The 57,671-nt window shown below is 50.8% G+C and carries 55 protein-coding genes (2 of these 55 cut by a window edge); 31 read left to right on the top strand and 24 right to left on the bottom strand.

From position 1 onward, the window contains the following. From GHC22_RS05775 to dpaL, 3 genes are all read right to left on the bottom strand, one after another. Window positions 1–144, bottom strand: the start of a protein-coding gene (locus GHC22_RS05775) for an amidohydrolase family protein (protein ID WP_008785573.1). 1,449 nt of this gene lie to the left of the window's left edge; the window shows 144 of its 1,593 coding nt (coding positions 1–144); the start codon lies at window positions 142–144; its stop codon lies beyond the left edge, outside the window. Window positions 145–211: 67 nt separating this feature from the next. Continuing rightward, window positions 212–1,396 (bottom strand): YgeY family selenium metabolism-linked hydrolase, encoded by a 1,185-nt coding sequence (locus GHC22_RS05770; protein ID WP_153752426.1) that lies wholly within the window; start codon window positions 1,394–1,396, stop codon window positions 212–214. A gap of 32 nt (window positions 1,397–1,428) precedes the next feature. Then, window positions 1,429–2,643: a diaminopropionate ammonia-lyase gene (gene dpaL, locus GHC22_RS05765; RefSeq protein WP_153753957.1), complete on the bottom strand. Its 1,215-nt coding sequence runs from the start codon at window positions 2,641–2,643 to the stop codon at window positions 1,429–1,431. A 381-nt stretch (window positions 2,644–3,024) separates the two neighbouring features. On the opposite strand from dpaL, the gene GHC22_RS05760 reads away from it, so the two are divergent. Then, on the top strand, window positions 3,025–4,773 hold the full coding sequence (locus GHC22_RS05760) for a sigma-54-dependent Fis family transcriptional regulator (RefSeq protein ID WP_100272000.1): 1,749 nt from the start codon (window positions 3,025–3,027) through the stop codon (window positions 4,771–4,773). Window positions 4,774–4,829: 56 nt separating this feature from the next. On the opposite strand, the gene GHC22_RS05755 is transcribed toward GHC22_RS05760, so the two are convergent. Beyond that, window positions 4,830–6,242 (bottom strand): tetratricopeptide repeat protein, encoded by a 1,413-nt coding sequence (locus tag GHC22_RS05755; RefSeq protein ID WP_153752424.1) that lies wholly within the window; start codon window positions 6,240–6,242, stop codon window positions 4,830–4,832. Window positions 6,243–6,462: 220 nt separating this feature from the next. Then, the gene (locus GHC22_RS05750; protein WP_048215725.1) at window positions 6,463–6,963 is read right to left on the bottom strand and encodes an anti-virulence regulator CigR family protein; all 501 of its coding nucleotides are present in this window, start codon (window positions 6,961–6,963) and stop codon (window positions 6,463–6,465) included. A gap of 309 nt (window positions 6,964–7,272) precedes the next feature. Between GHC22_RS05750 and melR the strand changes: the two genes are divergently transcribed. The 6 genes from melR to galE all read left to right on the top strand — a co-directional run bounded on the left by melR (window position 7,273) and on the right by galE (window position 14,164). Beyond that, window positions 7,273–8,211: a transcriptional regulator MelR gene (gene melR / locus GHC22_RS05745; RefSeq protein ID WP_003826064.1), complete on the top strand. Its 939-nt coding sequence runs from the start codon at window positions 7,273–7,275 to the stop codon at window positions 8,209–8,211. Between the two features lie 192 nt (window positions 8,212–8,403). Then, window positions 8,404–9,864 carry a Na+/H+ antiporter NhaC gene (gene nhaC, locus GHC22_RS05740; protein WP_103285663.1) on the top strand — a complete coding sequence of 487 codons (1,461 nt, stop codon included), beginning with the start codon at window positions 8,404–8,406 and terminating at the stop codon, window positions 9,862–9,864. A 122-nt stretch (window positions 9,865–9,986) separates the two neighbouring features. After that, entirely contained in the window at window positions 9,987–11,159 is a 1,173-nt protein-coding gene (locus GHC22_RS05735) for a MalY/PatB family protein (protein ID WP_111465188.1), read from the top strand. A gap of 154 nt (window positions 11,160–11,313) precedes the next feature. Next, entirely contained in the window at window positions 11,314–11,949 is a 636-nt protein-coding gene (locus GHC22_RS05730) for a carbonic anhydrase (protein ID WP_003826059.1), read from the top strand. Between the two features lie 207 nt (window positions 11,950–12,156). Beyond that, a complete protein-coding gene (locus tag GHC22_RS05725) occupies window positions 12,157–13,095 on the top strand; it encodes a hypothetical protein (protein WP_153752423.1) in 939 nt (312 codons plus the stop codon). A 52-nt stretch (window positions 13,096–13,147) separates the two neighbouring features. Then, window positions 13,148–14,164: a UDP-glucose 4-epimerase GalE gene (gene galE / locus GHC22_RS05720; RefSeq protein ID WP_103285666.1), complete on the top strand. Its 1,017-nt coding sequence runs from the start codon at window positions 13,148–13,150 to the stop codon at window positions 14,162–14,164. 46 nt (window positions 14,165–14,210) lie between these two features. Here galE and GHC22_RS05715 read toward each other — a convergent pair whose 3' ends face one another. The 13 genes from GHC22_RS05715 to tctD all read right to left on the bottom strand — a co-directional run bounded on the left by GHC22_RS05715 (window position 14,211) and on the right by tctD (window position 29,862). Beyond that, window positions 14,211–15,602: a DUF4832 domain-containing protein gene (locus GHC22_RS05715; protein WP_153752421.1), complete on the bottom strand. Its 1,392-nt coding sequence runs from the start codon at window positions 15,600–15,602 to the stop codon at window positions 14,211–14,213. A gap of 31 nt (window positions 15,603–15,633) precedes the next feature. Continuing rightward, window positions 15,634–16,041: a hypothetical protein gene (locus GHC22_RS05710; RefSeq protein ID WP_003826052.1), complete on the bottom strand. Its 408-nt coding sequence runs from the start codon at window positions 16,039–16,041 to the stop codon at window positions 15,634–15,636. Window positions 16,042–16,043: 2 nt separating this feature from the next. Next, window positions 16,044–17,156, bottom strand: coding sequence for a glycosyltransferase family 4 protein (locus GHC22_RS05705; protein ID WP_153752420.1), 1,113 nt, complete (start codon window positions 17,154–17,156; stop codon window positions 16,044–16,046). Between the two features lies 1 nt (window position 17,157). Continuing rightward, window positions 17,158–18,369, bottom strand: a complete 1,212-nt coding sequence (locus GHC22_RS05700) for a glycosyltransferase family 4 protein (RefSeq protein WP_153752418.1) — start codon at window positions 18,367–18,369, stop codon at window positions 17,158–17,160. 14 nt (window positions 18,370–18,383) lie between these two features. After that, window positions 18,384–19,373, bottom strand: coding sequence for a glycosyltransferase family 2 protein (locus GHC22_RS05695; protein ID WP_153752417.1), 990 nt, complete (start codon window positions 19,371–19,373; stop codon window positions 18,384–18,386). A 4-nt stretch (window positions 19,374–19,377) separates the two neighbouring features. After that, the gene (locus tag GHC22_RS05690; RefSeq protein ID WP_060683350.1) at window positions 19,378–20,748 is read right to left on the bottom strand and encodes a hypothetical protein; all 1,371 of its coding nucleotides are present in this window, start codon (window positions 20,746–20,748) and stop codon (window positions 19,378–19,380) included. Next, the gene (locus GHC22_RS05685) at window positions 20,745–21,956 is read right to left on the bottom strand and encodes a lipopolysaccharide biosynthesis protein (protein ID WP_032944673.1); all 1,212 of its coding nucleotides are present in this window, start codon (window positions 21,954–21,956) and stop codon (window positions 20,745–20,747) included. The genes GHC22_RS05690 and GHC22_RS05685 overlap by 4 nt, the downstream gene beginning before the upstream one ends. Further along, on the bottom strand, window positions 21,953–24,082 hold the full coding sequence (locus GHC22_RS05680) for a tyrosine-protein kinase domain-containing protein (RefSeq protein WP_153752415.1): 2,130 nt from the start codon (window positions 24,080–24,082) through the stop codon (window positions 21,953–21,955). The genes GHC22_RS05685 and GHC22_RS05680 overlap by 4 nt, the downstream gene beginning before the upstream one ends. A gap of 2 nt (window positions 24,083–24,084) precedes the next feature. Next, window positions 24,085–24,642 (bottom strand): polysaccharide biosynthesis/export family protein, encoded by a 558-nt coding sequence (locus tag GHC22_RS05675; RefSeq protein ID WP_003826038.1) that lies wholly within the window; start codon window positions 24,640–24,642, stop codon window positions 24,085–24,087. Window position 24,643: 1 nt separating this feature from the next. Continuing rightward, a complete protein-coding gene (locus tag GHC22_RS05670) occupies window positions 24,644–25,930 on the bottom strand; it encodes an outer membrane beta-barrel protein (protein WP_153752413.1) in 1,287 nt (428 codons plus the stop codon). Next, the gene (locus GHC22_RS05665) at window positions 25,920–27,335 is read right to left on the bottom strand and encodes an undecaprenyl-phosphate glucose phosphotransferase (RefSeq protein WP_153752411.1); all 1,416 of its coding nucleotides are present in this window, start codon (window positions 27,333–27,335) and stop codon (window positions 25,920–25,922) included. Before GHC22_RS05665 ends, GHC22_RS05670 begins: the two co-directional genes overlap by 11 nt. A gap of 453 nt (window positions 27,336–27,788) precedes the next feature. After that, window positions 27,789–29,201, bottom strand: coding sequence for a sensor histidine kinase (locus GHC22_RS05660; RefSeq protein WP_032944678.1), 1,413 nt, complete (start codon window positions 29,199–29,201; stop codon window positions 27,789–27,791). Further along, entirely contained in the window at window positions 29,188–29,862 is a 675-nt protein-coding gene (gene tctD, locus GHC22_RS05655) for a transcriptional regulator TctD (protein WP_003826032.1), read from the bottom strand. Before tctD ends, GHC22_RS05660 begins: the two co-directional genes overlap by 14 nt. Window positions 29,863–30,015: 153 nt before the next feature. On the opposite strand from tctD, the gene GHC22_RS05650 reads away from it, so the two are divergent. From GHC22_RS05650 to GHC22_RS05640, 3 genes are read left to right on the top strand one after another with little or no spacing between them, the layout of a single operon-like run. After that, window positions 30,016–30,993: a tripartite tricarboxylate transporter substrate binding protein gene (locus tag GHC22_RS05650; protein ID WP_008785593.1), complete on the top strand. Its 978-nt coding sequence runs from the start codon at window positions 30,016–30,018 to the stop codon at window positions 30,991–30,993. A gap of 14 nt (window positions 30,994–31,007) precedes the next feature. After that, window positions 31,008–31,442, top strand: coding sequence for a tripartite tricarboxylate transporter TctB family protein (locus tag GHC22_RS05645; RefSeq protein WP_095533105.1), 435 nt, complete (start codon window positions 31,008–31,010; stop codon window positions 31,440–31,442). A gap of 10 nt (window positions 31,443–31,452) precedes the next feature. Next, window positions 31,453–32,967 (top strand): tripartite tricarboxylate transporter permease, encoded by a 1,515-nt coding sequence (locus GHC22_RS05640; protein ID WP_003826025.1) that lies wholly within the window; start codon window positions 31,453–31,455, stop codon window positions 32,965–32,967. 91 nt (window positions 32,968–33,058) lie between these two features. Here GHC22_RS05640 and GHC22_RS05635 read toward each other — a convergent pair whose 3' ends face one another. Then, a complete protein-coding gene (locus GHC22_RS05635) occupies window positions 33,059–33,955 on the bottom strand; it encodes a LysR family transcriptional regulator (RefSeq protein ID WP_032944682.1) in 897 nt (298 codons plus the stop codon). A 98-nt stretch (window positions 33,956–34,053) separates the two neighbouring features. Here GHC22_RS05635 and GHC22_RS05630 point away from each other — a divergent pair, with 98 nt between their 5' ends. The 7 genes from GHC22_RS05630 (at window position 34,054) to csiR (ending at window position 42,229) form a co-directional block, all read left to right on the top strand. Further along, the gene (locus GHC22_RS05630) at window positions 34,054–34,656 is read left to right on the top strand and encodes a short chain dehydrogenase (protein ID WP_032944684.1); all 603 of its coding nucleotides are present in this window, start codon (window positions 34,054–34,056) and stop codon (window positions 34,654–34,656) included. A 248-nt stretch (window positions 34,657–34,904) separates the two neighbouring features. Beyond that, window positions 34,905–35,882, top strand: coding sequence for a glutarate dioxygenase GlaH (gene glaH, locus GHC22_RS05625; RefSeq protein ID WP_048215707.1), 978 nt, complete (start codon window positions 34,905–34,907; stop codon window positions 35,880–35,882). A 17-nt stretch (window positions 35,883–35,899) separates the two neighbouring features. Beyond that, window positions 35,900–37,168 carry an L-2-hydroxyglutarate oxidase gene (gene lhgO / locus GHC22_RS05620; RefSeq protein WP_153752409.1) on the top strand — a complete coding sequence of 423 codons (1,269 nt, stop codon included), beginning with the start codon at window positions 35,900–35,902 and terminating at the stop codon, window positions 37,166–37,168. A gap of 23 nt (window positions 37,169–37,191) precedes the next feature. After that, window positions 37,192–38,640 carry an NADP-dependent succinate-semialdehyde dehydrogenase gene (gene gabD, locus GHC22_RS05615; RefSeq protein ID WP_153752407.1) on the top strand — a complete coding sequence of 483 codons (1,449 nt, stop codon included), beginning with the start codon at window positions 37,192–37,194 and terminating at the stop codon, window positions 38,638–38,640. 25 nt (window positions 38,641–38,665) lie between these two features. Beyond that, the gene (gabT, locus tag GHC22_RS05610; protein ID WP_008785600.1) at window positions 38,666–39,949 is read left to right on the top strand and encodes a 4-aminobutyrate--2-oxoglutarate transaminase; all 1,284 of its coding nucleotides are present in this window, start codon (window positions 38,666–38,668) and stop codon (window positions 39,947–39,949) included. A 147-nt stretch (window positions 39,950–40,096) separates the two neighbouring features. After that, window positions 40,097–41,497, top strand: coding sequence for a GABA permease (gene gabP / locus GHC22_RS05605; RefSeq protein WP_032944690.1), 1,401 nt, complete (start codon window positions 40,097–40,099; stop codon window positions 41,495–41,497). A gap of 45 nt (window positions 41,498–41,542) precedes the next feature. Then, window positions 41,543–42,229 (top strand): DNA-binding transcriptional regulator CsiR, encoded by a 687-nt coding sequence (gene csiR / locus GHC22_RS05600; protein ID WP_153752405.1) that lies wholly within the window; start codon window positions 41,543–41,545, stop codon window positions 42,227–42,229. A gap of 12 nt (window positions 42,230–42,241) precedes the next feature. Here csiR and lysM read toward each other — a convergent pair whose 3' ends face one another. Together lysM and GHC22_RS05590 are read right to left on the bottom strand one after the other, a co-directional pair. Next, entirely contained in the window at window positions 42,242–42,691 is a 450-nt protein-coding gene (lysM, locus tag GHC22_RS05595) for a peptidoglycan-binding protein LysM (RefSeq protein WP_003037241.1), read from the bottom strand. Between the two features lie 95 nt (window positions 42,692–42,786). After that, window positions 42,787–42,945, bottom strand: coding sequence for a YqaE/Pmp3 family membrane protein (locus GHC22_RS05590; protein WP_003037242.1), 159 nt, complete (start codon window positions 42,943–42,945; stop codon window positions 42,787–42,789). A 183-nt stretch (window positions 42,946–43,128) separates the two neighbouring features. Here GHC22_RS05590 and GHC22_RS05585 point away from each other — a divergent pair, with 183 nt between their 5' ends. The 3 genes from GHC22_RS05585 (at window position 43,129) to GHC22_RS05575 (ending at window position 44,235) form a co-directional block, all read left to right on the top strand. After that, window positions 43,129–43,428, top strand: a complete 300-nt coding sequence (locus GHC22_RS05585; protein WP_057067657.1) for a helix-turn-helix transcriptional regulator — start codon at window positions 43,129–43,131, stop codon at window positions 43,426–43,428. Between the two features lie 9 nt (window positions 43,429–43,437). Then, window positions 43,438–43,965 (top strand): rhodanese family protein, encoded by a 528-nt coding sequence (locus tag GHC22_RS05580; protein ID WP_032944694.1) that lies wholly within the window; start codon window positions 43,438–43,440, stop codon window positions 43,963–43,965. Window positions 43,966–44,055: 90 nt separating this feature from the next. After that, a complete protein-coding gene (locus GHC22_RS05575) occupies window positions 44,056–44,235 on the top strand; it encodes a hypothetical protein (RefSeq protein WP_003825999.1) in 180 nt (59 codons plus the stop codon). A gap of 36 nt (window positions 44,236–44,271) precedes the next feature. Here GHC22_RS05575 and stpA read toward each other — a convergent pair whose 3' ends face one another. Further along, on the bottom strand, window positions 44,272–44,673 hold the full coding sequence (gene stpA / locus GHC22_RS05570; RefSeq protein WP_008785604.1) for a DNA-binding protein StpA: 402 nt from the start codon (window positions 44,671–44,673) through the stop codon (window positions 44,272–44,274). A 557-nt stretch (window positions 44,674–45,230) separates the two neighbouring features. Here stpA and alaE point away from each other — a divergent pair. Continuing rightward, window positions 45,231–45,680 carry an L-alanine exporter AlaE gene (alaE, locus tag GHC22_RS05565; protein ID WP_003037259.1) on the top strand — a complete coding sequence of 150 codons (450 nt, stop codon included), beginning with the start codon at window positions 45,231–45,233 and terminating at the stop codon, window positions 45,678–45,680. A 36-nt stretch (window positions 45,681–45,716) separates the two neighbouring features. On the opposite strand, the gene GHC22_RS05560 is transcribed toward alaE, so the two are convergent. Further along, complete coding sequence (locus GHC22_RS05560) at window positions 45,717–46,067, bottom strand: DUF2002 family protein (RefSeq protein WP_003037262.1); 351 nt, start codon at window positions 46,065–46,067, stop codon at window positions 45,717–45,719. 123 nt (window positions 46,068–46,190) lie between these two features. Continuing rightward, entirely contained in the window at window positions 46,191–47,525 is a 1,335-nt protein-coding gene (locus tag GHC22_RS05555; RefSeq protein ID WP_008785606.1) for a PLP-dependent aminotransferase family protein, read from the bottom strand. A gap of 90 nt (window positions 47,526–47,615) precedes the next feature. On the opposite strand from GHC22_RS05555, the gene GHC22_RS05550 reads away from it, so the two are divergent. From GHC22_RS05550 to GHC22_RS05505, 10 genes are all read left to right on the top strand, one after another. Beyond that, window positions 47,616–48,047: a carboxymuconolactone decarboxylase family protein gene (locus tag GHC22_RS05550; RefSeq protein ID WP_153752404.1), complete on the top strand. Its 432-nt coding sequence runs from the start codon at window positions 47,616–47,618 to the stop codon at window positions 48,045–48,047. A gap of 280 nt (window positions 48,048–48,327) precedes the next feature. Continuing rightward, a complete protein-coding gene (gene nrdH, locus GHC22_RS05545) occupies window positions 48,328–48,573 on the top strand; it encodes a glutaredoxin-like protein NrdH (RefSeq protein ID WP_008785607.1) in 246 nt (81 codons plus the stop codon). Next, window positions 48,570–48,980 carry a class Ib ribonucleoside-diphosphate reductase assembly flavoprotein NrdI gene (gene nrdI, locus GHC22_RS05540; protein ID WP_003825987.1) on the top strand — a complete coding sequence of 137 codons (411 nt, stop codon included), beginning with the start codon at window positions 48,570–48,572 and terminating at the stop codon, window positions 48,978–48,980. The genes nrdH and nrdI overlap by 4 nt, the downstream gene beginning before the upstream one ends. Next, the gene (gene nrdE / locus GHC22_RS05535) at window positions 48,953–51,097 is read left to right on the top strand and encodes a class 1b ribonucleoside-diphosphate reductase subunit alpha (protein WP_153752402.1); all 2,145 of its coding nucleotides are present in this window, start codon (window positions 48,953–48,955) and stop codon (window positions 51,095–51,097) included. The genes nrdI and nrdE overlap by 28 nt, the downstream gene beginning before the upstream one ends. A 10-nt stretch (window positions 51,098–51,107) precedes the next feature. Continuing rightward, window positions 51,108–52,067 carry a class 1b ribonucleoside-diphosphate reductase subunit beta gene (gene nrdF / locus GHC22_RS05530; RefSeq protein WP_153752400.1) on the top strand — a complete coding sequence of 320 codons (960 nt, stop codon included), beginning with the start codon at window positions 51,108–51,110 and terminating at the stop codon, window positions 52,065–52,067. Between the two features lie 354 nt (window positions 52,068–52,421). Continuing rightward, on the top strand, window positions 52,422–53,624 hold the full coding sequence (gene proV / locus GHC22_RS05525; protein WP_003825980.1) for a glycine betaine/L-proline ABC transporter ATP-binding protein ProV: 1,203 nt from the start codon (window positions 52,422–52,424) through the stop codon (window positions 53,622–53,624). Beyond that, on the top strand, window positions 53,617–54,681 hold the full coding sequence (proW, locus tag GHC22_RS05520) for a glycine betaine/L-proline ABC transporter permease ProW (RefSeq protein WP_153752398.1): 1,065 nt from the start codon (window positions 53,617–53,619) through the stop codon (window positions 54,679–54,681). The genes proV and proW overlap by 8 nt, the downstream gene beginning before the upstream one ends. Window positions 54,682–54,870: 189 nt before the next feature. Beyond that, window positions 54,871–55,866, top strand: a complete 996-nt coding sequence (gene proX, locus GHC22_RS05515) for a glycine betaine/L-proline ABC transporter substrate-binding protein ProX (RefSeq protein WP_003825976.1) — start codon at window positions 54,871–54,873, stop codon at window positions 55,864–55,866. Window positions 55,867–56,056: 190 nt separating this feature from the next. Continuing rightward, window positions 56,057–57,241 carry an MFS transporter gene (locus GHC22_RS05510; RefSeq protein WP_032944707.1) on the top strand — a complete coding sequence of 395 codons (1,185 nt, stop codon included), beginning with the start codon at window positions 56,057–56,059 and terminating at the stop codon, window positions 57,239–57,241. A 122-nt stretch (window positions 57,242–57,363) separates the two neighbouring features. Beyond that, window positions 57,364–57,671, top strand: partial view of an AzlC family ABC transporter permease gene (locus GHC22_RS05505; RefSeq protein WP_003825971.1) — the 5' end (the start) only. The gene runs 430 nt beyond the window's last position; 308 of the gene's 738 nt are visible here — the first part of the coding sequence; it begins with the start codon at window positions 57,364–57,366; the stop codon falls past the right edge of the window.

Raw genomic sequence — 57,671 nt, 5'->3', positions numbered from 1 at the left:
TGTTGCATCAATTACCTGTTCATTGATGCCAACCTCAATTTGACCGATTTCGACAATACGTCCTTCATCAACCATCACATCGGCAATTCTGCCTTCACTGCCCGTCCCATCGATTACATTTCCGTTTTTGAAAATGGTTTTCATCGTTATTCTCCATGGCGGTGCTGCTGAGCGACACCGCCTGTAAGGTAAGAGGTGGTTATCTTTATTTTTATTGGCGATAGAGTGTCTGGATGATGCTGTAATAGCCGCTGGCCGAGCCGGTTAACTGATCGATCTCGATATACTCGTCAATGGTGTGTGCCAGGTTTTCTCGTGAAGGACCGAAGCCGATGGTTTTGATTCCCGCTTCGCCCGCATAGTGGCTACCGTTGGTACAAAATGAGTACTGCGTAATGGTTGGATTAAAGCCAGCCTCGCGAACGCCCGCCAACGCTGCCTGCACGAATTCGTCTGACTCGTCGTACACCCAGCCAGGGAAGAAACGCTCTCCCTCAATCGTGGCGCCGGTATAGCAAGACTCCTGACCCACCGCGTAGGACACTCGGGCCTTAAACTGCGGATCCTGAGCAATAAGTTCGGCAAGCGCATTTTCCAACGGAGCAATCACGCTTTCTTTGGTTTCACCCACCAGCAAACGGCGATCGTAGGTTGCGCGACAGTAATCCGGTACCACCGAGGCTCCCGGGTACGGCGAAGATTTAATGTCGGTCAGTTCCAGAATGCCAGGCCCCAGAACCGGATGCGTTGGCGGCATGATCGTACGAATTTTGTCGATCAATTGCGCCATTTTGTACACCGCGTTAATCCCCGTCTGTGGGTTAGCGGAGTGCGCGGGCTTACCAAAGGTTTCGACCACAATCTCAGCGCGACCACGCTGACCAATTTTCAGGTTTAACTCGGAAGCTTCACCGATGATTACGTAGTCTGGCTTATAGCGCTCGCTGACCAGGCGGGCAGCAATACCTTCAAAACACTCTTCGTGCACAATGCACGCAACGTAGATTTTCCCGGCAAAATTTCGCTGATTGTCCTGACCGAAAAAGCCCACGGCGGAGATCATCGCCGCCACGGCGCCTTTCATGTCTGTTGTGCCGCGACCATAAATTTTGCCATCTTCAATATCGCCGCCGTATGGATTGCGGGACCACTTCTCTTCGTTCACCGGCACGGTATCGATATGTCCATCGAGAACCAGCGTTTTCCCCGGCTGGGTGCCGACAATGCCGCCAACAATGTTGCCGTACTTATCAACGTGGATGTCATCGAATTGGTAATGCTGCATCATTGTTTTTATGGCATTAACCACTTCCCCTTCCTGACCGGAATAACTTTTTTGTTGGATCAGCGCCTGACAGTTTTTAATGACTTCTTCAATGCGGTTTGCAGATAACATGGGTTTCTCCGTTATATCTCTCAATCAGGGAATTATTTGTTGATGCCCGGGTACTGACCGCCCCAGACAATATCCAGATATTGTTGCGGGTCGGTATCCCCTTCGGTGCTGACTAACAACACACGAGAGTGCGCATCCAGCCCCAGTTGCTCACGCGTTTGCGCCAGTTCAGGCGAGGTCATCAGCAGCGTCAGCAGACCGGTAGTAACCGCACCTGACTCACCCGAAATAATCTGTGGATCGCCTGCCAGCGGGTTGCCCAACATGCGCATGCCCAACGCTGCAACTTCATCAGGACAGGAGGCAAATGCGTTGGCATAATCGCGCAGCAGTTTCCAGCCGATACTGTTCGCCTCACCGCAGGCGAGACCGGCCATCACGGTTTGTAAATCACCGCCCACCGCAATGGCATCTCCCTCTTTCGAACGGGCTGAGCGGTAGAGGCAATCGGCAATTAACGCTTCGGCGACGATCACTTTCGGGCGATTCTCCCCCCAGGCTGCCGTCACCATTCCCTGAACCATTCCGGCAAACGAGCCGACGCCTGCCTGCACAAAAATGTGCGTCGGCGCAACCTGATGCAGCTGATCTATCGCCTCCAGCATTAGCGTGCCGTAGCCCTGCATAATCCACTGCGGGATCTTTTCGTATCCTTCCCACGCGGTATCCTGCACCACAATCCAGCCATACTTTTCGGCCTGTTCTGCGGTCATACGAACCGCATCGTCATAGTTCATATCGACGATCTCAGCGGTAGCGCCTTCGTTACGAATAGAGGTCAGACGTTGCTGCGAAGAGCCCTTCGGCATATACACCACGGCGTTTTGCTTCAGTTGGCGCGCCATCCATGCCACGCCGCGACCGTGGTTGCCATCAGTAGTGGTGGCAAACGTGACGGTTTGCAGATCGTGGCGTACCTCTTCGCTGGTCATCACGTCAAACGGCAGTTCGCTGATATCCTTACCAACTAATTCAGCGATATGGCACGCCATCGCATAGGAGCCACCCAGCGCTTTAAAGGCTTTCAGGCCAAAACGCTGAGATTCATCTTTGAGGTAGATATTTTTTACGCCCAGTTTTTGTGAAAGCGCCGGTAGCGTATACAGCGGCGTCGGCGCGTAACCCGGAATAGACCGATGAAAATTCAACGCTTTTACCAGTTCCTGGCGGCTAAACGGTGCCAACGGCGCGTTCGGATGTTCGGTAAACGGTGTCTGGTTAATAAAAAATGATAAGTTTTCCTGCATCATAAAACCTCATTGTCCTGGTATTTCATTCCCTGTAATCGGTGCAATACAGAGATATTTCCGTTATCGGTATTGGCAATAGAGCAAAATGCTTACCAGCTTTTTATTAACCGAGTAAATTCTTATGAATATTTTAATAAAGGCTTTAATTTCAATAAATTAAATAGAAATAAAAATTGACACCAAAAAATATCACTGCGTCAGTTTATCGCCTCATTTTGATAAATTCTCATTATTGATAAATAGTGTGATCGCTGAAGATAAAATAAGAAAAACATCCAAAAACAGCGTGATAGATTGATTTTTCGCAAATCATTTTTGCATTGCTTCGCCTATTTATCATTTTCCTTGAGAAATGCGACACACTGCCGGAGAAGTACCATGATTTCAGTACTCAGCAATATTCAGGATGATATATGCAATTATGCCGATGCTATTTCTGGCATAACGGGCACGGACGTTGAAATCATTGATGAATCTTTAATGCGCATCGCGGGTACCGGGAAATACCGGCATATGCTCAATGAGAACGTGGCCAAAAATGGCTACATCTATCGTCACGTATTGCAGGTGCGAGAAACGGTACTGATCAAAAATCCCGGCGAGCATCCGTTGTGTCAGTTATGTGAAAAACACCACTACTGTTCTGAAATGCTGGATTTGAACGCACCAATTTTTCTCAATAATCGCGTGATTGGCGTGATCGGGATTATTTGCTCAACCCAGGCACAGCGTGACACGTTACTGAGCCAGATTGATAAATTTGTCACCTTTATTGAGCAAATCGCCGTAATGATCTCCAGTAAGGTCTTTGAATGCCTGGAGCGTTTACGCGCGCAGGAAACGCTTGGCGCATTTCGGCGTCTGATCGATGCTATGGACCGCGGCGTGGTGGCGATTGATGGCAAGGGGCTTATCTGGCATGCCAATCATTCAGCCGATCGCATCCTCAACCGTGAGGTTCAGGGATTACCACTGACCATTGAAACAACCGGGGATAGCCTGTATGGCGATGAAGAAGCGTGGCTGACGCTTGAAGGTCAGAAACATCATGTACTGTGCAAACAAATTTCGCTCTCCTCACAGGATAACGATCGCTTAACCATGGTTATCTTTCGTGATGCACACGACTACCTGAGTAACCTTACTCCATCCCCTTATGAGTCCGACATGCAGGTGCGACTGATTGGTCACTCACCCTCAATGGAGCAACTCAGAAGCACCATCGGTAAAATCGCCAACAGTTACGCCAGCGTGCTCATCACCGGGGAAAGTGGTTCGGGGAAGGAGGTCGTGGCTTTTGCCATTCACCAAAGCAGTCCACGTAAAGCCGCGCCTTTCGTGACAATCAACTGCGCGGCTATCCCCGAACAACTGCTGGAAAGCGAACTGTTTGGTTATGTTCGTGGCGCATTCAGCGGGGCCGATCCCAAAGGACGAATGGGAAAATTTGAACTGGCCAACGGCGGCAGCCTGTTTCTGGATGAGATTGGCGATATGCCGTTGCACCTGCAGGCCAAGCTGCTCAGGGTCTTGCAGGAAAAGGCGATCACCCGCGTTGGCTCTAATAACACCATCAATATTGATGTGCGCATTATTGCCGCGACCAACAAAAACATTAATGCGATGGTGGAGAATAATCAGTTTCGCGAAGATCTTTTCTATCGCCTAAACGTGGTCCCTCTGGTACTTCCTTCCCTGCGTGAACGCCGGGCTGATATCGCGGTCCTCGCACAGTATTTTGCCGATGAGTTCTCGGTCAGTTACCAGCGACCACCGCAAAAACTGCCTGATGACGTTATTAACCGCCTTTATGCCTGGCACTGGCCGGGCAACATTCGTGAATTACGCAACGTGATCGAATACATTTTTGTGATGCGCGGAGAAGCCGCCGGGATCAACGCCAGCCATCTTCCCCCTTACCTGCTCAGCGCCGCTGACGGTAGGAAAACGACGATGACCGCGCAACCCCGTCAGCTTGCCAGCAAAGGAAAACAGGCGGAAAGGGAAGCTATCGAAAACGTCATCCAGCGATTCGGCTCAAGCGTTGAGGGGAAAAAACAAGCCGCGACAGAACTGGGGATCAGCATTGCCACGCTCTATAGAAAAATAAAACTGTACGGTTTGTGAGCCTCCCCCTCTTAACGAAGAGGCTCACGTAAAACCATACTGTGCAACCGAGTGCGTTACAGGGCCGATTGATTTCGATGCTGCTCGAAATAGCGTCTGGCCTTGTCGTCAGCTTCTTTCAGGGCTGTCGGATTCAGGTTCTTCTGCGCGATATCCAGTCCATTTTGTGCATCAGAATTCCCATTAGCAAAGGCCACCGCACTCCAGATATACGCCTGAGCATAATCCTGAGTTACCCCTTTGCCTTCAAGGTACATGGTTCCCAGCATCCCCTGAGCTTCCGCATTTCCCTTTCTTGCGGCCTGTTCAAACCACTCAGCGGCTTTTTTATCATCCTGAGCGACGCCATTACCTTCTAAATACATCAAGCCAAGATCTTTCTGCGAGCCTGCATCTCCCTGGGCCGCGGCTTTATCCAGCCACTCCACCGCTTTTTTACTGTCCTGGACCGTTCCCTCTCCTTTTGCGTACATCATGCCAAGCATGCCCTGGGCCAGCATATCCCCTTGAAGAGCAGCCTGATTAAACAGCTCAAACGCTTTTTTGTGGTCCTGAGCCACGCCAACCCCCTCGCCAAGGTAATACATCGCGCCGAGCATGCTCTGGCCCAGCGCGTCCCCTTTGCTGGCGGACTGTTTAAACAGCGCGAAAGCTTTGTCAGTATCCAGACCGACACCATCACCTTCAAAGTACTTTCTGCCCAGTAATCCCTGCGCTTTGGCATCCCCTCGTTCAGCCGCTTTACTCAATGACTTAACGGTGTTGTAGCCCTCTAATAGCGACGCCTTACTTTCAAGGAAACGCTTTGCGTCAGGATTGCCCTTCTCAACCGCACGATGGAGCCACTCAATGGCATGATAGTTTCCGCGCTCGGCAGCAATGCTTAACCACTCGACGGCCTGCTTATTGCCTTTTCCGACTTCGTTGTCAAACCACTCAATGACCTTACCGTCATACCAGCGCGCGCCCTCACCATCAAAGTAGACTAAGGCGAGCAGATAACGCGCATCGAGATTGCCCTGCTCAGCCGCACGTGTCAGCCATTCAACAGCTTTCTTGTCATTCTGCTGCACGCCCTTACCTTCGAAATACAGCACACCGAGATAGTATTGGGCATCGACATTCCCCTGGGCCGCCGCTTTGCTAAACCATTCGGCCGCTTTCTTGTCATCTTTCAGGCCGCCTTTGCCCTCGTAGTACATCAGTGCAAGCAGATGCTGGGCACTCGCATTACCCTGCTCAGCCGATTTGGTCAGCCACTCGCTGCCTTTACTGAAATTCTGCTCTACCTCTTTCCCTTTTAAGTACACGGTTGCAAGCACAAACTGCGCCTGCGCATCCCCCGCCTCAGCACCCTGCTGTAAAACAGCCACAGGTTCTTTATTCCACTCTTTTGCTTGTCCCTGTGAAGATCCCGCACCCCACAATATTCCGATAAAAGTGAAGGCGAGGAGAGGCCGAATGTTCATAAAACGTAATCCTTGTTAAGAAAAGGCACATAATGGAGATGCTCCAACGGCAAGCCAACTCATTTAACTGCGATTGTGATCCGTGTCGGAACTATCAGATATTAACTGGGAAATGTGCAAAATATAATTCTTTGATTATGCAGGTGATCCTTAGTGAATAATGCACAACAAAAAGGCCATGTTAATAACATGGCCTTTCGTCTGGACATGGCGTTGAACCTTAATCAAACACACCATTAATAACAGCAGTGACAATCGCCGTGCTCAGTGCAATCAGCACCAGATTATCGCCAATAACCTGCCATTCATAGCCCGGGTAATACGGAAGTTGATTCAACATTGATGGCGGAACGCTCTTCCTGGCGATCCCCGGAGGAAGCGGTTTTCCTCGCGCCAGATTTTTGGCAATACCTGGAGGCAGTGACTTATAGCCCGTTAGACCGTATCTGACGGCATACTGCCTGGCCACGTTATAACTGATGTCACTATCGACATGGTCCGGCTTACCATAATTTTTACGCTGTTCAGATTGTGCGTTATTTTTTTGGTCCGCGTGTCCTTTCTGGCTATGACCACTATTCCCCTTGTTCCCGCTATTACCATGATTGCCACTATTACCATTTCCGTTGCCATTGCCGGGGTTAGCCAACACAGGAGTGGCACACATCGTCATCGCAGCAACGGCAACTACCGCCGCGGCTAAAGTTCGAAGCCTGGACATGATGATTCCTTAAGCTGTGGATACAAATAAAAATGTACGGTATTCGCTGAATACTGGCTATCGCTTCAACTCCGATTTATGGGCAAATAAACGATGTTGCTTTGCCATGGGCTCCCCAGATTGAGCGTTTTTGAGATTACAGCTCGCCATTCCCGCTATCTCAGATCGGCAAGCGACAGGCACAGGATCTGAGTTTTTGGGAATAACTTCGCGAAAATGGAGAGAAAACGACGTTTTTTTTCGGTTAAGCTATGTTCATGCTTTGGCGTTACCCCATGGCCGGAATCACTATCCAGGAACCCAACCATAATGGCAAAAAGTACCCCGCAGCTGCCGCTCGACCCCCATATGTGTCGCAGCTATGAGAAAAAGTCGCGAAGTCCGCTGGCGCTCTATTCCGAGTATCAGCGTATGGATGTCGAACTGCGGGCGCCGCTGGCCATGACCTACAGCCACTGGCATGGCCAGGTTGAGGTGAACGTGCCATTTGATGGTGATGTGGAGTATCTCTTTAATGACGAAGTGGTGAAGAGCAAACAGGGTTTTATCACCTTGTTCTGGGCCTGTACTCCCCATCAACTCACGGATGCCGGACACTGTAAACAGATGGCCATCTTCAACTTACCGATGCATCTGTTTTTATCCTGGCCGCTGGACAGGGAGCTGATTAATCACGTGACCCACGGGATGGTGATTACTTCGTTGGCTTCACAGCAGCTGAGCGCGTTTGAAGTACAGCGTTGGCAGAATGAACTCAATAGCGATAACGAACAAATTCGCCAGTTAGCCATTGATGAAATCGCGCTAATGCTCAAGCGCTTTAGCCTCGCTGGCTGGCGGCCAGTACTGGGTAACAAAACGTCGCGCACCCAGAAAAACAGTATTTCACGGCATTCACAGTTTTACGTCAGCCAGATGCTGGAGTTTATTGCCGCCAACTGCGACAAACAGCTTACGGTTGATGCTATTGCCGAACACGTTAAGCTCAATCCCAATTATGCGATGGGTATTTTTCACCGGGTGATGCAACTGACGATGAAACAGTATATTACCGCGATGCGCATCAACCATGTGCGGGCTTTACTCAGCGATACGGATAAAACAATTCTGGATATCGCTACAATTGCAGGTTTTCGCTCCAGCAGTCGATTTTACAGCTCGTTCCATAAATACGTCGGCATGCCACCACAGCAGTATCGCAAATTGAGTCAACAACGCCGACATCATTCACCTTATGCCGAGGGGTAATTTATTCACCAAACTTTCTTTACCTTACTACTAAAATATAAGCACCAGAATAGCAGGTCAAAAAAGATAATCTGCAGCAGTTAATAAAATAGGGTTCAGCCATGAGCTCTGGCAACTATGTTGCTCAGACATGAGTGACCTGTAGCAGGTATTTATTTGACGTGTTCAACCATTAATGATTGGGATGAAATTATGGAATTAAATAACTGTACCGCCAACAACAGAAAGCCATTGTCTTTCTTTTGGTCAGTTTTACCCATGGTAGTCATGCTGGGCGGGATTAGCATCGGATATTTTATCTTCAATATTCGTGCTGAACCCATGATCCTGATGGGAACGGCAGCCGCCTCGTTTATCGCCATCGCTCACGGCTACACGTGGGATGACATTCTACAATCTATTTGCAATAAAATATCTGAAGCGCTGCCGGTCATATTAATCGTCGCCAGTATCGGTTTCTTAATTGGCGCATGGATGGTGTCAGGCACTATTCCAATGATGATTTATTATGGTTTGAAGTGGATTAACCCGCAGTATTTCTATATTTCGGCATTTATGCTGGGGGCACTAATCTCAGTATGCACCGGTACCTCCTGGGGTTCTATCGGGACCGTTGGTATTGCCATGATTGGCGTAGCGATTGGTCTGAATGTCTCGCTGCCCATTGCCGCTGGTGCCATTGTTTCAGGCTGCTGGTTTGGTGATAAGCTCTCACCGGTTTCTGATTCAACCAACATGGCTGCACTGGCTGCCGGGGTAAACCTGTACTCGCATATCGGCCACCTGCTGTGGACTACCGGCCCGGGTTTTATTATTTGCTGCGTCGTTTACAGCTATATGGGCATGGGCATTGATGCTTCGTCCAGCGCGCCAGAAAACATTACCAACTTGATGAATTCTATTGGTCAGATTTATCACTTTAATATTCTGCTGCTACTCCCGCCGATCATCGTTTTATATGGCTCACTGTCAAAAAGACCGCCCATTCCGATGCTCTTTTTATCTACGATAGTCTCAATGATTTTAGCGTTAGTCTTTCAGCAATTTACGGCATCCTCTGTCGGCGAATCCGTGGTCAGTGGCTTTAAGCTCGCAATGCTTACCGGAGATAATCTGCCGACACTGTCTTCCGATGTTTCCCGCTTACTGGAGCGAGGCGGCGCTATTTCAATGTTTAGCAGCTTCGTTACCGTTTTCAGCGCCTTCAGCTTTGCCGGGGCAATGAGTGCGACAGGCTCTCTGCACACCGTGATAAACGCGCTGACAAAAGGCGTTAAATCCACATTCCGCCTGGTGGCTACCACGATTGTGACGACATTTACCATCTGTGCCTGCACGGCAAATGGAACCTTACCGTTGCTGCTGTGCGGTGATGCCTTTAAAGAGGAGTACAAAAAACGAGGTCTTGCGGCAAAAAACCTCTCGCGAACCACTGAAGATGCCGGAACCGTTGTCGAACCGATTATCCCCTGGTCTGCCTCAGGCGTTTATTGCGCCACTATGCTGGGCGTTGCCACGCTTGATTACTTGCCCTGGGCAATCCTCTGTTACAGCGGTGTCATCTTTGCCCTACTGTGGGCGGCAACCGGTATTGGCATTGCTAAATATGAGCCCAATGAAGCCACTGAGAATATGGTTGAGCAAAAATCATAAACGACTAAATAGCTAAATATTCGCTATCACCAGGGTAAATTAAACATATCCATTAGATATACATAACATTCTTCGCTTTTGCGTTGCTTACACTATTTTCAGAGACTTTCCAGGAGTCAACAATGTCTTTGTTTGATGATATTGTCACAAGGGATGTTAATTGTCGCAAATACGGGCAATTACAACAGATGTACGGTACCACCGATGTATTACCGCTGTGGATTGCAGATATGGATTTTGCGACACCAGAGCCAATCATGAGCACGCTGCGTTCGGTGGTGTCACAGCCTGTGCAAGGCTATAACCTGGATTATCCACAATGGAAAGAATCTGTTATTCATTGGTATGCACAACAGTATGATGCCGATATCAAGGCACACTGGTTACATTTTATTCCCGGTGTTATAAAAACTATCGTACTCTCTTTAATGGCGCTTACCCGTCCAGGCGATAATATTTTAACCTGTACGCCAATCTATGATCCCTATCCTAATCTGGTAAACACCAGCGGTAGGAATTTGATTCAGACGCGCCTCATTGAGAAAAACGGGCACTATGAATTTGACTGGCATGATTTCAGCGAGAAACTCAAGCAGTGCAAAATGTTTTTGTTCCCTTCACCGCATAATCCAGGTGGAATGGTGTGGTCGCGGGAAACGTTGGAAAAAATAAGCCACTATTGCCAGCAGGCAGGCGTCATCATTCTGTCTGATGAAGTGCATAGTGATTTAACCCTGCCAGGAAAGCGCCATTTGCCGTTTTTTACTGTTGATGAAGCACCAGATAGTCGGTCAATCGTGCTTACTTCCATCAGCAAGACCTTCAATACGGCGGCGATCCAGGGCGGAATCGCCATTATTAAGAATGATGAATTACGCCATCAGTTCTACCACTTTCTGGATAACTGCTACCTTGCCGAGACGCATTCATTGCAGCAGGCGGCCATTTATAGCGCTTTTACCCATTGCGCCGACTGGCACCAGAAATTATTGGCCTATCTGGCCGACAATGTAGCGTTTGTGAAAAGTGAAATTGAAAAGCACTGTCCTTTGATCTCAATAGTGTATGGCGGCGCGTCGTATCTGTTATTTCTGAATGCGGAAAAAATGGATCTCAGCGATGAGCAGCTAAGCGCTTTTTTTGTGCATGACGCCAGGCTTGGCCTGTCACCTGGGGCGCAATACGGTCCCGGTGGAGAGGCGCACATGAGACTCAACGTTGGCTGCCCGCGCCCGGTACTGGTAGACGCGATGAACAGGCTAAAAGCGGCATACCAGAAATGGCAGAACGCATAGCGTACATCACACGATTTGCCCTGCCACGGTGGGGCAAAATTATCCAAAGATGTTGCTGAACTGCTATAAAGTCTTTCCCTTCTGTCGGCTGGTGTTAAACTGGAAAGTGTGATCTTCATCATAACCTGCTTAAACAGAGACAAGAGACACTGCTATGCAACATATCATCGAGGGCTTCCTCAACTTCCAAAAAGAGATTTTCCCTCAACGCAAGGAACTCTTCCGCAGCCTGGCATCCAGCCAGAATCCTAAGGCACTTTTCATCTCCTGTTCCGATAGCCGCCTGGTACCAGAACTCGTTACTCAGCAAGATCCAGGACAGCTTTTCGTTATCCGCAACGCCGGTAATATCGTACCGTCATTTGGTCCGGAACCGGGTGGTGTATCCGCAACCATCGAATACGCGGTTGTCGCACTTGGCGTAACGGATATCGTCATCTGCGGCCACTCTAATTGTGGCGCGATGAAAGCCATTGCCGATAGCCAGCCCCTGGATCCAATGCCCGCTGTCGCTCACTGGCTGCACTATGCCGATGCCGCGAAAGCCGTGGTCGATAAAAAAACCTGGGATAACCCAATCGATAAAGTTAACGCCATGGTGGAAGAAAACGTTATCGCACAGCTTAACAACATTAAAACGCATCCTTGTGTCGCGGTTGGGCTGCGCAATAATGCGCTTCGTCTGCACGGTTGGGTGTATGACATCGAAAGCGGTGAAATCCGTACCCTGGATAAAAACAGCAAAACCTACGTTTCCCTTGCAGATAACCCGCAGGTGCATTTCGAGTAATTCCCCCACTGGAGCAAGGATGCTCTGGACATCTCCTCTCCCTATTTCTGTTAGTGGACAAAAAACGGGCTCGCGACTAGTTTTAAAGTAGCCACTGGTGTTCCACATCGGTTTTCGCACATTTATACAACATTGCGACAGGCTCATTCACTGAGTCGCAAACAGCTGTTCATACATGGTGCAGGCGATAAAAAGGAGCAGGTGCAGATGCAAACAAAAATAAAAAGAATAATGGATAAGTTATTTTATCATGAGTCGTGGGACATCATGCTTATTAAGGATAATGGTACACACTCATTCCCCGACAACACTCTGGAGATATTAAGCAAATCCACTGCGCAGCAGTTAAAAAAGAAATATACATTTCAGGCCGATCCTTTTCTGATTGAAAAAGACGATAAACTGTATGTTTTCTATGAAGCTCTTAGCTTCCGCAACTCAAAAGGCACGCTACGATGTCGCGTTCTAGACCGTGAACTGGTTGAACTTGAAGATATTAGGCTTGAAGGCTTTGACGACTTAAAGTGTCATTTGTCATTCCCTTATCTGATACATATCAACGATCAACTGTTCATGATCCCCGAGTCTTCAGAAAGAAAAGAGGTAATACTGTTTCAGTCAATTGAGTTCCCTGCACGCTGGAAGCAAGTTAAAGTTTTAATCTCTGATACCAAATTAACCGACAACGTATTTATCTCAATTAATGAAACCTGTTATCTGTTGTCCACCACGATGGATAACGAAATAATTATTCATTCAGCAGATCATATTTATGGACAATGGCAGCGAATTACCCCCTCATTGAAGGTGAGCAATCCTCATCATCGAGGTGCAGGTGCCTCCTATCAGGTCGAAAATAAAATGTACTTCCTTACTCAGGAGTGCACACCTGAAACTTATGGAAAATCAATCTATATCAAAGAATTAGTGACGCTGAATGACGCTAATTTTGCTGAAGCTCTGATCGAACAAATCAATTCGTCGATCAACCACAGTGACGGCGTCCACACGCTGAACTTCTCAAATAACTATATTGTTTATGATACAAAAATAAACAAATTCAGCTTTTTATCTATACTTAAAAAAATATCTTATAAATGCATGGTGAGGTATCGCAACTATTACCTTACCAAACGTAACCAATAACGCGTTCTCTATGGTACTGGCGTGAATCAATCCCCGTTTATCTGGAGTCTGTATGGCAATTCTTGTCACTGGTGGTGCAGGTTATATTGGTTCACATACTGTGTTAACGCTACTGGAAAGAGGCGATGATGTCGTAGTCATCGATAATCTGGCGAACGCCAGCAGAATCTCGCTGGACAGGGTCGCGGAACTCACCGGAAGAGAGCCCATTGTCTATATCGCCGATGTTCTCGACAGGCAGGCATTAAAAAACATTTTCGCCGACCATAACATCACCGATGTCATTCATTTTGCGGGACTCAAATCGGTTTCAGAGTCGATAAAAGAGCCCCTCGCCTACTATGAAAACAACGTCACCGGTACGCTGGTTTTGCTGGATGAAATGCTGGCTGCAGGCGTTAATCGTTTCATTTTTAGCTCATCTGCCACGGTATATGGTAATCCAGAAAGCGTGCCGCTGAGCGAGCAATCACCTACGGGCGGCACCACTAATCCGTACGGCACCTCTAAGTTGATGGTCGAACAAATTCTGGCCGATTTCTCACGTGCACAGCCGGATTTTCGCATTACCTGCCTGCGCTATTTCAACCCGGTTGGCGCCCATCCATCGGGTCGGATTGGTGAAGATCCTAACGGTATCCCTAATAACCTGGTTCCGTATATCTCCCAGGTCGCGATTGGTAAGCTGGAAACCGTGTCGGTGTACGGTAATGATTATCCAACCCCTGATGGTACCGGTGTGCGTGATTATATTCACGTCATGGATCTGGCGACCGGTCATTTAGCCGCGCTGGATTGCCAGAACAAAGGCGCGGCTTACAAAGTGATTAATCTCGGTACCGGTGTTGGTTATTCCGTGATTAATCTGATTGAGGCGTTTGAAAAAGCGGCGCAGACAAAAATAAACTATCAGTTTGTCGCCAGAAGACCCGGAGATATTGCCGAATGTTGGTCTGACCCATCGCTGGCATACAAAGAGCTAGGTTGGAAGGCCATCTACAACCTTGATGAAATGATGCGTGACACCTGGAACTGGCAAAAAAATAACCCGAATGGGTATCAAATTTAATGTTCTCAGCAGCGAGCCTGACCGTCAGGCTCGCTGCTGTGTCTGACTAGCGTACCGTTATTGTTGACACCCGGTACCAGCCGCTGCTCTGTTTCCCTTCATTGGCAAAGTTAATTCTCGCCGCACCCGACTTATCCAGCATCGCAACCTCAATCGCGTATTGCCCTTTCGCCAGTCGGCCTGGCATAGATAACGCATAACTGACCTGATACTTACCGGGGAGCCAGCGGCGAATATCCTCCGCGGAATTCCCCTGTGCTACCACCTTATTGGCGCTGTCTACGACCCGGAATGCCAGCATGTATGGCAGATAAATCGGTGCGATACCCTCATTGTACCAGGTACTGTTTAATGTCAGCGTTTGTCCGTTGTCCCACACGGACTCATGGCTCAGGGACGCAAGGCGAAATCGATAGCCCAATTTGGTCAGCGCATTGTCGACAATCGGTCGATAGTCGCTGGGTATCGTTCTCGATTTCAGGTTAATGGTACTGGCGTGCTGCTTGACCGCCCAGTCAAAAATCCCCTGCACTTCAGCACGTGTATAGTGAAAGGTGTTCTTCCAGTCCTGCATATACGAGCAGATCTCCAGACTCACCGGCGCACGTTTCCAGACGTCGTTGAACCCTGAATAACTCTGCTGCGCAGCCAGCAATCGCTGCGGGTAATCATCAGCCATATGGTTCCAGGTGTCCGAAAATACGCGCAGGTCCCCCCAACAGTCCGCACGCCACCCAGCCCCACGCGCCACCGCATTCGCCAGACTTTGACCGCCGCTTATCAACATTATTTTGGGTGTCACAGGGAAAGCAGAAAAGTGCATCGCGACGTAGCGATCCAGTTGCGCCGTGGTGTATCGCTCCAGTAATGGCTTCAGGTTCGGGAAGTTGCTGTTATGCCATTCTCCCCACGATCCCACCATGCCAATATCAACAAACGCGAGATTCTCATTACCATCGTAGCGCTTACCAAATGCGTTCAACAGACGCTGGCTGTATTGAATAAACAGAGGATCGTCTAAATCCGGGGCAAATGTCTTTTTATCCGGCGTCCAGGTTCCTTTCACGCCTTTTTTAATTAGCCAGTCAGGAATTTGCGAACCGCTTTCCGGCTCTGCCAGAGCCATAAATCGTAGCCCGACATTCATCGCAGGGCGATGTGCCGCCGCGTATTTGAAGGCATCATCCACCAACGCAAAATTGTACTGGCCTTCGACTGGCTCCAGATCCCGCCAGTAAAAACGCTCGTATTCAAATCCGGTATTGGGATAGTCCGCCAGCCCCAGCGTTTCACCGTATCCCTGATGAAAACTTGCCACGCCAATCCCCGGATTGGTTAACGGGCCCGTCAATGCTTTGGGGGTGACGGTCGTCAATGCGGCCATAACCGTCAGCGGGAAAAACATGCTCAACAACGCACAAACCCATTTACGCTTCATCGCAATGACGTCCTCCACCAATTTGTTAACGCTAGCGGTCTTTCAGGCTTAACCACCAGTCCCAGATACCTACGTGAAAATTTTGGAACACATCAATACCTAACGCGGATTTGATCATATACAGCGTCAGCAATATGCAGCAGGTGACAAATAGCACGGCAATCAGCAGCAAAAAAGTGAGCAGCATTCTCGACAGGGTTGATTCCTGGCGATGCTGGCGGCGTAAATCTCTGCCAAATAAAAAAACCAGATAATAACGCTTACTGAAAAAAGGAAAGCTTCTGCGAATATCGATCTGATGCCGCGAAGTCAGGGTTGTAGCAAGGAGCGCTTTTTCCACCCCTTCTTTTTGTTCAGGGGTCAATTCCTCCGCTATCCGCTCATCAAGGTGAGCGTAAAACCGTTCGATGGCAGGAGGACGATTTTGAGGACTGGTCAAAATTAACCTATATCTTTATCAATGGAGTGGTAGACGTTAACCGTCTTTTTGGCGATTTCATGCCAATTGTAGTTTTGCAAATATACACCATAGTCCACGCTATTTGCTGTTGCCCCTTGGCCTAATTTTTCAGCCAAACCCGCCACATCTCCCACCTTAAAATAGGCCTCGGCGGGCAGTTGAACTTCAAGGTTAGCCGGAATATCACTGACGACGGCCGGAAGAGAAAATGACATTGCCTCCAGCAGCGCAATGGGCAATCCTTCATGGTATGAGGGCATCACAAACAATTTAGCCTGCGAAAACACCGCCTGAAGTTCGTCACCACGTAAAAAACCAGTCATCACAACACCTGGCGTGTCGGCAGCAAGCTTTTTGAGGCGCACGCTGTATTCGGTCGGATGATCCGCATCGCCAATTAACACTAACGGCATGGTCAAACCACTGTGTTGATAAGCGGCGATGGCATCATGCATCCCTTTTTCTTCCACAAACCGCCCAACCACCACGAGGTAGTTTTTCGGCTGCAGCCCAAAGCGGGAGAGCGTACTGTCGATGGTGAGCTGTGATAATAACCGCGGCTCATTCACGCCATTGTGAATTAAATGCGCATCATAGCGACCGTGTTTTTTCTGGATCAGTTGATTAATAACGTCAGAAATCACAATCACCTCGTTGGCATATCTCACCGCCCAACGCTCACCCAGCAACAATATTTTTTTGGCTACAAATCCCCATTTCTGGCGATCGTAATCGGGCCCGTGGTGGGTAAAAACCACCTTCTTCCCTAACACGCGTAATAATGGGATCACAAGGCCAGGGCCGATAGCATGGACATGCACAATATCTGAATGGTCGATACGTGTCCTAAACGCCGCTAAAACGGAATGGACAATAGCTTCCAGCGAGCGCTTTTTGGGTGCCCACAGCGCGTAGGTTTCGACTTTTTTATATACCGATCGTTTGTAATTTACATATGGCGAGCGAGCGATTACGCAAATATCCACGTCGAACTGCTGTTTAATGGCAGGATAAAGATTCTGACAGTGTGTCTCCACACCGCCCAATACATCGGGAATACCACGCGTTCCAAAAACCGTTATTTTTTTACTCATACTATGGCCTGCTCAGCAGTTCTTTATACAGCGCCTGTAGGGTATCCATATGTTTACTCAGCGCATATTTTTCACTCAACCGCGCACGACCATGTAAGCCCATATTCCTCGCCTTCTCAGGCGAGTCGGCCAGAGCGTCCATCGCATTGGCTAACTCATGCACATTACCCGGTTCGAATAAAATCCCTTCGACACCGTCACGAATTTGTTCCGGTATACCGCCGATGCGCGACCCGATAACCGGTTTGCCTAAGGACATCGCTTCTAATATCGCCATAGAACAGTTTTCATAGCATTCTGAAGGCAGGATCACCGCTCGCGCATGCTTAATAAGCTTATCGAGCGCCTCCCCTTGTTGCACATAACCTAAAAACTCAACATCCGGATATTTGGCGGCTAATTCATCATGCAACGGACCGTGCCCCACAACTTTCAGCGGCGCGCTGTTCCGCATTTTTTTATGCGCTGCCAACAACGTTGCCACGCCCTTTTCACGGCTCAGACGGCCGAAGTACAGCATATAGCCTTCATCGCTTACTTCGGCCAGGGGACGGCTGCCATCAACGCCATTGACGATGACATCAATGCGCGAATTTGGCAGCGTGCGCAGCAAAACACCGCGTAAAAAAACGCTTGGTGAAACAATCACATCCAGTGCCTGATAGTTTTGTGCAATGTACTGCCAGGTTGCCTCCAGGGAGAGCAGTAAACTTTTTGAGGCTGAACCTTCCTGACAACGATACCTGAAGGCATTGAAAACCGTTCCGGTAATACAGGAATCACACACTTTGCCGTCGCGCAGCATGGAATACGCAGGGCACACAATCTTATAGTCATGCGCAGTCAGCACCGTTTTGCAGCCAAAATTGCGCGCAACTTTAATCAACGCCGGTGTTAACTGATGGTAGATGTTGTGAAAGTGGACGATATCCGGGCGCTCTTTTTCTAATAGCGCCAGCATTTTTTTGCAGGCCTGCGAATTATGAATAAAGTTAACCGCCGTTTTGATACCACCCAGCAGATTGCTCGCTTTGTGGTAGTCCACATTACTGACGAAATAATCCGTATAGTCCGAGGGGAAATTATTCTCATGAAGCATAGAGAAATCAATAACCTGCACTCCGGCCTGTTTCAGCTTATCGCGCTCTTGAAAATAAACTGTTTCTGCGCCGCCTTTGATGAAAAAAAACTTGTTAACCAATAATACTTTCATGGCGCCTGCCCCGGTTATTCATGAATGATTTTACTGTTAGGCGGAGTCAGCGGATCGCGTACCGGATAAAAAATACCTTTGATCAGCCCCGCTGAGCGTACGATTAAATTAATAACGCTTTGCAGCCCATCTGTTAATGAGCGGTTTTGTACAATCTTCAACAAAGCAAACGCCAGTAATGGTAGAAGTGCAACGGCAAACACATTGATATTTAAACTGAGCAGCGCCACAAATAAGAGAATAAGGTAGAGCGCAAATACCGCCTCATTCTTCACGATGTTGAATGACTGGGAAAACCAGGGTTTCCCCCAACTACAACGCAAAAGCTCACCTGGCGCCTGGTAATAACCGCTGGTCCAGCGCCGCGCCAGCATCTTAAACGTCGGCAGCGTATGTGACGTATGGCTGAAGTAAGGAATATCCAGACGCCGCAGTTTATAGCCTGCTTCGATTAAACGCAGGCCCAGTTCAGCCTCTTCATACGCGTGCAAATTACGGTTAGTCAGATAACCAATTTTTTCAATTGCCGACCGACGATACAGCCCACCGCCACCCAGATGATCGCTATCCCCGAGTGGATAGATTTTATTAATGCGTTGCTTACGCGATTTAAATTCATAGTTTACGGCATCATCCATTTCAACGGTTCCGGCAACGCCTGCATATTCTGGTTCGGCCTGCAAAAACGCGACGGCCTGATCCACAAAGCCCTCCTCCAGCTCCATGTCGCCGTCCATCAACAACAGATATTCCCCTTCACTATATAGATAACCTAACTGGTGCCCGACGCCACAGCAGCGATCGCCAGGGTCAGTTAAGGACACTACGGTCACCCCTTTATCGATCGCAAGCTGTTGGGTGTTATCCGTTGACAGGCTATCTGCCACAATAATTTTGTGTGGATAATCAATAAGCTGCTTACGGATACTGTCAATCGTCCTCTCAATACATTTAGATTCATTGAGTGTTTTAATACTCACTGAAATAAACGGTTTTTGGTCCATACAATTACCCTACGCAGCGAAGGACGGTTCGACGAATCACTAAACTTGATCCTAGTGATAAATAGAACAGGAATTGTAACATCGGTGTAATCATCAGTATCTGGCTATAAGGTAAGCTAATTAAGCAACCAATCGCAAAAGCGTTAAACGCCGGTGCAAAGCTCAATAACTGGAGATCCTGCTGGTCCAGTTGTTCAAGCGTCAGTAATGGCTTTGGCTGACAAACTTTCAGGATATAAATGAATAAGCTAATAAAGAGTAACGTGCCGATCACCCCAACTTCCCACAGCAGCATACTCAGGGAAGTCGAGTCGAGAATTAAGTTGTAGATAATATTCAAAAAGCCCGGCGACACCGTACTACCACTGTTAGTTGCATTGAGACCGTAGCCAAATAACGTTCCTGAAAGCCCCCACAGATCGTTATTTTTCAACCAGAACAGGAACGTCGTAAAGCGCCCTAATTCACCGGTAGACATAATATAGTTCGGATCAAAGATATAGCTTAAGGAGTCGATAAAAATACTTAACGAGCTTTTCGACGGATCGCCGCCGAACGCCGTAGAATAATAGTACGCGAGGATCACAATCGACAGGCTAATAAGCAACAGCATTCCCGCCACAATAACCAACAACGTCTTCAGATTGACCTTACTAACGTCTTTGACGTAGCTCGGTGAAAGCCACACCCACGCCAGGAATATAGGCGATAGCAGGATGACAAACTTCACTTCACCAATGATGCATAACCCGATACCGAGAACAATATGCAGCGCCATGGACTTGAACGTGGTGAGCCCATGCTTATATTCGGAGACTTTTAACAACATAATTAACAGGCAAAACAAGCCCATTGCGGCAGTATTCCCGCCCCCCATTGGGTCACCGCCAAACGTGCCAACCACGGAGTCCCATTTCTCATCTTCGCCGCGCACCGCAACGCGCTGGGGAACGACCAGTAAAACCTGATAAATCATTACCGGAATCTGCGCGTAAAACACCCAATACAGATAGCGCGTTGCGCGGTAAATCTGTGATTCCCGGCAAAAGCCCAGCAGCAAACAGATCATCACCAGCGACAGCGCAATTTCGTTTTTAAATGCCACAATCGCGACTGTGATCCCGCCCTGAATCAGCGTCGATGCTCCAGCCAGCACCAGAAACGAAAAGTACAACGCCAGGACAATCGTCTCCTGGGCATCCAGATGTAAGGAGCCATCACGCGTCTGCATCACCAATAATCCCACCATCAACAGGGTCAGGAAAAAAGGTATCCACAGCACTGACTGCATGCCGGTAAAGTATTGCACCAGGCCACACAGGATCAGCGTGACAAAGGTATAAACCTGTAAATAGTATCCGGTATTCAGCGTCATAGTATCACCGGCTTGTCTTTCAGGAGATTGGCTCGCTTATTCATTTTCAGATAAATGAAGGCGTAGCGAATAAATGTCAGTGAAGAAAACAAGATGACCGACGTTGCATAATCTTTATAAAAATAGGGCGTCACAACAAAAGCGAAGAGTACAATCGCCAGCTGTTCCAGTTGGATACGCAGAAAATAGCGATGGGAACCAAAAATAAGCTCTATCACCGTCAGAGGGCTTATCGCCAGCGCCGGGAATAAATAGGGCAACATGTAGCGTGACGTCTCAATGGAGTTTATCCAGTCTTCGCTAAAACCGAGGCGCATCACAATCGGATAGAAAATAAAAACCCCAAGGGTACAGATAACCCCTAGTACCAGCAATAGCATACGTACCTTGGTATACTCCTGATAGTTAAAGGTATTATTTCTGAAGTCGATAGACCATTTGGAAAAAATAGTATTGCGCACCGCATTCCCGATGATCACCACCGGAGCCAGGCAAAAGCGGCTAACCACGGAAAAATAACCCGCCGTCAGCGCCGAGAACCAAAAGTTAATCAGCATAATAGGCAAATTGCTGCTGGCCATCGCCAGCACTTCCGCGCTGCCCACTTTGGTAATGTGATGAATATTCTGTTTGAAAAAATGCCAATTACTGGTGGGCCGCAGATGTCTGGCCGCCACCGAACGAATATCAAACGAATGCAAAATACAGCTTATGGTCAGCACCATCGTCGTGCAGGCCCACGACCAATAAAATAGTTGTACATGGTGCGTAACCAGAACCGAAAGTAATACCACCACAGAGACAGAAATACGCTGGAAAATCAGAAAACGAAAGTTGGCCGTGCGTAGCGACAGGTTTTCCGAGATTAAAACCCACGCCGTTGCCAGCGTCAGCAAATAGAGAAACAGAATGTTCTGGTGAAACAGCCACGCGGTCAGCACAGCGTACGGTAAGGCAATGATCGTGCTTTGGATCAGGCAAAACACGACATTCTGCACCAGTTCGTCATCCTGCTGTTTAGGAATTAACAGCTGTGATGCAAAGGTACACACCTGAGCGCCCACCACGGCGATACTGTAGTTGAGCGCATAAAGCCCCACTTCAGCCATATCGTACTTGTGTGAAATCAACCAAATAGACAGTGCACCAATCAACTGCGAGATGACTGATGAACCGGCTATTGTGGAAGCGCTCTTCAGTAGACTCATACGCGGCCTGGCGTTGCCATCAGTTGATCGGTACTGAAGTTCAGTGAACGCAGACCCTCTTGTGTCTCAAGATCCTTTTCTTCAACTGCATTGAGCACCGCACCAATCACCACGCCGTTATTTTCCTCGATCTTATCCAGCGCGTTGGCGATTTGTCCCGCGGACCCCGCCCCGGCTTTCACAATGAAAACAACGCCATCGACGGCACGTTTGATCAGTTGAACATCCTGGCTCTGATTCACGGCAGCAACATCAATAATGATGCGCTGATAATGCGATTTCAACTCGCGCATTAAGAGTTCAACATGCTCCGACGACAGCATCAGTAAAGATGAGATGGTGTTCTTGCCGTGTGGAATAAAGTCGAGGTTATCACTGAGTTTGATCCTCGCCTGTTCAAGCTCTGTCTCCCCGCGCAGCAGTTCCGCTAAGCCTGCGGATGTAGCTGACGCCAGCTCGGATGTGAGCCCACCAGTGTTAAAGAAATCTGCATCAATAAGCAGTGTTTTCTGGTCGAAACTAAAAGAGTTCGCTAACAGATTCGCCAACAAAGAACGCCCATCGCCGTGCTCCGCCGACGCCACAGCGAGCGTCTGTAAAGGTCGATTATCCAGCATAATCCGGGTACGGATACCGTGCACAATATCGGCATTAAGCGGGTTCTTCATGATCATATCCCGCACCTGTGCGCGCCCTGAGGTTCCGCTAAAACGACGAATTTCACCCAACGGAACAACATTGAGCCGTTTTTTCATGCGACTGAGGGTACCGATTGAGTTATCCATTGCCGCTTTGACAATGAAATACATGATGCTGAACACCACCACCAGCATGACCACCATCAGCAACAATAAAGATTTATTCGGTTTCGCCGGTTTTAACGCGGGTACCGCAGGGTCGTATAACACCGCATCGGCATTCACGCCGGACAGCGACAGCTCCTGAGTACGTTGATAAAGCGATTTATACAGGTCTTCCATTTTATCTAACGACAGCTTTTGACTGTTCCAGGCATCCCGTTTTGACGCCATTTTCTGGAAGATCTCTTTCTGCTCAATCACCTGTTGTTGATAGTTTTTTTCGTCCGCCAGCGCCGCCAGATATTGCTGACGTAAACCGACTTTCAGCTCGCCCAATACCCGCCCGGTCTGGCTTTGGATCGACTGAACATCGGCTTCTGCTTTTAAAATGGCGGGATTTTTTGGCCCATAGACTTTACGCTGTTCGGACAACGTTCGTTGCGCCTGAATCAACGCAATGCGCAAATCCTGGATCTGAGCGTGGTTAGAGACCGAAGGCAGCGAGATAACGCTCTCAAGGGACTTACCTCCCCCGTTCACCTCGTTATAGACGGATTCAGCGGCAACCCGACGCTGGGTCGCATCGGCCAGGCGATTAGTTACGATACTTAACTGCTCGGTTTCAAAACCATCGATACCGCGGAAGGTCAGCAGCCCGGCATTTTTCAGATAGCTGTCCATCTCGTCTTTTTGCTTAGCTATCGACTTCTGAATCTCTTCCATTTTTTCAAAATTCAGTTCGCGAGCTTTCTCCACCTTCAGACGTTTCTGCTCCACCGTATAGTTGATGAAAGCCTGCGCGACGCCGTTGGCAATGTCAGCCGCTACCTGAGGCGAAGTAGATTCATAGGTAATGGAAGCCAGGTTCGTCGTGCGAATACCGATGACATTCAGATTTTTCGCCAGCGTTTTCAGCGCTTGCTCCATTCTCAGTTGCCGACTTTCATTGCTATCAGCCCCCTGGGCACCGGCTTTTTCCCCGGTAAACTCCGGGTTTTCATCCAGCTTCATATCACGTACGGCTTGCTCCAGCACAATACGTGAATGCATCAACGCATATTGTGTTTCGTAGTAACCACTGCGCGTTGAATCGAAACCATCAACCTGTGGAAACGGAGAAACGTTATCAGCCTGCGCCTTAATCAGCACCGTCGCCGTTGAAACATACTTTGAAGACATCATGCTGATTAACGGATACGCGACGACCCCGGCAACGATACCGGCCAGCGCGATTTTCCAGGCGTTCTTTTTCAGCTCTTTGGCAAAGCGGGAGAATTCGACACTGCTTTCTCGTTTTTTGCCGTTTTCCACTATTGATAGTTTCATCGTCAGAAGAACCCCATGCCAATAATCACGACATCCCCAGGATGAACAGAGTGCGTTAAATCGACATTCTCAAGCAGCTGATTGCTCCCTGACAGGCGAATGTTGATATCTTTTCGGTCAGCACGATCTGTAAATCCACCCGCCTGCGCAATAGATTTCTCGACGGTAAGCCCTGGCTCATAGGCGAAGCCATTTGGACTTTTTACCTCACCTGAAACATAGTATTTGCGGAACTCGGCAATACTCACCGTCACCATTGGAGATGTAAAATAATCTCCGGTCAGGCGTTGAGTTAATTCTTTAGTCACTTGATCAACGGTTTTATCTTGTAATTTAAGAGCACCAACAAACGGGAAATTAATTTCACCGCTCTTATCCAAAATAAACCGCATCGTCATATCGGGTTGACCATGAACAGCGATATTGACCGTATCCCCCGCCCCAAGTCGGTAATCCTGCTGAACAGTAGCAGGATCGTCCATTAATCGCGGGCTGGACGCTGTGCATCCGACCAACAGGATACTGAATAGCAAAACCGCGCACAGTTCTATTATTTTCATTTTAGATCTGAACCTTAGCTTTAAGCATAATCATAGAATTATCATAACCCAACGTTCTAATGACTTCCTTATTGTCGTTGGGACCGATATAAAACGAGTCAGTATCCTTATTCGAATTTAATGTATCTATCTGATATTTAATCTCAAAATTAACCGACGGTGTGTAGTCATAGCTCATGGTGACGCTAAACACGCCATCTTTATCATGCCGATCCTTGTTCTGTTTTTTATAGTCTTCCGAAGTGAATGAGTAGTCCAATAAAGTAGAAAAACGAGTACCTAACCAGAAATGCTGGTAAGAAAGGCCATACTGGGTCACTAAAATATATCCCCCAACTTCCGATGGGTCTTTAATGCTTTGCGCAGAGTGGACCGTGAAAACAGACTGTTGTAACGGCTTCCACTCCGCTTTTATGTCCCAGTTTAGACCATTAAAATCATGCGAGTTTGCGTTGTTTTCAAATGTTTTATACAGCCATGAAATATTCATGTCGACATTGGTTTTCCCCGTCAACTGCGACTTCAGGCCATACAGCAAATAATACTCATTAGTGTCTTTTTCTGAGTTGTTATCATAGTGACGCTGGTTAGTAATAAAGCTATAGCGAAAGCGCGTTCTGGATGAGTATTGGTCAAAAACTTCCGCTATCAGGCTATTTTCATGCCATTCCTGTTCCTGAATATAATTGTAGAAGTCCTCACTGCTGTCCCGAACATCAGAGGTGTTACCGAAAGTCAGTTTTTTGTATAACAACGCCAGTTCCGCTTTGCCGCGACCATCAGGTGCACCGTAGCTGTAGCGTAATTCACTATTGATAAAATTCGTCGTCAGCGGAGATTTAATCCCATACTGCTCGAACTGACTCGGTAGAAAACCCTCGGTGATGTCACGACCGCGGGATTCATGCCCAAGCGAATCCTCCAGATTGAGGGTTAAGCCATGCTTGAGTCCATAACGCCAGGCACCGTTAAAACGGAAAAAATGATCGTTGTAGTTATCAGCAGAATCGCTTGAGTAGTTACGATAATCCCCGGAGTACATCAGCAAATACTTATCCTGACCACGCTCTCCAATCATACTCAAAACGGGCGCCGCACTCTGAAACGAGGAACCGATAGCATCGCTGCTATGTGGCTGATAAGACACGTTATCATTATAACCATAGTCCACAGCGACCTTGCCCTGGAAGTCTATCCCCGCAAAGCCAATGTGTGATTTCGGTGTTAAATCAGCCCATGCGGACTGCGATATCACGATTCCGGTAATAACGAGTAATTTAGTATGCATTCTTACCGACAAATCCTTTGAAAATAGTTTTAATAATAATTTTTATATCCAGCCATAACGACCAGTTTTGAATGTACTCAATATCGTACTGAACCCTTTTTTCCATCTTATAAAGCGCATCGATTTCCCCGCGGAACCCGTTGATCTGCGCAAGCCCAGTGATCCCTGGCTTAACTTTATGGCGAATCATGTAATTTTCGACCTGTTTGCGGTACTGCTCATTATGCGTAACCGCATGAGGTCTGGGACCGACAATCGACATACTTCCCTGCAAAACGTTAATAAATTGCGGAAGTTCATCCAGCGAAGTACGGCGCAAAAAGCTCCCGAATTTGGTTACCCGCGGATCGTTTTTAGTGGCCTGAATAACCGTATCGGAATTCTCCATGACGCGCATAGAACGAAACTTCCAGACCTTAATTTTTTGCCCACTCAAGCCATAGCGGTCCTGTTTGAAAAAAACCGGCCCACGGGACGTGAGTTTGATACCAATGGCAATAGCCAGCATCAGGGAGGAAATCATCACCATAATGATGCTGCCTAGAACCAAATCTTCCGCCCGCTTAATAAACGAGCCCGCCCCTTCGAACGGTGAACTAAAGATACCGATAGTTTGCAGGTTGTGGATGGAGCGTAACTTGGACATGTTGTTACTGTAGGTATAAAAGTCAGGGACAATATAGGTATCTACGGTGGTGTCTGACATCATGGCCAAAAAGTGACGAATGCGATGTAAAGCAACCATCGGTAAAGCAATATAGATTTCATCTATGTTTCCCTTCTTGGCTTCCTCGACCAAATTGATCACCGGACCACGAAAGGGGCTTTTAACCTTATCAACGACCTCGCCACAGCGAGATAAGGCACGCTCATCATAAAAGGCCAGATCTAATGTGATATTGGCGTATTCACTCATTAGCGCGGTTTCTGCAGCCAGACCATTGTCGGTCAGACCAATAATCGCCACGCGTATACTCTTCTTCGTTGAATATTTGAAAATGAAATAGCGAATACAATACAGAAAAGGTATTGGAATTAAGTACCAGTAAATAATGGCTGAATAAAAAGGCGACGGCAATCTGTCTAAGTAGCCGAGAGATTCAGGCTCTGCCACCGCCATACTGACCAGTTCGTTAAAAAAAATAGCCAGCAGCGTACAGAAAACCAATCGCTTTTGATTTCTCAATCCAATCGATTTAATCTTTTGCTGATACATTTTGGTGTATTCAGCAAACAACAAAAAAAAGATCGAGAAGAGAAGACTCAAGATGGCAATGGTGTTAAATGGCACCAAACCCAGCAGATGGGCGCTAAAAATTAACGTCACATTGATAACAATGAAATCGACCAGTTTTAAAAAAACTGGATAGCCATGGCTGCTAATCTTTAGCGATTTTTTAAGCATAGCTCATCCCATTATTTATTGATCTTTAATTATTTTTTATCATTTATGTTACTAATTATATCACAAGTCTAAAAAACACAATGGCACTCTGTCAGTAAATGTAAAAAACAATGTCAACTACTGTGACAGGACTCTCAAACAAATCCGTATCTATATGATTTTAATCATCATTGAATCAAGAGTGGTTTCAGTCAACCAAACAAAAAAGATAACCTTTAACAACATTGCTGCTATTGACAGATAACATTTCATGGTCTATGAAAAAGTGTTTTATGTATGATAAATTGCACAAAAGTATTGTTTCAGTGACGTTGAATCACCTTAGAGTTGCTGTTTAATACCGTAATTAAAATAAAAAACAGCTGCCTTACGACAACATTTCAAATGATATTAGCAATACAATTAATTACTTTTTATTATAATTAAACAACAAATATCATAACCATGAATATCTCATACGGTAACGCTTAAAAAGCGTACCCGAACCCTCAGCCCACCTAATGTCTCACTACGCGTTAGCTGAGGATGCGTGCGATGCAGACGAGCAATATCATTGACCAGCGCCAGGCCGATCCCGGCGCCTGGGACATTGCCTACGTTATCGAGACGATGAAACGGTAGCAGAGCCTGATGAACCATCTGCTCATCTATGCCCGGCCCGCTATCTTCGACCACCAGCACCACGGCCTCTCCTTCTCGTTGAAGTCGGGCGGTCACCATCCCCTGCGACGGCGTGTATTTCAGTGCGTTATCCAGCAGATTCCCACACAGCTCGCCAAGCAGCACTTCATCTCCCTCGACCCACACCGCGTCCTGTTCCCCTTCATAGCCCAGATCGATCCCTTTACTACGCGACTGCGCCAGTCGGGTAAAACAGCTGGTTTGCACCACCTCATACAGATTAACCGGCGAGAAATGCCTTTCCCCCTGCTCCTTACGCTTCACCGCAGACAACTGCAACAGCCTCTCCGTCAGTTGAATGGTATTATCGAGTGTGCTACTCATGGCTTGTAAACTCTCATACCATTGCCGCGGTTCGGCGCTGGCGAGAGCCACCGATGCCTGAGTTTTCAGTACCGCCAACGGCGTTTTGAGCTGATGGGAAGCATCCGCGCTGAAGCGCTCCTGACGAGAGATCAGACCGCGAAGTCGGTCCAGATAACGGTTGAAAGCCACAATCAGCAGACGGGTTTCCGACCATGGCAGCAGCTCCGGCAGCGGCGTCAGCAGGCCTGGCTCACGACGCACCATCAGCGATGACAGCTGGCGCATCGGGCGTAGCACCCGGCGCAGCAGCCAGCCAACCAGCACCAGAGTCAGTAGTACCAGCAGCCCTTGCGAAACCCACGAGGAAAACAGCAGCTGTCGCGCCAGATAACGCCGCGATTGCAGCGTTTCGGCAACATAAATCTCCGCCATGCCGACAATACCGCCTTCATTGACGGGCTGCAGAAGACGTGCCACGCGGATTGCCTCACCGCGATATTCGGTGTGATAAAACCATGCCAGCGCCGGGTAAAGACGCGTGCGCGAGGTGGCAGGCGGCATCGCCGGTAAATCGTCATAACCAGAGATAACCTTCCCCGCCGGATCAACCACTTTGTAATACAGTCGGTCGTTCATATTCAGTTCAAAGCTGTCCAGCACCACCCATGGCACGTTCACTTCCAGCTGTTTATTGCGCACCACCAGCCGCTCGGAGACGGTCCTGGCGGATGAGAGTAGTGTCCGGTCATACGCCTGGGTCGCCGCCTGTAGCGCACTGACATAGCTGTTAAATGCCGACAGGCCCCACAGCAACATTAGCGGCAGGCCCAGAAACATCAGCAGTTGCAGGTACAACGATTGGGGTTTAACCCACTTCATCGCTACGCTCCAGCACATAGCCCAGACCACGCAGCGTAGCAATACGCACATCGCTTCCCTGTAGCTTTTTACGTAAGCGATGGATATACAGCTCAATGCTTTCAGGACTAACCTCATCACTCAGGCTGAAGACCTGCTCAAACAACTGCTGACGTGAAACCGGTCGCAACCGACGGTACATCAGCACCGTTAACAGCGCCTGTTCACGTGGCGTGAGCGCCAACGGCTGCCCCTGCAACAGAAAATAGCCTTCATCGTGAAACGCCAGCTCCCCCAGTTGCTGTATGCCTTGCACCTGTCCCGCACTGCGACGCAGCAAGGCCCGCAGCCGGGCATCCAGTTCCTCGATTTCAAACGGCTTTGCCAGATAATCATCGGCTCCGACGTTCAACCCTTTCACCCTATCGGCCACCGCGCTACGCGCCGTCAGCAGCAGGACAGGAAGCGTCTGCCCGCGCTTGCGCAGCCGCTGAACGACTTCCAGGCCATCCAGACCGGGCATATTGATGTCCAGCACCGCCAGCGCATACGTTTCGCTATGTAAAAGATGGTCGGCTGCCAGGCCATCAAACACGCAGTCAACGGCAAAACCGTTTTGCACCAGCGCTTTCTCCAGCCAGTGAGCTAACTCACGGTTATCTTCCGCTAATAAGAGACGCATATCACATCCTGTAAAGTTTCTGCCGCATTGAAAGGGAATTGAAAGGTTAATGTTTTAACAATCACGCAACCGAACTGCTACACATCGGCTCACATAATCACAAAAATCTTCTTCCGTACCTGAAAATCCGGTTTTCCGGTGTGAGGATAAACAATGAAAAAACAGCTATTTCGTACCCTTACTGCAAGCATTTTACTGATGAGTACCTCTGTACTGGCGGAACAAGCGCCGTCGCGCACTGAATGTATCGCCCCTGCTAAACCCGGCGGTGGTTTCGATCTCACCTGTAAGCTGATTCAGGTGAGTTTGATGGAAACCGGCGCTATCGAAAAACCGATGCGCGTGACCTACATGCCCGGCGGCGTTGGCGCTGTGGCCTATAACGCGATTGTTGCCCAACGCCCGGCTGAAGCAGGCACCGTGGTGGCCTTCTCCGGCGGCTCCTTGCTGAATCTGTCACAGGGCAAGTTTGGTCGCTACGGCGTGGATGATGTCCGCTGGCTGGCCAGTGTGGGTACCGATTACGGCATGATTGCCGTACGTCAGGACGCGCCATGGAAGACGCTGAAAGATCTGCTGACAGCCATGGAAAAAGATCCCAACAGCGTGGTCATTGGTGCTGGCGCCTCTATCGGTAGCCAGGACTGGATGAAGTCGGCGTTGCTGGCGCAAAAAGCCAATGTCGATCCGCACAAGATGCGCTACGTGGCCTTTGAAGGCGGTGGCGAACCGGTTACCGCATTGATGGGAAATCACGTACAGGTGGTTTCCGGCGATCTCAGTGAGATGGTGCCTTACCTCAGCGGCGACAAAATCCGCGTGCTCGCAGTGTTCTCTGATGAACGCCTGCCGGGCCAGTTAGCCAACGTACCAACCGCTAAAGAGCAGGGTTATGACCTGGTGTGGCCGATCATTCGTGGCTTCTACGTTGGACCAAAAGTCAGCGATGCCGAATACCAGTGGTGGGTTGATGCCTTTAACAAACTCCAGCAGACCGATGAGTTTAAAAAGCAGCGCGATCTGCGCGGTCTGTTTGAGTTCAACATGAGCGGCAAACAGCTCGACGACTACGTGAAAAAGCAGGTCACGGATTATCGTGAGCAGGCGAAAGCCTTCGGTCTGGCGAAGTAAACGCAGAGGCAAAGATGATGAGCGATCGTATTTTCGCAGGTATCTGGCTGTTGCTCTGCATAGCCGGGCTGTTCGTAGCCTGGCAAATCAGCAGCGAATACAGCTATGAGCCGGTTGGCCCGCGTCCCTTCCCGCTTGGCATTATCAGTCTGATGCTGGTCTGCGCCGTGGCGCTGCTGTTGCGCCATCCGGACACCATCAGTTGGCCCCGTCGCCACGTGCTGCAAAAGCTGCTGACGATGGTGATTGTTCTGTTGATGTACGCCTGGGGTTTTGAGTGGCTCGGTTTTCCCATCGCCACCGCCATTCTCACCGTGGTGATTGGCATGCTGTTCGGCGCAACCATCCCGGCTGCAGGAATTTCCGGCGCGGTGCTAGGCATTCTGCTGTGGTTTGCCTTCGACCGACTGCTTGACGTCACCTTACCACTCGGCGCCTGGCTGGGTTAACGGAGAAACGATGGATACCTGGATTTATCTTTCTCAGGGTTTCGCGGTGGCAATGACGCCGGAAAACCTGGTCATCGCCTTGATAGGCTGTTTTGTCGGCACCATTGTGGGTTTGTTGCCTGGCCTTGGGCCGATCAACGGCGTGGCGATTCTGCTGCCGTTGGCCTTTGCGCTGCATCTGCCCGCAGAATCCGCGCTGATCCTGCTGGCTACGGTCTACATTGGCTGTGAATATGGCGGGCGCATCTCCTCCATCCTGCTGAATGTTCCTGGCGATGCGGCGGCGATTATGACCGCGCTGGATGGTTACCCGATGGCGCAGCAAGGACGCGGCGGCGTGGCGCTCTCTATCTCGGCGGTCAGCTCTTTCTTTGGTTCGCTTATCGCCATCGGGGGCATCATTCTGTTTGCCCCGGCGTTAGCCCAATGGTCGCTGGCCTTCGGTCCGGCGGAATACTTTGCCTTAATGGTTTTCGCCATTGCCTGTCTCGGCAGCATGATGGCGCAAAATCCGCTGAAATCATTTCTGGCAGCGCTTATCGGTCTCGGACTTGCGACCGTCGGCGTAGACGCCAACACCGGGGTTTATCGCTTTACTTTTGACAGTGTCCATCTCTCTGACGGTGTGCAGTTTATCGTGGTGGTGATTGGGCTGTTCTCTGTCTCTGAAATATTGTTAATGCTGGAACATACCAGCAGTGGCCAGACGCTGGTGCGTAAAACGGGCCGCATGTTGTTCAACGCCAAAGAAGGTGCACAGTGCGTAGGGGCCACCCTGCGTTCATCAGTGATTGGCTTTTTCGTCGGCGTTCTGCCTGGCGCTGGCGCCACCATTGCCAGTGCCATCACCTACATGACCGAGAAAAAGCTCAGCGGCAACAGCGACAGCTTTGGCAAGGGGGATATTCGTGGCGTAGCGGCGCCAGAAGCCGCCAATAACGCCTCGGCCTGCGGCTCTTTTATTCCGATGCTGACGCTCGGCGTGCCGGGCTCCGGTACCACGGCGGTGATGATGGGCGCGCTGACGCTGTACAACATCACCCCGGGGCCAGCCATGTTTACCGAGCAGCCGGATATCGTTTGGGGGCTGATTGCGGCGCTGCTGATTGCTAACGTAATGCTGCTGGTGATGAACATTCCGCTGATCGGTCTGTTTACCCGCATGCTGACCATCCCGCTGTGGTTTTTGGTACCGGCTATCGCGGCAGTTTCCGCGGTTGGCGTGTACGCCGTTCACAGCACCACCTTCGATTTGGTATTGATGGTCGCCCTCGGCGTGCTGGGCTACATCCTGCGTAAAATGCACTTCCCAATGTCGCCATTGATTCTGGGCTTCGTTCTCGGGGAAATGCTGGAGCAGAACCTGCGCCGGGCGTTGTCTATCAGTAACGGCAGTATGGATATTCTGTGGGCCAGCGGCGTGGCGAAAGTGCTGCTGGTGATGGCGGTACTGGTTATCGTGGTCCCGCCGGTGCTGCGCATGATCCGTAAACGCAACAGCAAACCGCAGGTGGATATCGGTTAATAATATGCCGGATGGCGGCGCTATTGCGCCCTATCCGGCCTACAATTTGGCTCGGTTGTAGGCCGGATAAGTGCAACGCCATCCGGCATTTTTATTTTCCGCGCAGCCCCTGCGTTCCTTCCAGCACATGTTCAACAAACCGTGTCAGCTTAGGCAAAGGACGCAAATCCTGTCGCCACAGCAAATGAATTGGCCGCGGCTGCGGCGTAAACCCTTCCAGGATCCGAATCAATTTCCCCGTAGCCAGTTCTTGCGCCAGCAGCACCTCAGGTTGTAATAACAGCCCAGCCCCCGCTACTGCCGCCATACGCAGGCCATGACCATCGTTACAGCGCAGGATCGCATCGCGCTTCCATCTGACCTCCCCCGTCACGCCAGGCAGTATCCACTCGTTGCGAGCCGTCCACACGGTATGGGACAGGCACAGATGATCCACCAGATCCGCGGGCGTCCGGGGGGTGCCATGACGAGCAAGATAATCTGGCGAAGCACAAATTGCCATACGGTAGGGACACAGGTATTTCGCCACCACGTCAGTCTGATGGATATCGCCAATGCGGATCGCCAGATCGACACCTTCATTCACCAGATCAACCATCCGGTTGGTGAGATCCAGTTCAATACGCACCTCTGGCCAGGTCTGTAAAAACGCAGCGGCCAGCGGCGAGATCACGCAAGCGCCAAAAGAAGTGGGCGCGCTAATGCGCAGCGTCCCCGCAGGTGCCAGCCGCAGACGCTCTACCGAACGTTCGGCTATCGATACCTGCTCCAGCACGCGACGGGCTTCTTCAAAATAGACGCGTCCGGCATCGGTCAGACTCTGGCGGCGCGTATTGCGCTCCAGCAAACGCGTGCCGAGCTGCGCTTCCAGTTGGGTGATATATTTTCCCACCATCACCGCAGACATCTCGAGCCTCGTCGCCGCAGAAGTAAAGCTCCCACTCTCCACCACGGCGACAAACGTTTCCATGCCGCGCAGTTTATCCATATTACAAACCCCTGGTTAGTAATCATCTAACTTTTAGCCAGTTTATCTGATTTCATTTTCATTAAAGAATAGCGGCTCACACTATTGCGGAGGTGGTTATGAAAATCGTCATTATTGGTGCCAGTGGTACAGTGGGTCGCGCAGTTACGCAAGCATTGAGCCGTAAACATGAGGTGGTCCGCGTGGGTCGCACTCAGGGTGATTACCAGGTCGATATCACCTCGCAGGAGAGTGTCAAGGCCTTGTTTGAAAAAGTCGGTCGGGTAGATGCGATCGTTTCCGCCACCGGTAATCTGTTCTTTGGGCCGCTGTCGACAATGACCGACCAGGACTTTAATCAGGGGCTTCAGGATAAACTATTAGGCCAGATACGCCTGGCATTAACCGGGCAGCATTTCCTGAATGATGGCGGATCGATAACGTTAATTAGCGGCATTATCGCCCACGAGCCCATCGCCCAGGGGACAAACGCCGCAACGATCAATGCCGGGCTGGAAGGGTTTGTTCGCGCCGCGGCCTGTGAACTAGGCCATGGTCAACGCATTAACCTGATAAGTCCGACCGTGCTGAGTGAGTCCGCCGAAGCTTACGACAGTTTCTTCCCGGGCTTTGAAAGCGTGCCCGCCACCGCCGTCGCCAACGCCTACCGCCGCAGTGTGGAAGGCATCCAAACCGGGCGTATTTATAAAGTTGGTTACTGACTTTGCCGCTGCCGCTGACACATCACCAACGGCAGCGTGATTAACCCACTGTTTTAAAATACTTTATCTTTTCCCTCGCATTAACCCACACCCTTCATAATGTTAAATATTTGTTGTTTTTGATCACAAATAATAAACAAACAAGCTCATTCTGTGCGCGTTTTTCAAAAATGTAGATATTTTTAATTTATGGCTACGAAACGAGCTGCGCCATATCTCCCTGACAATCTACTGAGAGGAACGATTTGATGAACGCACTGACTGCCGTAAAACCGAACGCTGAAGATCCAGCCCAGCACTACAGCGGTTTCACGCTGAAACCGTCAGCCCAATCCCCACGCCTGCTGGAGCTGACTTTTTCTGCTGAGACCACTGAGCAATTTCTGCAGGCCGTCGCGCAGTGGCCGGTTCAGGCGCTGGAATACAAATCCTTCTTGCGCTTCAAAGTGGGCAAGATCCTCGACGACCTGTGCGGCAATCAGTTACAGCCCCTGCTGCTGAAAACCCTGCTCGATCGTGCCGAAGGCGCACTGCTAATCAATGCCGTTGGCGTAGACGACGTGGCGCAGGCGGAAGAGATGGTCAAGCTGGCAACGGCGGTAGCGCACCTCATCGGACGCTCTAATTTTGATGCGATGAGCGGTCAATATTACGCACGTTTTGTGGTGAAAAACGTCGATAACTCAGACAGCTATCTGCGCCAGCCTCACCGAGTAATGGAATTGCACAACGACGGAACCTACCTCGAAGAAATCACCGATTACGTGCTGATGATGAAGATCGACGAGCAGAACATGACCGGCGGTAACTCGCTGCTGCTGCACCTCGACGACTGGGAGCATCTGGAGCAGTACTTTACCCATCCTCTGGCACGTCGCGCCATGCGCTTTGCCGCACCGCCAAGCAAAAACGTCAGTCAGGAAGTGTTCCATCCGGTATTTGACGTTGACCAGCAGGGCCGCCCGGTAATGCGCTACATCGACCAGTTCGTCCAGCCAAAAGACTATGAAGAAGGCGTCTGGCTGAGCGACCTGTCCGATGCGCTGGAAACCAGCAAGAACATTATTTCCGTTCCGGTTTCAGTAGGTAAATTCCTGCTGATCAACAACCTGTTCTGGCTGCACGGGCGCGATCGTTTCACTTCGCATCCGGACTTGCGCCGCGAACTGATGCGCCAGCGTGGTTATTTTGCGTACGCGACCAACCACTACCAGACCCATCAGTAAGCGCGAAGGAAAAGCGGATGTATGATTTTGTGATTATTGGCGGCGGCATTATCGGCATGTCGACCGCCATGCAGCTGATTGATATCTATCCGGACGCCAAAATCGCGCTACTGGAAAAAGAGTCCAGCCCGGCCTGCCACCAGACGGGCCACAACAGCGGCGTCATTCATGCCGGGGTCTATTACACCCCCGGCAGCCTGAAGGCACAATTTTGCCTGGCCGGAAATCGCGCCACAAAAGCCTTTTGCGACCAAAACGGCATCCGCTACGACGTCTGCGGAAAAATGCTGGTTGCCACCTCCGCTCTGGAAATGGAGCGCATGCGCGCGCTTTGGGATCGCACCGCCGCTAACGGTCTGGAGCGCGAATGGCTGAATGCGCAGGAACTTCGCGAGCGTGAACCCAATATCACCGGACTGGGCGGCATTTTTGTCCCGTCGAGCGGGATTGTCAGCTATCGCGAAGTCACCGCCGCGATGGCGAAGATTTTCCAGGCTAAAGGCGGTGAGATTATTTACAACGCCGAGGTCAGCGCGCTGAAAGAGCATGCTGCGGGCGTGATTGTCCGTACCCGTCAGGGCCAGGAATATGAAGGCGCGACGCTGATTAGCTGTTCTGGCCTGATGGCGGACCGACTGGTAAAAATGCTCGGCGTTGAACCTGGCTTCATCATCTGTCCGTTCCGGGGCGAATATTTCCGCCTGGCGCCAGAACATAATCAGATAGTTAACCATTTGATCTACCCCATCCCCGACCCGGCGATGCCGTTTCTCGGCGTTCATCTGACCCGGATGATTGACGGCAGCGTCACCGTCGGCCCCAACGCGGTACTGGCATTTAAACGTGAAGGCTACCGTAAACGTGACTTCTCGCTCAGCGATACGCTGGAGATCCTCGGCTCTTCTGGTATTCGCCGCGTGCTGCAAAACAACCTACGCTCAGGGCTTGGCGAAATGAAGAATTCGCTGTGCAAAAGCGGTTATCTGCGGCTGGTACAAAAGTACTGCCCGAGCCTGACGCTTAAGGATCTGCAGCCGTGGCCTGCGGGCGTACGGGCACAGGCGGTATCACCTGATGGCAAGCTTATCGACGATTTTCTGTTTGTCACCACGCCACGCTCAATTCACACCTGTAACGCCCCTTCTCCGGCAGCAACGTCGGCGATCCCTATCGGCGCACATATTGTCAGCAAAGTTCATGCGCTGCTGGAGAACCAGAGTAACCCCGGACGCACGCTGCGTGCGGCACGTAGCGTGGAGACATTACACGCCGCATTTACCCGTTAAACCGATTAAGACAGGAAGCAATCATGCAACTTAACGATCCAACCTTATTTCGCCAGCAGGCACTGATCGACGGCAACTGGCGTGACGCCAACAGCGGCGAGACCATCGCGGTGACCAATCCCGCCAACGGTCAGCAATTGGGTAGCGTACCTAAAATGGGGGCAGATGAAACCCGCGAAGCGATTAACGCCGCTAACCGCGCCCTGCCGGCCTGGCGTGCGCTGACCGCCAAAGAGCGAGCCAATATCCTGCGCCGCTGGTTCAACCTGATGATTGAGCATCAGGACGATCTCTCCCGCCTGATGACCCTGGAACAGGGTAAACCGCTGGCGGAGGCCAAAGGCGAAATCACCTATGCCGCCTCATTTATTGAGTGGTTTGCCGAAGAGGGCAAACGCATCTATGGCGATACGCTCCCTGGCCATCAGGCCGATAAGCGTCTGATCGTCATTAAGCAGCCGATCGGCGTTACCGCCGCGATTACGCCGTGGAACTTCCCCTCAGCGATGATCACCCGTAAAGCCGGTCCGGCGCTGGCAGCAGGCTGTACGATGGTGCTTAAACCCGCCAGCCAGACCCCTTACTCCGCACTGGCGCTGGCGGAACTGGCTAATCGCGCCGGGATCCCGGCTGGCGTTTTCAGCGTGGTGACTGGTTCTGCGAGCGCGGTCGGCAACGAGCTAACAGGCAACCCGCTGGTACGCAAGCTGTCATTTACCGGCTCGACCGAAATCGGCCGTCAGTTAATGCAGCAGTGCGCCAAAGACATCAAAAAGGTATCGCTGGAGCTGGGCGGCAATGCGCCATTTATCGTCTTTGACGATGCCGATCTCGATAAAGCCGTGGAAGGTGCGCTGGCATCGAAGTTCCGTAACGCCGGGCAAACCTGCGTCTGCGCCAATCGCCTGTACGTGCAGGACGGCGTGTATGAGCGTTTTGCCGAAAAACTCCAGCAGGCGGTAAGCAAGCTGCATCTCGGCGATGGTCTGCAACCTGACGTCACCACCGGGCCGCTGATCGACGAGAAAGCGGTTGCCAAAGTGCAGGAACACATCGCCGACGCTCTGGATAAAGGCGCACGCATTATCGCGGGCGGTAAACCTCATGCGCTCGGCGGTAACTTCTTCCAGCCCACCATTCTGGTAGATGTGCCTGATAACGCGAAGGTCGCCAAAGAAGAAACCTTCGGCCCGCTGGCTCCGCTGTTTCGTTTTAAAGACGAAGCTGACGTCATCGCTCAGGCCAACGACACCGAGTTTGGTCTGGCCGCCTATTTCTACGCCCGTGATTTAAGCCGCGTCTTCCGCGTTGGCGAAGCGCTGGAGTACGGCATCGTCGGGATTAACACCGGCATTATCTCCAACGAAGTCGCCCCGTTTGGGGGGATAAAAGCCTCCGGTCTTGGCCGTGAAGGATCGAAATACGGCATCGAAGACTACTTAGAAATCAAATATATGTGCATCGGCCTTTAATAAAACAAATACTGGAGAACACCTGATGAGCACCAACAAAGAACTCATGCAACGTCGCAGCAACGCCGTTCCCCGTGGCGTAGGACAGATCCACCCTATTTTTGCCGAGCGGGCAGAAAACTGTCGGGTCTGGGACGTTGAAGGCCGTGAATTCCTCGACTTTGCTGGCGGTATTGCGGTGCTGAACACCGGTCACCTGCACCCGCAGATCGTCTCTGCGGTAGAAGCGCAGTTGAAAAAGCTGTCTCATACCTGTTTCCAGGTGCTGGCCTATGAGCCGTACCTGGAGCTGTGTGAAATCATGAACAAGAAAGTGCCGGGTGATTTCGCCAAGAAAACCCTGCTGGTGACCACCGGTTCTGAAGCGGTAGAAAACGCGGTGAAAATCGCCCGCGCCGCCACCAAGCGTACGGGGACTATCGCCTTTAGCGGCGCTTACCACGGTCGTACCCACTACACCCTGTCACTGACCGGGAAAGTCAATCCGTACTCCGCCGGAATGGGGCTGATGCCAGGCCACGTGTATCGCGCGCTTTATCCTTGCCCGCTGCACGGCATCAGTGAAGATGATGCTATCGCCAGCATTCACCGCATTTTCAAAAACGATGCCGCGCCAGAAGACGTCGCCGCCATCGTGATTGAACCGGTTCAGGGTGAAGGCGGCTTTTACGCGGCATCTCCTTCCTTTATGCAACGACTGCGCGCCATTTGTGACGAACACGGGATCATGCTGATTGCCGATGAAGTACAGAGCGGTGCGGGCCGTACCGGTACGCTGTTTGCCATGGAGCAGATGGGCGTTGCGCCCGATCTCACCACCTTCGCCAAATCCATCGCCGGAGGCTTCCCGCTGGCGGGCGTGACCGGACGCGCCGAAGTCATGGACGCAATCCCACCGGGCGGTCTTGGCGGTACCTATGCCGGTAACCCAATTGCCTGCGCCGCCGCGCTGGCGGTACTGAACATTTTCGAGCAGGAAAATCTGTTGCAAAAAGCCAACGAGCTGGGACAAACCCTGCGCGAAGGCCTGCTGGCTATCGCGGAAACCCATCGCGAGATTGGCGACGTACGCGGGCTGGGCGCGATGATTGCTATCGAACTGTTCGAAAACGGCGACCACACGAAACCAGACGCCAAACTGACTGCGGAAGTGGTGGCGCGTGCACGCGAGAAAGGACTGATCCTGCTTTCCTGCGGACCTTACTACAACGTGCTGCGCATTCTTGTCCCGCTGACTATTGAAGATGCGCAAATCCGCCAGGGGCTGGACATTATCGCCCAATGTTTTGCCGAGGCAAAGCAAGGTTAAACCCCCGAATAAAAACGGGAAATTGTAGGCCGGATAAAGCGCAAGCGCTGCCATCCGGCAATGTTGTGATGCCCGGTGGCGCTACGCTTACCGGGCCTACGGGTAAGGTGCAGGAAGCGACGTCAATAACAATAACGAGGTTTAAAGATGGGGCAAGTGTCACAATCACATGATTTAGGGGGCGGGCTGAAATCACGCCACGTCACCATGCTGTCTATTGCCGGGGTAATCGGCGCAAGTCTGTTCGTCGGTTCAAGTGTGGCGATTGCAGAAGCCGGTCCCGCAGTATTATTAGCCTATCTGTTCGCCGGATTGCTGGTGGTGATGATTATGCGCATGCTGGCCGAAATGGCCGTTGCCACCCCGGATACCGGTTCTTTTTCCACTTACGCCGATAAGGCCATTGGCCCGTGGGCAGGTTATACCATCGGCTGGCTGTACTGGTGGTTCTGGGTGTTAGTTATCCCTCTGGAAGCGAATATCGCCGCCATCATTCTGCACTCCTGGGTACCAGGTATTCCTATCTGGCTGTTTTCTCTGGTTATCACGCTGGCGTTAACCGGCAGTAATTTGCTGAGCGTCAAAAATTACGGTGAGTTCGAGTTCTGGCTGGCGCTGTGCAAAGTGGTTGCCATTCTGGCGTTTATTACCCTCGGTGCGGCGGCGATTAGCGGTTTCTACCCTTATGCCGAGGTTAGCGGAGTTTCACGCCTGTGGGATCAGGGCGGCTTTATGCCCAACGGTTTTGGCGCCGTGATCAGCGCGATGTTAATCACCATGTTCTCCTTTATGGGCGCAGAGATAGTTACCATCGCCGCCGCCGAATCCGATACCCCGGATAAACATATCGTTCGCGCCACCAACTCGGTTATCTGGCGTATCTCTATCTTCTATCTGTGCTCTATTTTTGTGGTGGTGGCGCTGATCCCGTGGAACATGCCGGGCCTGAAAGAAGTCGGTTCTTATCGCTCGGTGCTGGAGCTACTGCATATCCCGCACGCGAAATTGATCATGGACTGCGTCATTTTACTGTCAGTGACCAGCTGTCTTAACTCCGCACTGTATACGTCATCGCGTATGCTCTACTCCCTGAGCCGCCGTGGCGATGCCCCCGCCTTTATGGGTAAAACGAACCGCAGCAAAACACCTTATGTAGCGGTATTACTGTCGACAGGTGCTGCGTTCCTCACCGTCATCGTCAACTATTACGCCCCGGCCAAGGTGTTTAAATTCCTGATCGACAGCTCCGGTGCCATCGCGCTGCTGGTGTATCTGGTCATTGCCGTTTCTCAACTGCGGATGCGCAAAATCCTGCTGGCGCGAGGCGGTGAAATTAAACTGAAAATGTGGCTCTATCCGTGGCTTACCTGGCTGGTCATCGCGTTTATTATCTTTGTGCTGGTGGTCATGCTGTTTCGCCCGGCCCAACAGCTGGAAGTTATCTCTACCGGGTTGTTAGCCATAGGAATTATTTGCACCGTGCCCATTATGTCACGCTGGAAAAAACTGCTATCGTGGCAAAAAGCACCATTGCAAAATACGCATTAAACCTGTTCCCGGCGCAGGCCGGGAAATCCTTTCAGGAGTATGACCATGACCGCCATTCCCCAACCGACGGCCATTGATGGATACCGCTGGCTGAAGAACGACATCATCCGCGGTGTGTATCAGCCTGATGAAAAACTGCGTATGAGTCTGCTAACCTCACGCTATGAGCTAGGCGTGGGACCGCTGCGCGAAGCGCTTTCGCAGTTAGTTGCCGAGCGGTTAGTGACAGTGGTTAATCAGAAAGGGTATCGTGTCGCCCCGATGTCAGAGCAGGAGCTGCTCGATATTTTCGATGCCCGCGCCAATATGGAAGCCATGCTGGTCGCGCTGGCCATTGAACGCGGCGACGACGCCTGGGAAGCTGAAATTCTGGCGCGCGCGCATATGCTCAGTAAGCTTGAAGCCATTGATGCCAGCGAACAGATGCTCGACGAGTGGGATCAGCGCCATCAGGCATTTCACTCGGCGATTGTCGCTGGCTGTGGTTCACAATATCTGCTGCAAATGCGCGAACGGCTGTTCTCTTTGGCGGCGCGCTACCGGTTTATCTGGCTACGTAAAACGGTGCTGTCGGTTGAAATGCTGGAAGACAAACACGATCAGCACAAGACGCTGATTGAAGCGATTCTGGCACGTGATGCCGCGCGCGCCAGCGAATTAATGCGCCAGCACTTGCTGACGCCGATTCCGATTATTCAACAGGCTATGTCCGGTAAATTACTGACGCAATAAGCCTGAATAACATTACTGTTCCGGAATACGTAAAACCTGCCCAGGATAGATTTTATCCGGGCTTTTTAGCATTGGTTTATTCGCTTCAAATATCTGGTTATATAGGTTGGCATTACCGTAAACCTGTTTGGCAATAGCGCTCAGGGTATCCCCAGATTTCACGGTATAAAACTGGCTTTCGCTCGCGGGCGCAGAGGTTTTAACCTGATCATCTACGCTGGCGATACCAGAGATATTACCAATCGCGATCAGAATTTTTTCTTTTGCTTCCTGACTTAATCCATCACCAGAAACAGTGGCTTTGCCTTCGTTAATTTGCACGTCCACTTTATCCGCATCAGGGATGCCGGTTTTGTTCAGGTGTTCCTGCACTTTTTTTGCCAGATCGGCTGTGTCATGGTTTCCAGTGACCGCATCCCACAGTTTTTCACCTGCATCTTTTACAAAATTGAAGAGTCCCATATCCACCTCGGTAATTAACAATCAACACCCAAAAGTGTAGCAGAGGAGAAAGGGGCACAAAGAAAACGGCGCCAAAGCGCCGTAGTTGAAAGGAATTAATTACGCGTCTGTATCCAGAAGGCATGGATCAAACCAGGAATGTAGCCCAGCAGCGTCAGAACGATATTGAGGATAAATGCCCAGCCGAATCCCTTCCCCAGCAGCACGCCAAGCGGGGGCAGAATAATAGTAAAAACGATTCTCCAGAAACCCATGCACACTCCCTACAAGCAAAAATTAATCATTGTTTAAAAAGAGATTTTATCTCTAAGAGTAGCCATTCTACCCAACTCTGCCAGTATTCCGCGGCTGTTTTACCCTCCTTTACGCTCTTTACGCTGGCGTACGTTGGTTACTTATTTTAGAATACACTTAATTTAGATAATGCTTAAATACATATGACTGAACTTGAACAACTCCAGGCCAGCGCTGAACAGGCTGCCGCCCTGCTAAAAGCGATGAGTAACCCGAAACGGTTGCTGATTTTGTGCATGCTCTGTGGTTCACCCGGTACCAGCGCGGGTGAGTTAGCCCGTGTTACCGGCCTTAGTCCTTCCGCCACATCCCAGCATCTGGCGCGTATGCGTGAAGAAGGTCTGATAGAAAGCCAGCGCGATGCCCAGCGCATCCTCTACTCCATTAAAAATACGGCCGTGAATTCGCTGATCGCCACATTAAAAACACTGTATTGCCCATAAGGAGCCATCATGACTATTGGGACGATTTCCCCACGCGAGGCGCAGACACTGGTCGCGCAGGGTGCAAAACTGATTGATATCCGCGATGCTGACGAGTATCTGCACGAGCATATTCCTGAGGCACATCTGGCGCCATTACCCGCGCTTGAGCAGGGATCGCTGCCAGCGAATTTACGCGCCGAGCAGGTGATTTTTCACTGCCAGTCAGGCAAACGTACACAAAATGCGGCAACAAAACTGAGCGCCATCGCCGCACCCGCGCAGGTCTGGTTGCTGGAAGGTGGAATTGACGGCTGGAAAGCCGCAGGGTTGCCGGTGGCGAAAGACAGTTCACAACCGTTACCGCTGATGCGTCAGGTGCAGATAGCCGCAGGCAGCCTTGCCCTACTCGGCGTTATTCTGGGCTATAGCGTTAGCAGCGCCTTCTTCCTGCTGAGCGGTTTTGTGGGCGCCGGGCTGATACTCGCTGGCGTAACCGGCTTTTGCGGTATGGCGCGATTACTGGACATCATGCCCTGGAACCGACGTACTCATTAAGCGGTAATCATTGAAACAGCGCTGTACCCGCCGGTTGACGTGATCTATGGTGAGTTCTGCGATAAATGATAAATAAAGGAGCGCAACAATATGTTTAAACCTGGCGATCTGGTTCAACCGCGTATGGGCGGTCCAAAACTGAAGGTTGTTGAAGTCAATGACGATCAAATTGTGGCGGTACAAGCCAGTAATGAAAGCGGTGATAAATTCACGCTGAAAGCAGCTGATGTCACGCGATATACCGAAGAGGGTGATTTCGGCGTTTGCTGAAAATAAGCGGTGAGGATCTCCTCACCGCCTTCGCAATTAGATCAAAAAGTCATCAAGAGATTTACCGGCAGCCAGCGCCTGGGCAATTGGCTTCGGTGTGCGACCTTGTCCGGTCCATGTTTTCGTTTCACCATTGAGATCGATAAAACGATATTTCGCCGGGCGCGGTTGGCGTTTTTTAACTGAACGTGCCGTCGCAGGTGTTATGCTCAGCAGCTCCTCCGGGCTGATCCCGTCTGCCTGCATCTGCGCCAGCAAGGCATTAATTTTTGCCTGCTGTTCTGCACGTTGGCGCTGTAGCTGTTCTTCTTCATCGCGCCGTTCTTTGGTCACTACTCTGAATTTTTCAAGCATATCTTCCAGTACATCAACGGAAAATTCACGAGCCATTGCACGCAGCGAGCGGATATTATTTAAGTTTTTTAACATTGAACTCATATTAACAAAACCTCTTTAACGTAAAACATAAAAACGGTATTACGCTAAATATTGTATGCAACCAATTATTATATTTCCAGTCTAATTTATTCGTTTATCATTAAACAAATAGCCAACTCTGATATTTATAGCATCCATTCTGCTATCGCCCAGACAATATATTCTATTACCCTGATTGCAGCTTTGAATATACCTGCAAGGTATCTCAGCGCGTCACTTAAGAAACAAGCCACAGCATCTCGTGGAACCAACGAGTATACCTATTGCACATCAGTCAACATTCAGAAAAGGAGCGCAAAAAATTCAGAAAAACAAGCAACAATAACTCTTTGATCTAAAAAGACTTTAATTAACACAGCAACGAAAACACCAAAACGAACAAAAAACGAACCATTACAGAGCATTTTATCGACAAAAAGACAATAAATAAAAATTTTCAGCTAGTTGCTAGTTATTATCCAGGCAGATATCCTATTAAAACGCGAAAGCAGCAAGACAAATCACTAGCAGTTAAGGTATTCAAAACCTTTTTTCCCCTTTTTACAAGGAGCATTAACATGTTCTCTCCGCAGTCACGCTTGCGTCATGCAGTAGCAGACACGTTCGCGATGGTTGTTTATTGTTCTGTCGTGAACATGTTGATCGAAATATTCCTTTCTGGAATGAGCTTCGAACAGTCGCTGTATTCCAGATTAGTCGCTATCCCTGTCAACATACTGATCGCGTGGCCATACGGCATGTATCGTGATTTGTTCATGCGCGCGGCCCGTAAAGCCACGCAGGCAGGATGGGCAAAAAATCTGGCGGATGTGCTGGCTTATGTCACCTTCCAGTCGCCGGTGTATGTGATTATTCTGCTGACGGTTGGCGCAGACTGGCATCAGATTACGGCTGCAGTAAGTTCGAACATCGTGGTGTCAATGCTGATGGGCGCTGTCTATGGCTACTTTCTTGATTATTGCCGCCGCTTGTTTAAGGTCAGCAGCTATCATCAGGCTAAAGCCTGACACGCTTCTTCGCGACTGGCACTGCCAGTCGCGTTATTAGTTAGAATTAACGTCGCCAAACAGCCCGCTCAGATAACGTTCAAGCGCAATACGCGAGCTAAAGCCGTGCGGAATACCATAATGCTCATGAGTCTCTCCGGCTAAATACAGCGGGAATTGCTGGTAATGATCGCAAGTTTTAATATCAGTTGCCGGTTCCGCCAGCGAAGAGCTACGCTCTTTCAACGTGGGATGGATAATTAATGCGGTACGTCCCATGCGAGCTTCACGATTAACATACACATAATTTTCGCCACGCCGATAGCCGTACGTTTTCTGCGTCACTACATCAACGGTAAAGCCCACTTTTTCAAGTACGCGCGCCACCTCATCAGGTCGTAAATACATATTATTTTCCTCGTTATCTTTTACTGCGGGCTTACCTTACCTGATTCAGCATTAGCAACGCTTTCAGAAAAGTCCATAAACGAGTGAACACGATGAGACGAATATCTTAAGAACCGTACAGATTTATGTCAGCGCCAACCGCAGTTGGTAGGCCGCCTGTTGCGCCATTTCCGCCGAGCTGATATTGGTAAATGACAGCAATATTCCCCCCTTTCCTTCTGACGTTATTCGCCAGCGGCTTAGCGCCTGAACCGCTAACCCGGCCTGATTCGCTTTGCGCACCAGCGCAATATCATCTCCGTCTACACTCATCACCAGTTGAATCCCACCTTCCTGAGGAATGACGCTAAATCCTTGTTCGGTCAGGGCGTTTTCCATCCATTGTCGTCGTTCGGCATAATGCTGTCGCATACGTTTTAAGTGTCGCCAGAAGTGGCCGTCTCGCATAAAATCCGCCAGCGTTTGCTGCCATAGAACCGGGACGCTACAGGCCGTTAGCGCCGCTTGCTGGCGAAAGCGTTCAACCTGGGTTAAGGGCACCACCAGCCATGCCGTACGCAAAGCCGGAAACATCGATTTGCTGAACGTTCCGGCATAAATCACCCGCTGAGGCGCATCCAGACTTTTTAGCGGCGGCAACGGCTTACCGTGGTAACGAAATTCACTGTCATAGTCATCTTCGATTACCCATGCCTGCGCGCGAGTCGCCCACTCCAGCAACTGATGGCGACGGTCCAAAGACAGTGCTACCCCCAGAGGGCTTTGATGTGCGGGAGTGAGCAGTACAAAACGCGCCTGCGGGTAGTCGAGGATCCCGGCGCTGACATCCAGACCATCGGCATCCACCGCTACCGGCATCAATTCAATGCGTTCTTGAGCCACCACGGGCCGGATCAGCGGAAAACCGGGATCTTCGACCCACATTCCCTCACCGGGATGCGCCAGAGCGCGCAGGATTAACGTCATTGATGCCGCATAGCCTGAAGTGATAAAAATCTGCTCTGGCTGGCATTCAATGCTGCGTGAAACGCGCAGATAATCAACAATTGCCTGGCGTAACACCCGTTCACCACATACATCGCCCACCGCCAGATCAAAACGCGTTTGGGTGCGTAAACGCCGTCCCATCACCCGTGCCCAGACTTCACGCGGAAAAAGATCGAGTGCGGGTAATCCCATCTGAAAAGGTTGCGGTCTGGGATTTTCTCCGGCGAAGATGGCAGGCGATGCAGGCGCCCTTTCTGGTCGCAGTTGCTCACTGACAAACGTTCCTGCCTGTCCACGCCGCGCGAGCCAGCCCTGCGCCACCAGCTCGGCATAGGCATTTTCCACCGTCGAGCGTGATACTCCCAGCTCCTGGGCCCAGGTCCGGCTGGAGGGCAATCTGGTACCGGGCTTGAGTTCACCTTTCTCAATTGCGTTTTTTAACTGACGGGCGATTTGCTGATAACGTGGCATTTATGGTCTGCTTTTTTGGCAACAATATGGCTCTCTGTTGCAGTCCATTATAGTGCTACATTGCGGGTCATCCAAACGAGGAGAAATACCATGACAATGTTACGCCAGCCCTATTACGAACTCAGTCCCGAAATCTATAACGCTCTGGTTCAGGCAAGCCAAGCGCTGGAAAACTGCGCGCTGGAACCTACGTTGACGGAACTGATTTACCTGCGGGTCTCGCAAATCAACGGCTGCGCCTTTTGTCTGGAAATGCACAGTAAAGCACTGCGCAAATCCGGTGTTGCTCAGGCCAAACTGGACGCACTGGCAGGCTGGCGGGTGAGTCACCACTTCAACGAGCAGGAACGTGCGGCGCTGGCGTGGGCCGAATCGGTCACCCAGATTGCCACTACTCACGCCGAAGATGACGTTTATCTGCCACTGCTCGACCATTTCAGCGCGAAAGAAATTAGCGACCTGACATTTGCCATTAGCCTGATGAACTGCTTCAACCGCCTGGCGGTGGGGATGCGCATGTGATTTTGCGCTGCCGGATGGCGGCATAAATGCCTTATCCGGCCCAGGATGTATTTTCCTGTAGGCCGGATTAGACGCGACGCGTCGCCATCCGGCAACCTGCGATGGTACATACCACTTCCCCCGCCACGCTCATCACCCCGCTCATCATCAATCTAAAATTCCCATATCTTGTATGGTTGAATCTTTTTAAAACTACATCTAGTATCTCTCCTATCAGGACACACACAACCGGACGCCCTCTATCGCGCCGATCCTTTATTTTTAAATGGAAATACGAATCATGCGCATTATTATTTACACTCGCAATAACTGTGTTCAGTGCCACGCCACCAAACGGGCAATGGAAAGCCGTGGTTTTGACTTTGAGATGGTAAACGTCGATTCACAACCCGATTTGGCTGATAGCCTGCGCGATCAAGGGTTTCGCCAGCTACCGGTCGTGGTCGCGGGTGAAACCAGTTGGTCAGGGTTTCGCCCGGACATGATCAACCGTCTGCATCCGGAACACCGTGTGGCCAGCGCATGAGTCAGCTCGTCTACTTCTCCAGCAGCTCCGAAAATACGCACCGCTTTATGCAGCGTCTGGGGCTGCCAGCCATCCGCATTCCGCTTAACGAACGCGAGCGGATCCGGGTAGACGAACCTTACATATTAATCGTGCCGTCCTACGGCGGCGGCGGCACTGCTGGCGCGGTCCCAAGACAGGTGATCCGCTTTTTAAACGATACGCACAACCGGGCGTTAATCCGTGGAGTGATCGCCTCCGGCAATCGTAATTTCGGTGACGCCTACGGTCGCGCGGGTGATGTCATCTCACAAAAATGCGGCGTGCCGTGGCTCTATCGCTTTGAGCTGATGGGCACCCAAAGCGATATCGACAACGTTCGAAAAGGAGTGAGCGAATTTTGGCAACGACAACCGCAGAACGTGTAATGCAGCCAACGCTGGATTATCACGCCCTGAACGCCATGCTGAATCTGTACGATAAAGCCGGGCGCATTCAGTTCGACAAAGACCATCAGGCCGTGGAGGCCTTCTTTGCCGCCCACGTCCGCCCAAACTCGGTGGCGTTTGCCAGCCAGCAGGAGCGCCTGGAAACGTTGGTGGATGAAGGCTATTACGATGCCAGCGTGTTAGCCCGCTACGATCGCGCGTTCGTGCTGAAGCTATTCGATCACGCCCACGCCAGCGGATTCCGTTTCCAGACGTTCCTCGGCGCATGGAAGTTCTACACCAGCTTTACGCTGAAAACGTTCGACGGTAAGCGCTATCTCGAAGACTTTGAGGATCGGGTCACGATGGTGGCGCTCACGCTGGCGCAGGGCGATGAAACGCTCGCGATACAGCTGACCGATGAAATGCTCTCCGGGCGCTTTCAGCCCGCCACACCAACCTTTTTAAACTGCGGCAAACAGCAACGCGGTGAGCTGGTCTCCTGCTTCCTGTTGCGTATTGAAGACAACATGGAGTCTATTGGTCGGGCGGTCAACTCCGCACTTCAGCTCTCCAAACGCGGCGGCGGCGTGGCATTTTTACTCTCCAACCTGCGCGAGGCAGGAGCGCCCATAAAGCGCATTGAGAATCAGTCCTCCGGCGTAATCCCGGTCATGAAAATGCTGGAAGATGCGTTTTCTTATGCCAATCAACTCTGCGCGCGTCAGGGTGCGGGCGCAGTGTACCTGCACGCACACCATCCGGATATTTTACGTTTTCTCGATACCAAGCGCGAAAACGCCGACGAGAAAATCCGTATCAAAACGCTCTCGCTTGGCGTGGTGATCCCGGATGTTACCTTTCAACTGGCGAAAGAAAATGCCCGAATGGCGCTGTTCTCACCGTATGACGTGGAACGGATTTACGGCAAACCGTTCGGCGATATCGCCGTCAGTGAACGCTATGACGAACTGGTTGCCGACGAACGTGTGCGCAAAAAATTCATTAACGCCCGCGATTTCTTCCAGCGGCTGGCCGAGATCCAGTTTGAGTCTGGCTATCCTTACATCATGTTTGAAGATACGGTGAATCGCGCCAATCCGATTGCCGGTCGGATCAATATGAGCAACCTGTGCTCGGAGATTTTGCAGGTTAACAGTGCCTCCACCTACGATGAAAATCTCAATTACGCGCAGACCGGGCACGATATTTCCTGCAATCTCGGCTCGTTGAACATTGCCCATACCATGGATTCACCCGATTTTGGTCGTACCGTGGAAACGGCGGTTCGTGGCTTAACCGCCGTTTCGGACATGAGCCATATCCGCAGCGTGCCCTCGATTGAGGCCGGAAACAGCGCGTCGCACGCGATTGGTCTTGGGCAGATGAATCTGCACGGGTATCTGGCGCGGGAAGGGATCGCCTACGGTTCGCCGGAAGGGCTGGATTTTACCAATCTCTATTTCTATACCATCACCTGGCATGCGCTGAATACGTCAATGAAGATCGCCCGCGAGCGCGGTCAAACCTTTGCCGGATTCAAACAGTCGCGCTACGCCAGCGGCGAATATTTTAACCAGTATCTGCAGGGCGACTGGCAGCCAAAAACCGACAAGGTTCGCACGCTGTTTGCCGCCAGCGGCATTACGCTGCCGACGCGCGAGATGTGGTCACAGCTGCGTGAAGATGTGATGCGCTACGGCATTTATAACCAGAATTTACAGGCGGTTCCCCCCACCGGTTCTATCTCCTACATCAATCATGCCACGTCAAGTATTCACCCGATCGTGTCGAAAGTGGAGATTCGCAAAGAGGGCAAAACCGGGCGCGTTTACTACCCTGCCCCGTTTATGACCAATGAGAATTTGGCCTTGTATCAGGATGCCTACGAGATTGGTCCACAAAAAATCATTGATACCTACGCAGAAGCAACGCGCCATGTCGATCAGGGGCTTTCACTGACGCTCTTTTTCCCCGATACCGCCACCACGCGCGATATCAATAAAGCGCAGATTTACGCCTGGCGTAAGGGCATCAAATCCCTGTACTACATCCGACTACGCCAGCTGGCGCTGGAAGGCACCGAAATAGAAGGCTGCGTGTCATGCGCGCTTTAAGGAGGAGAAAATGACATTATCCCGCGTGAGCGCCATCAACTGGAACAAGATTGAAGATGATAAAGATCTTGAGGTATGGAACCGTCTGACCAGTAACTTCTGGCTCCCGGAAAAGGTCCCGCTCTCCAATGACATTCCGGCCTGGCAAACGTTGAACACTGCCGAACAGAAGTTAACCATCCGAGTTTTTACCGGGCTGACGCTGCTCGACACCATTCAGAATGTTGCCGGAGCACCAGCGTTAATGGCTGATTCGTTAACGCCGCATGAAGAGGCGGTGCTGTCGAATATCAGCTTTATGGAGGCGGTGCACGCCCGTTCATACAGCTCAATATTCTCCACCCTTTGCCAGACCAAAGACGTGGATGCAGCCTACGCCTGGAGTGAAGAAAATACCCCACTCCAGCGCAAAGCGCAGATCGTTTTGACACATTACGCCAGCGACGAACCGTTGAAGAAAAAAATAGCCAGCGTGTTTCTGGAATCCTTCCTCTTCTATTCTGGCTTCTGGTTACCGATGTATTTCTCCAGCCGCGGTAAACTGACCAATACCGCTGATCTCATTCGTCTGATCATTCGTGATGAAGCGGTTCATGGATATTACATTGGTTATAAATATCAAAAAAGTCTGGAGCATATTTCCGAATCCGCACGCGAGGAGTTAAAGAATTTTGCCTTTGACCTGCTGATGAAATTGTATGATAACGAAGCGCGTTATACGGAAGAGTTGTATGCAGAAACCGGCTGGGTGGATGACGTCAAAGCCTTCCTTTGTTACAACGCCAATAAGGCATTAATGAATTTGGGATATGAGGCGCTATTTCCGCCTGAAATGGCGGAGGTTAACCCGACAATCCTTGCCGCGCTGTCGCCCAACGCTGATGAAAACCACGATTTCTTCTCGGGTTCCGGCTCATCTTATGTGATGGGAAAAGCGGTCGAAACCGAAGATGACGACTGGAATTTCTAGCACTCATTTTCACGGGAAATACCGTACATTTTTCGCGGAAATATTTTAACAGGATCACACTTTTGTCGTGCAAATATAATTGTGTGATCTACACTCAATATCAGCCGCATTATTCGCCTGCATTCCAGCAATTCAGGCGATTTTTCATTGCCATTTACAAAAAATATTAACCCGTTCACATTCGCGCTCAGCCCTTATATCACGGGAAGTCCCGCCACTTGGCCTTTGGCAATATTCATGCCACAACCAAATTCAGGGTTGTCTCAGATTCTCAGTATGTTAGGGTAGAAAAAGGTCACTATTTCCATCAGGTAATATATCGATATAAACAAATAACAGGAATCATTCTATTGCATGGCAATTAAATTAGAAGTTAAAAATCTCTATAAGATATTTGGAGAGCATCCCCAGAGAGCCTTCAAATATATTGAAAAAGGACTTTCAAAAGAGCAGATTCTGGATAAAACGGGGCTATCGCTTGGCGTTAAGAACGCCAGTCTGGCCATTGAAGAAGGCGAGATATTTGTCATCATGGGATTATCCGGTTCGGGTAAATCCACAATGGTACGCCTTCTCAATCGCCTGATTGAACCCACCCGCGGACAGGTATTGATTGACGGCGTAGACATCGCCCGGATATCCGATGCTGAGCTTCGCGAGGTGCGCAGAAAAAAGATTGCGATGGTGTTCCAGTCCTTTGCCCTGATGCCGCACATGACGGTTCTCGACAATACGGCATTCGGCATGGAATTAGCCGGCGTAGGTGCGGATGAACGTCGTGAAAAAGCGTTAGATGCGCTGCGCCAGGTTGGTCTGGAGAATTATGCTCACGGCTACCCGGATGAACTTTCCGGGGGGATGCGCCAGCGTGTAGGCCTCGCCCGCGCATTAGCCATTAACCCTGACATCTTATTAATGGATGAGGCCTTCTCAGCCCTCGATCCATTAATTCGTACTGAGATGCAGGATGAACTGGTAAAACTACAGGCGAAGCATCAACGCACCGTGGTCTTTATATCGCATGACCTCGACGAAGCCATGCGCATTGGCGACAGAATTGCCATTATGCAAAACGGTGAAGTGGTCCAGGTCGGCACGCCAGATGAAATCCTGAATAATCCGGCCAATGATTATGTACGCACCTTCTTCCGTGGCGTCGATATTAGCCAGGTCTTTAGCGCGAAAGATATTTCACGCCGTAGTCCCGAAGGTTTGATTCGTAAAAACCCCGGTGTGGGTCCACGTTCTGCGCTGCAATTATTGCAGGACAAAGATCGCGAATATGGTTACGTGATCGAACGCGGCAATAAATTCGTTGGCGTTGTCTCTATCGACTCATTAAAAACAGCGTTAAGTCAGGCGCAAGGTATTGAAGCGGCATTGATCGATGAGCCGTTAGCCGTAGATGCACAAACCCCTCTCAGCGAGTTGCTTTCTCATGTCGGTCAGGCCCCGTGCGCGGTGCCGGTTGTAGATGAGGAACAGCAGTATGTGGGCGTCATTTCAAAACGCATGCTGTTACAGGCTTTAGATCGTGAGGGGGTAAACAATGGCTGATCAAACTAATCCGTGGGACACCACACCAGCGGCCGACTGTGCCGCACAAAATGCTGATGCCTGGAGTACGCCATCAGGCGCACCCACTGACGGTGGTGGCGCGGACTGGCTGACCAGCGCACCCGCGCCGGCACCAGAGCATTTCAATATTATGGATCCGTTCCATAAAACGCTGATCCCGCTTGACAGTTGGGTCACAGAGGGGATCGACTGGGTCGTTACCCATTTCCGTCCGGTCTTCCAGGGCATTCGTGTCCCGGTGGATTACATTCTCAACGGCTTTCAACAGCTGCTGTTGGGTATGCCAGCGCCCGTGGCGATTATCCTGTTCGCGCTGATTGCCTGGCAGATTTCCGGCGTGGGGATGGGCGTTGCTACGCTGATTTCCTTAATTGCCATCGGTGCCATCGGCGCGTGGTCGCAGGCCATGATAACCCTGGCGCTGGTGTTGACCGCGCTGCTGTTCTGCGTGGTGATCGGTCTGCCGATGGGGATCTGGTTGGCGCGCAGTCCACGGGCAGCAAAAATTGTTCGCCCGCTGCTGGACGCCATGCAAACCACACCCGCGTTTGTCTATCTGGTGCCGATTGTCATGCTGTTCGGTATTGGTAACGTCCCGGGCGTAGTGGTGACGATTATCTTCGCCCTGCCTCCAATCGTGCGTCTGACTATTCTGGGGATTAACCAGGTGCCAGCCGATCTGATTGAAGCCTCGCGCTCGTTTGGCGCCAGCCCGCGTCAGATGCTGTTTAAAGTGCAGCTCCCGCTGGCAATGCCCACCATTATGGCTGGGGTTAACCAGACGCTGATGCTGGCACTCTCAATGGTCGTCATCGCGTCGATGATTGCCGTCGGCGGACTGGGTCAGATGGTTCTGCGCGGAATCGGTCGTCTGGATATGGGGCTTGCCACCGTCGGCGGGGTTGGGATTGTGATCCTCGCTATCATTCTCGACCGCCTGACGCAGGCCGTCGGTCGCGACTCGCGTAGTCGTGGCAACCGTCGCTGGTACACCACCGGTCCCGTTGGGCTTATCACTCGCCCTTTCACGAAGTAATTCACCCGTTGCCCGGTGGCGCTGTGCTTACCGGGCCTACAATTCATTAACTTACACAAAATCATTCAAGTTGCATCGCGGCGGCAAACGAATGTATCCCCAGGAGCGTACAAGTAGTACGTGACTGGGGTGCATGAGTGCAGCCAACAAAGAGGCAGCTTGAAGGATGAAGTGTAATAAGGAACAACGATGCGACAGAAAGTAATTATTGCCACAGCGTTTGCCACCCTTGTCTCCACCAGCACTTTCGCTGCCGACCTGCCGGGCAAAGGCATCACCGTACAGCCAATCCAGAGCACTATCTCTGAAGAATCCTTCCAGACGCAGTTAGTCGCCCGTGCGCTGGAGAAACTGGGTTACACCGTTAACAAAACCAGCGAAGTTGACTACAACGTCGGCTATACCTCCATTGCCTCTGGCGATGCAACTTTTACCGCCGTGAACTGGCAGCCGCTGCATGATGATATGTACGCCGCTGCGGGCGGAGACAAAAAGTTTTATCGCGAGGGGGTATTCGTTACGGGTGCCGCACAGGGTTATCTGATCGACAAGAAAACCGCTGAGCAGTATAAAATCACCAATATCGCCCAGTTAAAAGATCCGAAGATCGCCAAAATCTTTGACACCAACGGTGACGGAAAAGCCGATATGATGGGCTGTTCACCGGGCTGGGGCTGTGAAGCAGTAATCAACCACCAGAACAAAGCTTTCGATCTGGAAAAAACCGTCGAGGTCAGCCACGGTAACTATGCGGCGATGATGGCCGACACCATTACCCGCTTCAAAGAAGGTAAACCCATTCTTTACTACACCTGGACACCGTACTGGGTGAGCGACGTAATGAAACCTGGTAAAGATGTGGTCTGGCTGCAGGTGCCGTTCTCTTCCCTGCCAGGCGAGCAGAAAGATATTGATACCAAACTGCCAAACGGCGCCAACTACGGCTTCCCAGTGAACACTATGCATATTGTCGCCAATAAAGCCTGGGCAGAGAAAAACCCGGCTGCGGCGAAACTGTTTGCCATCATGAAGCTGCCGCTGGCGGATATCAACGCGCAGAACGCAATGATGCACGACGGGAAAGCGTCTGAAGCCGACGTACAGGGTCACGTTGACGGCTGGATCAAAGCCCACCAGCAGCAGTTTGACGGCTGGGTGAACGAAGCGCTGGCCGCGCAGAAATAACCCACTCGCAGGCCTGATGAGTGTAGCGCCATCAGGCCAGTAACCGCATAAATGCCGGATGTTGGTGCGATGCGCCTAATCCGGCCTATCCTCCCTCCCCCAATCGCACAATCCATCACTCAACAAATCAGCAACAGTTAATCACTTCCGTTATGATTGTTTTCTGCAACCCATTATTCAGTTGAAAACCATGACGAAAACCACTCAGGGACTTAGCCCTTCGCTGATCCTGTTAATGTCTATCGCCACCGGCCTCGCCGTCGCCAGTAACTATTATGCGCAGCCGCTGCTCGACACCATCGCGCGCAACTTTTCGCTATCTGCCAGTACTGCAGGGTTTATCGTCACTGCGGCCCAGCTCGGCTACGCTGCCGGCCTGCTGTTCTTAGTGCCGCTCGGCGATATGTTTGAACGTCGGATGCTGATTGTCTCCATGACGTTGCTCGCGGCTGGCGGCATGCTGATCACCGCCAGCAGCCAGTCGCTGGGTATGCTGATTCTCGGCACCGCTCTGACCGGGTTGTTCTCGGTAGTGGCACAGATTTTGGTTCCGCTGGCGGCAACGCTTGCCACACCGGATAAGCGCGGGAAGGTTGTCGGCACGATTATGAGCGGCCTGCTGCTGGGTATTCTGCTGGCGCGCACCGTGGCGGGATTGCTGGCGAATCTTGGCGGCTGGCGCACCGTATTTTGGGTCGCATCAGTATTAATGGCGCTGATGGCGGTTGCGCTGTGGCGCGGCCTGCCGAAGATGAAATCCGATACTCATCTTAACTATCCTCAGCTGTTAGGCTCGGTATTCAGCCTGTTTATTCACGATAAATTGCTGCGTACCCGCGCGATGCTGGGCTGCCTGACTTTTGCCAATTTCAGTATCCTGTGGACCTCGATGGCGTTTTTGCTCGCCGCGCCGCCGTTTAACTATTCGGAAGGAATGATTGGTCTGTTCGGTCTGGCGGGTGCCGCAGGGGCATTAGGCGCACGTCCGGCGGGCGGTTTTGCCGATAAAGGTAAATCCCACCTGACCACAACCATGGGGCTGCTATTACTGCTGCTCTCCTGGCTTGCTATTTGGCTTGGGCACGCTTCCGTCCCCATGCTGATTATCGGTATTCTGGTGTTGGACCTCACCGTTCAGGGAGTACACATCACCAACCAGACGGTTATCTATCGCATTCATCCGGATGCGCGTAATCGCCTGACCGCCGGATACATGACCAGCTATTTTATTGGCGGAGCGGCAGGTTCGCTAATTTCAGCCTCCGCCTGGCAGCATGCTGGTTGGGCTGGCGTTTGTCTGGCGGGTACGACCGTTGCCGTACTCAACCTGGTGGTCTGGTGGCGAGGTTTTCACCGTCAGGAAGCCGTAAATTAAGCGTATAGTGCATGTTTACCGCTGATTGGGCTCCACAGGGTGTTAAGGAGCCCATCAGTCTGCTAAGGTTATAACTCATTGAGCCAAGTTATATTAATTTCGGTAATGAAACCTATAACCCTATGGAAAGCCCTGTACCCCAGTCTGAATCCTGTTCGGCAACGTTAACGGAAGGATTCAAAGACAGCCTGCCAATAGTCATCAGCTATATTCCGGTCGCTTTTGCATTTGGTCTCAATGCCACTCGCCTTGGCTTTACGCCGGTTGAAAGCGTCTTTTTCTCCTGCATTATCTATGCGGGAGCCAGCCAGTTTGTCATTACCACCATGCTCGCTGCGGGCAGTTCGCTGTGGGTCGCCGCCCTTACCGTCATGGCCATGGATGTCCGTCATGTTTTGTACGGCCCTTCCCTGCGCAGTCGAATAGCCCA

This window comes from Citrobacter sp. H12-3-2, from assembly GCF_009649895.1.
GTDB classification, from domain to species: domain Bacteria; phylum Pseudomonadota; class Gammaproteobacteria; order Enterobacterales; family Enterobacteriaceae; genus Citrobacter; species Citrobacter portucalensis.
Note: the sequence above shows the minus strand (reverse complement) of the source record. Positions and strands in the feature narration are given on the sequence as shown.

Excerpts from the sequence above, each read along its gene's own strand:
- GHC22_RS05685 (WP_032944673.1), bottom strand. The coding sequence starts at position 21,956 with ATGAGTCTACTGAAGAGCGCTTCCACAATAGCCGGTTCATCAGTCATC.
- GHC22_RS05770 (WP_153752426.1), bottom strand. The coding sequence starts at position 1,396 with ATGTTATCTGCAAACCGCATTGAAGAAGTCATTAAAAACTGTCAGGCG.
- GHC22_RS05635 (WP_032944682.1), bottom strand. The coding sequence starts at position 33,955 with ATGGATAAACTGCGCGGCATGGAAACGTTTGTCGCCGTGGTGGAGAGT.
- proV (WP_003825980.1), top strand. The coding sequence starts at position 52,422 with ATGGCAATTAAATTAGAAGTTAAAAATCTCTATAAGATATTTGGAGAG.
- gabP (WP_032944690.1), top strand. The coding sequence starts at position 40,097 with ATGGGGCAAGTGTCACAATCACATGATTTAGGGGGCGGGCTGAAATCA.
- stpA (WP_008785604.1), bottom strand. The coding sequence starts at position 44,673 with ATGAGTTCAATGTTAAAAAACTTAAATAATATCCGCTCGCTGCGTGCA.
- GHC22_RS05555 (WP_008785606.1), bottom strand. The coding sequence starts at position 47,525 with ATGCCACGTTATCAGCAAATCGCCCGTCAGTTAAAAAACGCAATTGAG.
- GHC22_RS05760 (WP_100272000.1), top strand. The coding sequence starts at position 3,025 with ATGATTTCAGTACTCAGCAATATTCAGGATGATATATGCAATTATGCC.
- nhaC (WP_103285663.1), top strand. The coding sequence starts at position 8,404 with ATGGAATTAAATAACTGTACCGCCAACAACAGAAAGCCATTGTCTTTC.
- GHC22_RS05750 (WP_048215725.1), bottom strand. The coding sequence starts at position 6,963 with ATGTCCAGGCTTCGAACTTTAGCCGCGGCGGTAGTTGCCGTTGCTGCG.
- GHC22_RS05640 (WP_003826025.1), top strand. The coding sequence starts at position 31,453 with ATGGATACCTGGATTTATCTTTCTCAGGGTTTCGCGGTGGCAATGACG.
- GHC22_RS05675 (WP_003826038.1), bottom strand. The coding sequence starts at position 24,642 with ATGAAAATAATAGAACTGTGCGCGGTTTTGCTATTCAGTATCCTGTTG.
- GHC22_RS05645 (WP_095533105.1), top strand. The coding sequence starts at position 31,008 with ATGATGAGCGATCGTATTTTCGCAGGTATCTGGCTGTTGCTCTGCATA.
- proX (WP_003825976.1), top strand. The coding sequence starts at position 54,871 with ATGCGACAGAAAGTAATTATTGCCACAGCGTTTGCCACCCTTGTCTCC.
- tctD (WP_003826032.1), bottom strand. The coding sequence starts at position 29,862 with ATGCGTCTCTTATTAGCGGAAGATAACCGTGAGTTAGCTCACTGGCTG.
- galE (WP_103285666.1), top strand. The coding sequence starts at position 13,148 with ATGGCAATTCTTGTCACTGGTGGTGCAGGTTATATTGGTTCACATACT.
- GHC22_RS05560 (WP_003037262.1), bottom strand. The coding sequence starts at position 46,067 with ATGTATTTACGACCTGATGAGGTGGCGCGCGTACTTGAAAAAGTGGGC.
- proW (WP_153752398.1), top strand. The coding sequence starts at position 53,617 with ATGGCTGATCAAACTAATCCGTGGGACACCACACCAGCGGCCGACTGT.
- GHC22_RS05585 (WP_057067657.1), top strand. The coding sequence starts at position 43,129 with ATGACTGAACTTGAACAACTCCAGGCCAGCGCTGAACAGGCTGCCGCC.
- GHC22_RS05580 (WP_032944694.1), top strand. The coding sequence starts at position 43,438 with ATGACTATTGGGACGATTTCCCCACGCGAGGCGCAGACACTGGTCGCG.
- GHC22_RS05700 (WP_153752418.1), bottom strand. The coding sequence starts at position 18,369 with ATGAAAGTATTATTGGTTAACAAGTTTTTTTTCATCAAAGGCGGCGCA.
- GHC22_RS05550 (WP_153752404.1), top strand. The coding sequence starts at position 47,616 with ATGACAATGTTACGCCAGCCCTATTACGAACTCAGTCCCGAAATCTAT.
- GHC22_RS05730 (WP_003826059.1), top strand. The coding sequence starts at position 11,314 with ATGCAACATATCATCGAGGGCTTCCTCAACTTCCAAAAAGAGATTTTC.
- melR (WP_003826064.1), top strand. The coding sequence starts at position 7,273 with ATGGCAAAAAGTACCCCGCAGCTGCCGCTCGACCCCCATATGTGTCGC.
- GHC22_RS05575 (WP_003825999.1), top strand. The coding sequence starts at position 44,056 with ATGTTTAAACCTGGCGATCTGGTTCAACCGCGTATGGGCGGTCCAAAA.
- gabD (WP_153752407.1), top strand. The coding sequence starts at position 37,192 with ATGCAACTTAACGATCCAACCTTATTTCGCCAGCAGGCACTGATCGAC.
- GHC22_RS05705 (WP_153752420.1), bottom strand. The coding sequence starts at position 17,156 with ATGAGTAAAAAAATAACGGTTTTTGGAACGCGTGGTATTCCCGATGTA.
- nrdH (WP_008785607.1), top strand. The coding sequence starts at position 48,328 with ATGCGCATTATTATTTACACTCGCAATAACTGTGTTCAGTGCCACGCC.
- GHC22_RS05630 (WP_032944684.1), top strand. The coding sequence starts at position 34,054 with ATGAAAATCGTCATTATTGGTGCCAGTGGTACAGTGGGTCGCGCAGTT.
- nrdF (WP_153752400.1), top strand. The coding sequence starts at position 51,108 with ATGACATTATCCCGCGTGAGCGCCATCAACTGGAACAAGATTGAAGAT.
- alaE (WP_003037259.1), top strand. The coding sequence starts at position 45,231 with ATGTTCTCTCCGCAGTCACGCTTGCGTCATGCAGTAGCAGACACGTTC.
- dpaL (WP_153753957.1), bottom strand. The coding sequence starts at position 2,643 with ATGCAGGAAAACTTATCATTTTTTATTAACCAGACACCGTTTACCGAA.
- GHC22_RS05590 (WP_003037242.1), bottom strand. The coding sequence starts at position 42,945 with ATGGGTTTCTGGAGAATCGTTTTTACTATTATTCTGCCCCCGCTTGGC.
- GHC22_RS05690 (WP_060683350.1), bottom strand. The coding sequence starts at position 20,748 with ATGACGCTGAATACCGGATACTATTTACAGGTTTATACCTTTGTCACG.
- GHC22_RS05510 (WP_032944707.1), top strand. The coding sequence starts at position 56,057 with ATGACGAAAACCACTCAGGGACTTAGCCCTTCGCTGATCCTGTTAATG.
- GHC22_RS05650 (WP_008785593.1), top strand. The coding sequence starts at position 30,016 with ATGAAAAAACAGCTATTTCGTACCCTTACTGCAAGCATTTTACTGATG.
- lysM (WP_003037241.1), bottom strand. The coding sequence starts at position 42,691 with ATGGGACTCTTCAATTTTGTAAAAGATGCAGGTGAAAAACTGTGGGAT.
- GHC22_RS05670 (WP_153752413.1), bottom strand. The coding sequence starts at position 25,930 with ATGCATACTAAATTACTCGTTATTACCGGAATCGTGATATCGCAGTCC.
- gabT (WP_008785600.1), top strand. The coding sequence starts at position 38,666 with ATGAGCACCAACAAAGAACTCATGCAACGTCGCAGCAACGCCGTTCCC.
- csiR (WP_153752405.1), top strand. The coding sequence starts at position 41,543 with ATGACCGCCATTCCCCAACCGACGGCCATTGATGGATACCGCTGGCTG.
- glaH (WP_048215707.1), top strand. The coding sequence starts at position 34,905 with ATGAACGCACTGACTGCCGTAAAACCGAACGCTGAAGATCCAGCCCAG.
- GHC22_RS05735 (WP_111465188.1), top strand. The coding sequence starts at position 9,987 with ATGTCTTTGTTTGATGATATTGTCACAAGGGATGTTAATTGTCGCAAA.
- GHC22_RS05665 (WP_153752411.1), bottom strand. The coding sequence starts at position 27,335 with ATGCTTAAAAAATCGCTAAAGATTAGCAGCCATGGCTATCCAGTTTTT.
- GHC22_RS05680 (WP_153752415.1), bottom strand. The coding sequence starts at position 24,082 with ATGAAACTATCAATAGTGGAAAACGGCAAAAAACGAGAAAGCAGTGTC.
- lhgO (WP_153752409.1), top strand. The coding sequence starts at position 35,900 with ATGTATGATTTTGTGATTATTGGCGGCGGCATTATCGGCATGTCGACC.
- GHC22_RS05660 (WP_032944678.1), bottom strand. The coding sequence starts at position 29,201 with ATGAAGTGGGTTAAACCCCAATCGTTGTACCTGCAACTGCTGATGTTT.
- GHC22_RS05715 (WP_153752421.1), bottom strand. The coding sequence starts at position 15,602 with ATGAAGCGTAAATGGGTTTGTGCGTTGTTGAGCATGTTTTTCCCGCTG.
- nrdI (WP_003825987.1), top strand. The coding sequence starts at position 48,570 with ATGAGTCAGCTCGTCTACTTCTCCAGCAGCTCCGAAAATACGCACCGC.
- GHC22_RS05725 (WP_153752423.1), top strand. The coding sequence starts at position 12,157 with ATGCAAACAAAAATAAAAAGAATAATGGATAAGTTATTTTATCATGAG.
- GHC22_RS05755 (WP_153752424.1), bottom strand. The coding sequence starts at position 6,242 with ATGAACATTCGGCCTCTCCTCGCCTTCACTTTTATCGGAATATTGTGG.
- GHC22_RS05695 (WP_153752417.1), bottom strand. The coding sequence starts at position 19,373 with ATGGACCAAAAACCGTTTATTTCAGTGAGTATTAAAACACTCAATGAA.